This window comes from Mycobacterium sp. IDUB_5, assembly GCF_055419565.1.
Window position 1 is genome coordinate 786,940 of record NZ_JBVAXX010000002.1, and the last position, 57,671, is coordinate 844,610.

Genomic DNA, 57,671 nt, shown 5'->3' on the forward strand with positions numbered 1-57,671 from the left:
GGCCGTCGCCCTGGGCATCGGGTCGGCGGTGTTCGCGGGGCAGGCGTGGGCCGATGACACCGCCTCGGCCTCGACGTCCTCGTCGGCTTCGTCGTCCCCGTCGTCGACCGAGAAGCCCTCGACCGCGGCGGGCCCCAAGGCCCGCACCACCCCGAGATCCGACCGCGCCGACAAGCCACGGCGGTTCGGCAAGCCCGACAAGACGGACGCATCCGACACGGCCGATCCCGCCGATTCGGTGACGACGACACAACCGACCACGAAGCCGACCACGAAGCGCACGACGAGGCCGACCTGGAAGAAGGCGGACAGCACCCCCGGGGCCACCCCCGACTCGTCGGCGTCAACTCCTGCGACCGCCGACACGGACAAGGCGCCGTCGCGGTCCGCGCGACGCACCCAGGTCGTCTCCCCCGATCCGGCCGAACCGCCGCGCATCTCGTTGCGGTCGACGCTGCTGCGCCCGGCACCGGACACCGCCGTGCCCGCACAGCAGATCGACCGGCCGATCGACAGACCAGTCGTCAAGGCTGTCGTCGAAGTTGCCCGCAGCATGGTCGACTGGGCGCACCAGAAGGCTGACGCCGGCCAGGGCCAGACGGCACCGCCCCCGTTCCTGTTCGCACTGCTGTCGGTGGCACGGCGCGAGCTCGAGACGGTGTCGGCCGCACGCACCACCCGCGTCGCCACCTCGAGCCTGACCACCGACACCCCGCAGGCCGCCCCGCTGGCTGCCGCCGCGGTCACGCCGTACTCGCCGTGGCTGAACCCTCAGGTCAGCCCGTCGACCAACTTCGTCAGCTGGGTGACCGGCGGCTACTCCTACGGCGATCCGCTGAAGGCGAACACCGTCGACCGGTTCAGCGTGTGGGGCACCGACGTCGGCACCATGTGGGACAACGGCATGGTCGACGACCCGACCACCCCGTACAACGAGCACCAGGTGCTGATCGCCGTCGGCGACACCTTCAGCGGGCCCAACATGACGGGCCGGCACATCTTCAACACGCTGTTCCGCAGCTCGGACACCAATCTGAGCGACGGCATCACGATCCCCAACGGAGAATGGTTCACCGGCAACTACTTCGGCGGTGCACCGCTGGACGGTCCGGTGAACGCACGCCCGATCATCAATCCCGAGAAGTGGTTGCCGAGTTCGGTGACGATGATCCCGACCGCGGGTATCTCGGTCAACGTGCCAGTCACCAAGGACACGCCGTACGGCACTATCCAGTACGTCAGCTACATGTCGGTCAGCAAGTGGGGTTCGTCGGGTAAGTGGACCACCAACTACTCGGCGATGGGCTACTCGACGGACAACGGCGAGAACTTCACGATCGACCCGAAGAGCATTCGATACAACTCGTTCCTCAGCGGCAACAAGAACTTTCAGCAGTCGGCCTTCGTCAAGGGCGACGATGGCCTCATCTACGCGTATGGCACACCGAACGGCCGTCAGGGCGCGGCGTACCTGTCGCGTGTGGCGCCCGAGAACATCCTCGATCCCTCGAAGTACGAGTACTACAAGGCCGCCTCGAAGAGCTGGCTGGGCACCACGCCCGCCAGCTGGGTGAAGGGAAACCCGTCTGCAGCGACGGCGATCATCGGAAAGTCGGGCGGTTTCCTGGGTTTCACCAAACCCGGCTACACGGTCAGCGAAATGTCGGTGCAGTACAACGACTACCTGGACAAGTACATCGTGCTGTACGGCGACCAGAACAACAGCATCGTCATGCGGACCGCGGACACCCCCGAGGGCGCCTGGTCGGATGCCACCGTCCTGATGAGCCAGCAGTCCGGCGGCATCTACGCACCGATGCTGCACCCCTGGTCTCCGTCCACATTGGGCACCGGATCGGATCTGTACTTCAACCTCTCGCTCTGGTCGAGCTACAACGTGATGCTGATGCACACCGATCTGACCAAGGTGTAGCGAGTCCGCGGCGGGCATAGACTTCGCACGTGCGCGACGTGCTCGACGAGTTGCTGACCGTCTGGCGTGCCGGCGGTACCGCAGGCCTGTCGACGGTCGTCCGCACGATGAACTCCGCACCACGTCCGCCCGGCGCGGCCATGGTGGTGACCCCCGACGGCGCCGTCGCCGGCTCCGTCTCGGGCGGCTGCGTCGAATCTGCGGTCTACGACGTGGCCGGTGACGTCATGGCGAGCGGCCGCGCGCAGTTGCAGCGGTACGGCGTCAGCGACGACGAGGCGTTCGCTGTGGGGTTGACCTGCGGAGGCATCATCGATGTCTTCACCGAACCGGTGTCGCGCCAGTCGTTTCCACAGTTGCAGGCCGTCGCTGACGACATCGCCGCTCACCGCGCGGTGGCGGTGGCCACCGTCATCGATCATCCCGACCCGCTGCACCACGGGCGACGGATCGTCGTCGGGCCTGAATTCGCCGACGGCTCAGTGGGTTCCGAGCGCGCCGACGACGCGATCGTCGACGACGCCAGAGGCCTGCTGGCCGCGGGCCGCTCGGCCGTTCTGAGCTACGGACCGGACGGGCAGCGGCAAGAGACCGGGATGGCGGTCTTCGTCGCCAGTCACGCGCCTCGGCCGCGGATGATCATCGTCGGGGCCATCGACTTCGCCACCGCACTCGCCGCCCAGGCAACCCTGCTGGGCTACCGGGTCACCGTCTGCGATGCCCGGCCCGTATTCGCCACCGCGGCAAGGTTTCCCGCGGCCGACGACGTGGTGGTCGACTGGCCGCACCGCTACCTCGCCAGCGAGGCCGAGCGCGGCGCCCTCGACGCGCGGACCGCTATCTGCGTGCTCACCCACGATGCGAAGTTCGATGTCCCGGCGCTCGAGGTGGCGTTGCGGCTGCCCGAGATCGGCTACGTCGGCGTGATGGGATCGCGGCGCACCCACGAGGATCGGACGCGCCGCCTGCGGGACGCGGGTCTGACCGACGACGACTTGAGCCGACTGTCCAGCCCCATCGGGCTCGATCTCGGTGCCCGTACCCCCGAGGAGACGGCGGTGTCGATCGCCGCGGAGATCATCGCCTCCCGATGGGGCGGTGGGGGCCGGCCTCTGACCGAGACGCGCGGCCGCATCCACCACGACCAGGGCAACTAGTCCGGTACGACGCCGCGCAGACCGTCGGCACCGAAGACCGGTTCGAGCATCGCCGAGAAGTCTGGCCCGCGGCGCAGCATCATGCCGCCGTCGACATTGATCAGCTGTCCGGTGATGTAGCTGGACGCATCGCTGAGCAGGAACACCGCCGCATTGGCGACGTCCTCGGCCTCACCGGGACGCGGCAGCGGCGTGGCTGCCGCGTAGTCGCCGCTCACCTCTGGCGACATGAAGATCGCCGCCACCAGGTCCGTGCGGATCAGGCCCGGCCGGATGCAGTTCACCCGCACCAGCGAGGGGCCGAGCTCGTCGGCGGCCAGCTGCATCAGGTGATCCACCCCCGCCTTGGACACGCCGTAAGCACCGAACCAGCGGTGGGTGTTGCTCGCCGCGATCGAAGAGATGCCGACGAACGATCCCCCGCCGCCGCGCACCATCGCCCGTGCCGAGTGCTTGAGCACGTAGAAGGTGCCGTTGATGTTGAGGTCGACCAGCCGCCGCCAGGCCTCGGAGTCGAGCTGGGTGATCGGGCCGATCGTGTCGCTGCCGCCGGCGCAGTGCACCACGCCGTCGAGCCGACCCGTCCACGCCGTCGCCGCATCGATCGTGCGGGCCACCTCGTCCTCGTTGGTGACGTCGCCGGGCTCGTAGCGCACCGCGCCGCCGATCTCCTCGACTGCCGCAGCCAGCTTGTCCGCATTGCGGCCCATCAACATCGCGTTGCCGCCTGCCGCCACGACCGCTGCGGCCACTCCCTTACCGATCCCGCTCCCCCCGCCGGTGACCAGCACCGTTCGGCCCGAGAGCATCGCATCAGAGAGCTGCATCCATGCACCTTTCACCACATCAAAACGAGAACGTGTTCTAGTTATACGCCACCGGGGCCGCCACGAACGGGTTTCGGCTCCCGGCCCCGCCATTGGCTAGAGTTGTGCCATGCCTGCCAAACCTGACCCTGCCGAGATCGGCGACGTCGAGCCCATCGCCGACAGCACCGAGCGCCAGGCGCGACGCGTGGTCGCCGCCTACGCCACCGACGCCGACGAATGCCGGGTGTTCCTGTCGATGCTCGGTATCGGACCGGCAAAGCTCGACGCGTAATGCCTGCTCCGGGCGGCGTAGAGGACCGCTCGGGCCCGGCCGCGTCGGCCGATTTCGTCGTCGTCGCGAACCGCCTCCCCATCGACATCGTCCGCCGGCCCGACGGTTCCACGGAATACAAGCGCAGCCCGGGCGGACTGGTGACTGCGCTCGAGCCGCTTCTGCGTAAGCGCAGCGGCGCCTGGATCGGGTGGCCCGGCGTTCCCGAGGAGGCCGACGACCCGGACAGCTTCGATGAACCCATCGAGCAGGACGGCATGACGTTGGTTCCGGTACGGCTGTCCGCCGACGACGTCGCCGAATACTACGAGGGGTTCTCGAACGCGACCCTGTGGCCGCTGTATCACGACGTCATCGTCAAACCGATCTACCACCGGCAGTGGTGGGACCGCTACGTCGAGGTCAACCGCCGCTTCGCCGAGGCGACCGCACGGATCGCGGCCGAGGGTGCCACGGTGTGGGTGCAGGACTATCAGCTGCAGCTTGTCCCGAAGATGCTGCGCATGCTGCGGCCCGACCTGACCATCGGTTTCTTCCTGCACATCCCCTTCCCGCCGGTCGAACTGTTCATGCAGATGCCCTGGCGCACCGAGATCATCGAAGGTCTTCTCGGTGCCGACCTCGTCGGGTTCCACCTGCCCGGCGGTGCGCAGAACTTCCTGATCCTGTCGCGCAGGCTGGTGGGCGCCAACACCTCGCGCGGCAACGTCGGCGTCCGCTCCCGCTTCGGCGAGGTGTTCGTGGGCTTCCGCACCGTCAAGGTCGGCGCGTTCCCGATCTCGATCGACTCCGGCGATCTCGATCAGCAGGCGCGCACCCGCCGAATCCGACAGCGCGCCAGAGAGATTCGCGCCGAACTCGGTAACCCGCGCAAGGTGCTGCTCGGCGTCGACCGGCTGGACTACACCAAGGGGATCGACGTGCGGCTGCGGGCGTTCTCCGAGCTGCTCGACGAGGGCCGCATCGACCCGAACGACACCGTCCTGGTGCAGCTGGCCACGCCGAGCCGCGAGCGGGTGGAGAGCTACATCGCGATGCGGGAGGACATCGAGCGCCAGGTCGGCCACGTCAACGGCGAATACGGACAGGTCGGACACCCGGTGCTGCACTACCTGCATCGCCCCGTGCCCCGGGAAGACCTGGTCGCGTTCTACGCCGCCGCCGACGTCATGCTGGTGACCCCGCTGCGCGACGGCATGAACCTGGTGGCCAAGGAGTACGTGGCGTGCCGCAGCGATCTCGGCGGAGCCCTGGTGTTGAGCGAATTCACCGGTGCCGCAGCCGAATTACGACAGGCCTATCTGACCAACCCGCACCACCTGGAAGGCGTCAAGGATGCCATCGAGGCGGCGCTGACACAGACCCCGGAGGAGGGTCGGCGCAGGATGCGGGCGCTGCGTCGGCAGGTGCTGGCCCACGACGTGGACCGCTGGGCGCGGGCCTTCCTCGACGCGCTGGCCGACTCTAAATCGGCGTGATGTAGTTGATCAGCCACTTGCCGTCGATCTTCTGATAGTCGACACGTAGGCGGCTGCCGTCGTAGATGGGCTGGCGGGACTTGTCGGTCACCGTGCGGTTCATGTAGACCATCACTGACGCCGAATTACGTTGCGCCTCCAGCACTCCCACGCCCACCACGTTCGCCTGGCTGACCAGCTGGCGGTCCCGTGCCTGCGGGATGATGTCCTTGGCCGCACGGTCCTCGAACTCGCGGCGGTAGTTGGGCGTCAGCAGGGGGTACACCTTGCCCAGGCTGCCCTCGACCGTCTGGTAGTCGTAACCGAAGACCTGGGGAATCTGTTGCTGGGCAAGCGGAGCCAGCTCGTCGCGCGCCGCCTGCTCGCCCTGCAACTGCACCCGGTCCCAGTACAGCCAGCCGCCGACGCCACCGAGCGCCACCACGCCGAGTGACAACAGCACGCCGACGGCGGCCAGCAGCCGCGCGGTCCACTTACCCATCAGTTGCCGCCGTCGGGGTATTTGAGGTCGTAGCCCGTCATGTGCCCGTTGTCGTCCTCGTGCACGATCACCCGCATGCGGTAGGGCTGCGACGGCTTGTTGGTGCCGTCGACGTCGGTCACCGTCACGCGAGCGGACACCAGCACCGCGGCGTTACCGCTGACTTGGTCGACCTTCTCGAGTGCGGCGCCGTTGATCACCGCCTCGGAGCTGGCGTTGGTGTCGCGGAAGATGGCCTTGAGGTTGTCGACGTTGTCGCCCTGGCTGAGCATGTCGCGCAGCGGTCCGCTCGTGCCGTTGACGAAGCGGTTCACACTGTCGTCGATGTCGTCCTGCGTGTAGCTGAACATGTTGACCACCAACTGCGAAGCCGTGTCGACGAACCGTTGGTCGCGGGCCAGCTGGGCCTCTTGGGCCCGCTGCTGGTGCAGCATCCACGCCACCCCACCACCCAGCGCACCCGCTAACACGAGCAGGGTCAGCAGGGACACCAGCGCGACGAGGCCACGATTGGCCCGGCGACGTGGCGGCGGCGCCGCGGACGCCGAGCCCGGACGACGGACCGTGGTGGTGCCGGGGGCGTCGAGCACAACCGCCAAGGACTCCGGTTCGGCACCGGAGGCCGGCCCGGCGGCGCGGGAGGCGCGACGCCGCGGGGGCCGGCTCGCTTCACGCGGGCTAGCTTCTACCAACTCGTCCTGCCTATAGCTGCTTCGGGGCCAACATCAGATCGACCCAGTTCTCTGCAGGCGCCAGTTTGTCAGTTCCACCAGCGAACGTGCCAGTTCCGCCGGCAGGGTCGACGAACTTGCCGTTCTGGTCGTAGGTCGCCATCGCGGGTCCCGCGGCCTGCGGCGTGGGTCCACCCGGCTGCGGTACCGCCTCGGCGGGCAGCAGCGGGCCAGAGGGGGCAGCGGGAGCCCCGGGAGCGGGTGGTGCTGCCGGTGCGGGAGCAGCCGGAGCGGGTGGCCCGGGTGGGGTACGGCCGTACGGCGGCACCACTTGATCCGGCGGCGCGAAGTACGGCCACGGCGGAGGAGGTGTTCCCGGCTCGTTCGGCGGCACCGGAAGCGGGAACGGTGCGTGCGGGGCAGGCCCGGGTCCAGGCACCGCGCCCGGGGGCAGCTGCACCACGGGCGGGCCGGGATCCGGGTCCACCTGCGGCGGGATGAAGGGGAACTTGTTGGGCGGCAGGATGTTGCGCCCATCCTCGATCGGTGTGCCCAGCGGGACCGGCGGCCCGCGCCACGGGTTCGTGCCGATCGGCACGTAACCCTTGGGGTCGCGGCACAGCTGGATCGTCGGGGCGCGCTTGCCCGGGAACTCCTGGCATGGATAGTTGCGCGCACCGCGCACCACCGAGGGATCGTTCTGCGGGGTCTTGCAGTACAGATCGGTCGGCAACTCGCGCAGCGTCGTGTCCGCGGGCGAGCGGATGGTCGTCGGCGGCAGGAAGCCGACCGAGCAGGTCGGCGGATCGTTGAGATGGACCTTGAAGTCGAGCTTGCCGCCCTCGTCGGCGGGCACGCCGCCGGCGACGGTGTTCAGGCCGGCCATCAGGGCGGGGAAGATCACAAGGGCCTGCTCGATCGACTTGTGATAGATCGCCCCGATCCGGCCCAGGTTGGCCAGATTCGCCGCGAGCATGGGGAAATTGGGGCGGATGCCCTCGAAGGTCTCGTTCGCGACGCCTGCGGCGCCCGGGGCGGTCTGCAGCAGCGTACGCAGCTGTGGGTCAGCGTTTGCGACCTCTCCGGTGAACCGGGCCAGCCCGTCGGCCAGAGACCGGATGTTGTCGCCGCTGGCTATCTGTGCGTCCAGGAACGGGCCGGCCTGGTCGATCAATTGGGTGGTCTGCCCGTAGTTGGCGTTGGCCTCGTCGACGAGAAGCCGCGCGGACTGGATCAGTCGGGCGAGCTCCGGCCCGGATCCGTTGAATGCCTTGAACGTTTCCCGCAGCAGGTCCTTGATCCGGCTGTTGCCGACGCTGCTGACCAGGGAGTCCGCCTGCTGGAGCAATCCGGCGATGTCCTGCCCGATCGCGGTGCGGCTCACCGGGATGTCCGCGCCGTTGCGCAGCTTGTCACCGGCGGGATCCTCAGGCGGCACCAGATCGACGTACTGTTCGCCGACGGCCGAGACGCTCTTGACGGTCGCGGTCACGTTGGCGGGCACCGGCGTTCCACTGTCGAGCCTCATGTGTGCGACGACGCCGTTGTCGGACAGGCCGATCGACTCCACCTGACCCACCGTGACACCGCGGTAGGTGACGTTGGCGTTCTGGTAGAGGCCGCCGCCCGCGGTGAAGTTGGCCGTCACCTGGTAGGAGTTCAACCCGATCGCCTCGGGCACCCGCAGATAGAAGATCGAGATCGCGCCGACGGTCAACACGGTCACGACCGCGAAGATCGACAGTTGGATCTTGGAGAGCCTGTCCAGCATCTACGGTGTCCCCTCGTGCTGGGTGGCCGTTCCCGGCGCGATCTTGAAGGGGTCGGCGGCCTGACCCGAAAGGTTGGCCAACTCGCCGGTCAGGAAGTCCGGGGGGTTGACGACCTCGTTGAGCCGCTTCATGTTCGGGTCGAGTCCGAGCGAGGTGGTGAACACCGTCTCACCCAGGCGACGCAGGGTCAGGTCGAACGTGACGAACACGTTGAGGTAGTCGCCGCGGACGGCCTTGCGCAGATACTGATAGTGGAACGGGAACGTCGGAAGAAGCTCCAGGCTCTTGATGAGGTCGTCGGCGTTGTCGTTGAGCGACTTGACCACCGGGAACAGATCTTTCAGATCGGCGGCCAGGTCGACTTTGGTCTCGGCGAGAACCTTCGACCCCACCACGGCCAGTCGGCGCAGGGCGGTGAAGGTGTCGACGATGGTGGCCCGGTTGCGGTCCAGCACATCGAGTGCCGCGGGCAGCGTGTCCAGGGTGCGGCCCAGGCTGTCCTTGCTGCGCGCGAGGATGCCGGCGAAGCGGTCCAGTCCCTCGGCGGCAGAGATGATGTCATCGGTCTGCCGGTCCAGCGAGGACGTCAGCTCCGCCAGTCGCGGGATCAGATCGGTGAAGGTGCCTTGCCTGCCGACGACTGCGTTGTAGAACTCCTCGGTGATGTCCTGCAGCGCACCGAGATTGCCCTTGTTGACCACGACGCCGAGCGACGACAGCACCTCTTCGGTGGTCGGATAGCGACCGGTGCGGTCCAGCGGGATGTTCGAGCCGTTCTCCAACCGGCCGATCGGCTTCTCGGGGGGATCTGCCAACTCGACGTGCTGGGAGCCCAGCAGCGAGGTCTGCGCGACCTTCGCGATCGCGTTGGCGGGCAGATTGACGTCCTTTTCCAGCGACAGCTTCACCGCCGCGTAGAACGTCCCGTCGGGGCGCTGAACGGCATCGATGCCCGACACACTCCCCACGGTCACGTCGTTGACCATCACCGGTGAGTTCTGCGGCAGCGTCGCCACATCCGGCAACTCGACGGTGACGGTGTAGGAACCCTCGCCGTGACCCGCGGTGCCGGGCATGTCCAGCGAGTTCAACCCACCGAACTCGCACCCGGACACCAACACCGTCAGGGTACCCAGCGCCAACACGGGACGGATGGCCTTGCGGATCATCAGTTCCCCCCCGTGGGAGCGGGTACGGGGCCCGGCGCGGGACCAGAACCCTGCGACGGCGCGGGACCGGGTGCCTGGCCCGAACCCTGGGTCGGCGCGGTCGGCGCGAACAGCGCAGCCAGATCCGCTCCACCGGGGGCGATCTGCGGCGGCGTCGTCCCCGGGGCGTTCTGCCACTGCAGGTACGGCACCGGAGTCTGGGCCTTGGCTTCCGTCTCCGGGGTGTCGTACTGGATCTGCCCCTTGTAGGCGGTGATGCTGTTGATCGGGTGGAACAGCAGCGGCGGGAAGTTCATCGCGATGCGCTTGAACACCGGACCCATTCGCTGGCGGCAGATCTCCGCGCGCTTGTAGTTGTCCGGGTTGGCGCCGATGTCGAAGGTGCCGCCGCAGATGAACTGCACCGGATTGGCGAAGTTCGGCAGCGTCAGCAGACCGCCGACGGTGCCCTGCGCCGGGTTGTAGATGTTGTAGAAGTTGGCCAGCCCGTTGGGCGTGATGTGCAGGATCTGCTCGATGTCGTCGCTGTGTTCGGTCAGCAGGTTGGTGAAGTCCGTCAGCTTGGCCACCTGGTCGATCAGTGCTTTGTTGTTCTCTCCCAGAAGGCCTTTGACGTCCGACAGCGCCTGGTTCAACGTGCCCAGCGTGTTGTCCAGATCGGCGGAGCTGTCGGCGAGTACCTGCGACACCGACGCGACGTGGTCGGTGAACTGCACGATCTGCTGGTTGCTGTTGGACAGCGCGTTGACGAGTACCTGCAGGTTGCGGATGGTGCCGAACAGGTCGGTTCGGGAGTCGCCGAGGCGCCCCGCGGTCTGGGACAGCTCGCGGATCGCCGACCGGAACGAATCCCCGTTGCCGTCAAGGGTGTCGGCAGCCTGGTCGACGAACGCCTTCAGTGGTCCCTGCACCGAGTTCTGTTGCGGCCCCAACTGACTACTCAATTGCGTGAGTTGCTCTTTGACCTCGTCCCACTCCACCGGGACGGCGGTTCGATCGAGACCGATCTCGGCACCGTCGGCCATCACCGGGCCTCCGGTGTAGGCGGGCGCCAACTGGACGAATCGGGCCGCGACCAGGTTGGGCGAGATGATCAGCGCCTGCGCGTCAGCCGGGATCTTGACCCCGTCGTCGATGGATATCGTGATCTTGACGTCCTTGGCGCGCGGTTCGATCGAGTCGATGCGCCCCACCGGGACACCGATGACACGCACCTCGTCGCCGGAGTACAGGCCGACCGCCGACGGGAAGTAGGCGACCAGCTTGTTGCCACCACGCGACGGCCACACCAGATACACCGCCGACACCAGCGCGACGACGAGCACGGCCGCCAGTGCGATACGCAGCACGCGGCCCTTCGAGGAGGACGAATCTGGTTGCGTCATGGCGATTTCGGCCTGATGATCAGCCGCTCGGAGATGAATCCGCGCAGGTAGTCGGCAAGGCTGTCGGGCAGTTTGCCCGGCTGGAAGTAGGTGTCGAGCAGGACTTCGGACAGCGTGGCGGGCGGCAGACCGTAGAGGTTGATCTGGAATCCGGGGCCGGAGCCGACCACTTCACCGAGTGCGGTCGCATAGGGCGGCAGCCGCTTGAGCGCCTCACCGATGTGCTCGCGCCGTTCCAGCAAATTGTCCATCACCAGGTTCAGCTGCTTCAGTACCGGGCCGAACTCCCGCTTGTTGTCGGCCACGAAACCCGAGAGCTGTTGTGAGACATCGTCGATCCCACCGATGAGATTGCTGAGCGCCTGGCGGCGCTCGTCGAGAGCGGCGAACAGCATGTTCCCGTCGATGATGAGCTGATTGACCTGGCCGGACCGCTGCGCCAGCGTGTCGGTGACCCGCTTGGCGTGGGTGAGCAGCTGCTCGAGGGCCTCGTCGCGCTTATTCAGGCTCCGCGACAAGTTCGTGACACCGTCGAGGGCACCGCGCAGCTGCGGCTTGGCATCGCGTAGCGAGTCGGTCAGCGTCTGCAGCGCCTGTTCGAACCGCGGCTTGTCCAGCTCGCTGGCGTTCTGCCCCAGATCCTGCAGCGCCGTGTTGAGCGTGTAAGGAGTCGTGGTGCGGCCCACCGGGATCGACGTCACCGAACCGCCGCCCTTCGGCGTCACGGCCAACGACTTCTCGCCCAGCACGGTGTCGGTCTTGATCGCCACCAGCGACTGGTCGCCGACCCGGATCTTACGGTCGACAGTGAATGTCACCTTCGCGGTGTCGCCGGCCAGCGCCACATTCTTGACCTTGCCGACGTTGATCCCCGAGACATTGACGTCGTTACCCGGGGAGATGCCGCCGGCGTCGGTGAAGAACGCCTCGTACGGCTTGCCCTGCGGCATGAACGGGAGGTTGCTGTAGCCGAACGACACGAGGACCAGGCAGGTCACCAGCACGATGCCGAAGATGCCGGTGCGCAAGGGGTTTCCACCGTCAGGTCTAGCCATTCTCAGAGCACCTCCCCTTGGACGGATCCGGTGGGCCACCGAACGGGATCAGGATGTCGCTACCGGCGGGCCCGTTGATCTTCATGCGGATCGAGCAGTAGTAGATGTTGAAGAACGAGCCGTAGGCGCCGAGTGCGTTGAGCCGCAGGTAGTTCTCCGCGAGCGGCTCGATGACCTTGTTGATGTCGCCCTTGCGCTCGTCCATCCGCTGCGCCAGGGGCCGCACGTTCTCCAGCACACCCTGCAGCGGTCGGCGGCTCTTCTCCAGTGTCTCGGTCAGATCGTTGGTGGCCGAGGCGAGCGGGCCGATGGCGCCGGCGATCGGATCACGGCCCTGGGCCAGCCCGGTCAACACCTTCTGCAGTTTGTCGACGGTCGCGTCGAACTCGGCACCCTTCTCGTCGACCGTGCCGAGCACCGTGTTCAGGTGGGTGATCAGGTCTCCGATCAACTGATCACGCGCAGCTAGATCCTGGGTGAACGCGCTGGTAGAGGACAGCATCTGCGAGAGAGCGCCGCCCTGGCCCTGCAGCAACTCGATGATCGCGTTGCTGACCTCGTTGATCTTCTGGCCGTCAAGGCCTTTGAAGACCGGCTTCAGTCCGCCGAGCAACGCATCCAGATCGAGGGCGGGAGCGGTGTTGGTGATGGTGCCACCGGGCGGGAGCTTCACCAGGTCCCCTGGGCCCGAGGCGATCTCGAGGTACCGGTCGCCCACCAGGTTTTCGTAGCGGACCAGCGCCTTGCTGGAGGTGTAGAGCTGATAGCGCTCGTTGAGGCTGAACGCGACGTCAACCGTGTTGTCGTCGTTGAGCTTGATGTCCTTGACCGCCCCGACGGGCACACCGGCGATGCGCACGTCCTGACCGGCCTTGAGCCGCGAGGCGTCGGTGAACGTCGCGTGATAGTCCTTGTCCGAACCGAAGCGGAACTCGCCGAACACCACGATCAGCATGCCGGCGACGAGCAGCATCACGACGGTGAAGACACCGACGTTGATCATGGTGCGGTCCTGCGCACCGAGTCTGCGCGCCACTAGAAGTCATCCCGCTCGGCGAAGGCCCCGTTGAACAGGAACTGCAGCGTCGAGGGTGCGTCGAACTGCAGCTCGGTGTTCGGCTGGTAGGGCACGTAGGCGTTGTCGGTCACGAGGAACGGTGAGTGATACCACGATCCGCCGAACTGCTTGCTCGGAGCGTCCGGCAAGCCGCGGCAGTTCGGACCGCCGGAGGCGTTGACGAGGGGCAGGCTCTCCGGATAGGTGTAGGCCGGCGAGCCGGGGATGAAGTTCGACGCCACGAACAGGCCCGGCCGGATACCGCCGATGATCGGCGCGAACCGGTCGATGCCGATCGAGATGCCCTTGAGCAGGCAGCCGAACTCCGGCGAGTAGTCGCCGAGCACCTTCAGCGGCGCCCGCAACCGCTGGACGGCGGCGATGAAATTGTCTGCCGCCGGTTCGAGGGTGTCGGCGGCGTTGTTGCCCAACCCGGTGGCCGCCAGCAGCGTCGCGTTCAAGTTGTCCTGCTCGTCGACCACCGTCTTGCTGACCGTCGGCGCGTTGTCGAGAATCGTCGCCAGATCCGGTGCAGCATCACCGTAGATGTTGGTGACGATCGCCGCCTTGCGGAAGTCGTCCTGCAGGGTCGGCAACTTCGGATTCAGCTGCTGCAGATAGTAATTGAGACCCGACAGACCGGCGCCGAGGTCGTCACCGTGCCCGCGCAGACCCTCGGCCAGCGCCGACAGCGTCGCGTTCAGATTGACCGGATCGATCTTGCCGAGCACGTCGGTCAACGTCTGGAACAGCGTGTTGACCTCGAGCTGAACGTCTTTGGCCTGCACTTGGGTACCCGGCCGCAGCGACGTCGAGTCCGGATTCTCGGGGGTCAGGAACTCCACCGACTTGGCACCGAAGATCGTGTTGCCGGCGATGCGGACCGGTGCATTGCTCGGGATGTAGCGCATGTCGTCGCTGCGGATGGCCAGCGTCAACTTGGCGTCCTGACCCGCGTAGTCGATCGATTCGACCTCGCCGACCTGGATGCCGCGGTACTTCACCTTCGCCTTGGTCTCCATCACCAGCCCGGCCCGTGGCGAGAGGACCGTCACCTTGTCGGTGGAGGTGAAGGCCGCGGTGTAGGACAGGTACGTGAACACCACGGCGGCGAGCACCACCACAGCGAGAATCGCCGCAGCGATCCTCACGTGGGTGCGCTTTGCGTCACCGTTGGCCATTGAGCTGTCGTCCTATCCGGAGAGGTTGAAGTTGCCCGAGGCGCCGTAGACCGCCAGGGAGATGAACAGAACGATCGTCACCACGACGATCAGCGAGGTCCGCACGGCTTGGCCCACCGCGATGCCCACGCCGACCGGGCCTCCGGAGGCGTTGAAACCGTAGTAGGTGTGCACCAGCATCACCGCCACCGACATCACGATGGCCTGCAGGAAAGACCACAGCAGATCGCTGGGGACCAGAAAAGTGTTGAAGTAGTGGTCGTACAAACCGGCGGACTGACCGTTGATGTAGACGGTGGTGAAGCGGGCGGCGAAGAACGCTGCGAGCACCGAGAGTGCGTAGAGCGGAACGATCGCGATCAGCCCGGCGATCAATCGGGTCGACACCAGATACGACACCGCATGCACGGCCATCGATTCCACGGCGTCGATCTCCTCGGCGACGCGCATCGCGCCGAGCTGGGCCGTGGCGCCCGCGCCGATGGTCGCCGCGAGCGCGATGCCCGCGATCACCGGCGCCACGATGCGCACGTTGAGGAAGGCCGACAGGAAGCCGGTGAGTGCCTCGATGCCGATGTTGCCCAGCGATGAGTAGCCCTGCACGGCGATGACGCCGCCAGAGGCCAGGGTCATGAACGCCGCGACGCCGACCGTTCCGCCGATCATCACGAGAGCGCCGGTGCCCATGGTCATCTCGGCGATGAGCCGGATCGTTTCCTTGCGGTATCTCGTGACCGCGTTGGGGATGTAGCGGACCGACTCGCCGTAGAACAACGCCTGCTCGCCCACGGTGTCGACGGCGCGCGGCACGACGCGGAACGCGCGCCGGAACCGGAGGGTGAGGTCATAGCTCATCAGAACGGTCTCTTCTTCGCGTGAACGCTCATCGGAGTCTTCTGCTCTTCGCGTAAACGCTCATCGCGCCAGCACCCTGACCCCGACCGCCGTCATGATCACGTTGATCACGAACAGACAGATGAACGCGTAGACCACGGTCTCGTTGACCGCGTTGCCAACGCCCTTGGGGCCGCCCTTGACCGTGAGGCCGCGGTAGCACCCCACCAGACCGGCGACGACACCGAACAGCAGAGCTTTGATCTCGGCCAGCACCAGCTCCCCGAGCCCGGTCAACACCGTCAGCCCGTTGATGAAGGCACCGGGGTTGACGCCCTGCAGGAACACCGAGAACACGTAACCGCCGGCCAGACCGATCAGACAGACCAGGCCGTTGAGAAGCAGCGCCACGAACGTCGACGCCAGCACGCGGGGCACCACCAACCGCTGGATGGGGTCGATGCCCAGCACGCGCATGGCGTCGATCTCTTCGCGGATCGTGCGGGCCCCCAGGTCGGCACAGATGGCGGTCGCGCCGGCTCCGGCGACGACGAGCACCGTCACCACCGGCCCCAGCTGCGTGATGGTGCCGAACGCGGTGCCTGCGCCGGAGAGATCCGCGGCACCGATCTCGCGCAGCAGGATGTTCAGTGTGAAGGCCACCAGAACGGTGAACGGGATCGCCACCAGCAGGGTGGGGACCAGGGAGACGCGCGCGATCATCCACGTCTGATCGAGGAATTCGCGGAACTGGAACGGTCGGCGGAAGGACTTGGCGAAAGTGTCCAAGGACATCTCGACGAACCCGCCCACGGCCCGCGCGGGCGCCGCAAGCTGTTCGATCAACCTGTGCTCCGATCTCGGTCCGAAGGTGTCGACACGTACGCCTGGCGAACTCTTACCGGGAAGCTGCCTGCGTGGGGTTCCCACCCCTGCACCCAGCGCTGTCTCCCGTGAGCCGGATCATACTAACTAGAACACGTTCGCAGTGTCAAAGAACGCTAATCGGCTGCATATTGTTATGTTCGCGCTGTTCAAGACCGGTGTGACGTAGGTCATTCTAGAACACGTTCTACCTGCGGAGTGGCTGTGACAACAGAGACTGTCAGTCTCGGTCCCCAAGCCCCATCGTTGCGGAGAAGCCCTTCTCCGGATCACGATCAGCAAAGTATTCCTGCAAGCTCGCTGACAACGCGGACGGGTCCCACTCGTCGCCGTCGGCACTGAACTGCTTTTCGGCCGTCGGCGCCGCCAGGAGCGTCACCGTCGGACCATAGACGATGAACAGCTGTCCGTTGACGGCTTCGGCGGCAGGAGATGCGAGGAACCGCACGAGGTTCACGACGTGCTCGGGCGACAGGTGGTCCACCGCGCCGTCGGGCAACTCCGGTGCGTCACCGAAGACACCGGCCGTCATCGCCGTCCTGGCCCGCGGAGCGATCGCATTGGCCCGGACGCCGAAGCGCCCCAGCGCGCGCGCCGCCGACAGCGTCAGCGCCGTGATGCCCGCCTTCGCCGCGCCGTAATTGGGTTGACCGACGGGGCCCGACAGGCCGGCCTCCGACGAGGTGTTGATGATCCGGCCATAGACGGTGCCGTTCTTGTCGCCGTCCCCGGCCTGTTTGGCCTTCGACCGCCAGTAGGTGGCGGCGTTGCGCGTCAACAGGAAGTGCCCCCGCAGATGCACGTTGATGACCGCGTCCCACTCCTCGTCGGTCATGTTGAACAGGATGCGGTCGCGGGTGATACCGGCGTTGTTGACCACGATGGCCAGACCGCCGAGACCGTCGGCGGTCTCGACGAGCTCGTCGGCGGTGGAGCGCTCGCTGATGTCGCCGGCGACTGCTACTCCCTTGGCACCGACCTCGGCGATCTCGTCGAGAACATCGGAGCGGTCCAGCGCGGGCGCGATGTCATTGACCACCACCGTGGCCCCTGCCCGGGCGAGCCCGACGGCCTCGGCCCGGCCCAGCCCGGCGGCTGCCCCGGTGACGACCGCGACGCGTCCGGACAGATCGATGTCGGCTGCAGAAGATGTCACTTATGAATACCTCTAGTCGTGCCGGATGAGGGCGGCGCGGGGGCACTCGACGATGGCCTGATCGGCCACCGCCTCCTCGCCTTCGGGGACGGGGTCGGCCTTGACCACCGCGTAGTCCTCGTCATCGAGGTCGAACAGGTCGGGCGCTATTCCGACGCACACGGCGTTGCCCTCGCAACGGTCGCGATCCACTTCCACTCGCATGACTTCCTCCTGACGGTCTAGGGCTGTAGGCCGGTTCGCAGAGCACCCAGTGTGGCACCAGCCTGGACCCCAAGACTAGAACGTGTTACAACCGGGGAAGACCTGAGGTATCCAGACGGGCGTCCGGGACGGCACCGGGTACAGGCTCGCAGACTAGTGAGGATCGCGATGCGGATCGGCTACACCCCCGAGCAAGAGGAGCTGCGGCGCGAGCTGCGCGCGTACTTCTCGAAGCTGATGACCCCTGAGCGTGCCGAGGCACTGTCGAGCAACGACGGCGAGATGGGACGCGGGAACGTGTACCGCGAGACCGTCGCCCAGATGGGCAAGGACGGCTGGCTGACGTTGTCGTGGCCGACGGAGTACGGCGGTCAGGCGCGGCCCCCAATGGACGGCCTGATCTTCAACGACGAGGCCGCCATCGCCAACGTGCCGGTGCCGTTCCTGACGATCAACAGCGTGGCGCCGACGATCATGGGATTCGGCAGCGACGAGCAGAAGAAGTTCTTCCTGCCCAAGATCGCCGCGGGTGAACTGCACTTCTCGATCGGCTACTCCGAACCCGGCGCTGGCACCGACCTGGCCTCCCTGCGCACGACCGCGGTGCGCGACGGTGACGAGTACGTGATCAACGGGCAGAAGATGTGGACGTCGCTGATCGCGTACGCCGACTATGTGTGGCTGGCCGCGCGCACCAATCCCGACGCCAAGAAGCACCGCGGTATCTCGATGCTGATCGTGCCGACGACGGCCGACGGTTTCTCCTGGACGCCGGTGCACACCGTCGCGGGCGTGGACACCAGCGCGACCTACTACCAGGATGTCCGCGTCCCGGTCAGCAGCCTCGTCGGTGAGGAGAACGCCGGTTGGAAGTTGGTGACCAACCAGCTGAACCATGAGCGGGTGGCGCTCGTCTCCGCGCAGCCGATCTTCGTCGCCCTCGGCGCGGTGCGCGAGTGGGCCCAGAACACCAAGGACGTGCACGGCAGCCGGCTCATCGACGCGCAATGGGTGCAGCTCAACCTCGCGCGGGTGCACGCCAAGGCCGAGGTGCTCAAGCTGATCAACTGGGAGCTCGCATCCACTGAGGACGCGGCGCCCTCCCCCGCCGACGCGTCGGCGGCCAAGGTGTACGGCACCGAGCTGGCCACCGAGGCCTACCGGCTGCTGATGGAGGTGATGGGCACCGCGGCGACTCTGCGTGCCGATTCCCCGGGCGCCCTGTTGCGCGGCCGGATCGAGCGGATGCACCGGTCCTGCCTGATCCTCACCTTCGGGGGTGGCACCAACGAGATTCAGCGAGACATCATCGGCATGGTGGCGCTCGGGCTGCCCCGCGTGAACCGATAAAGGAGACCTTGGACATGGATTTCTCGACGACTGAGGCCAGCGACGATCTCGGCGGCCTGGTTCGCACGATCACCGAGTCGGTGTGCACGCCCGAGCATCAGCGCGAGCTGGACGGGTTGGGGCCGCAGCAGGGCGGTCGGTTCGACGATGCCCTGTGGCGCAAACTGATCGACGCCGACATCCTGTCGACCACTGCACCGGAAGCGGTGGGCGGCGGCGGTTTCGGCGTGCTTGAGGAGGTGGCGGTACTCGTAGCGCTCGGACGCCAGCTCGCGGCCGTGCCGTACCTGGAGTCCGTTGTGCTGGGCGCGGGCGCCCTGACCAGATTCGGTTCCGACGCCGTCGCTCAGGAGTGGGCGGCGCCGGCCGTGCGCGGCGAGAAGATCCTCACGATCGCGCTCGACGGCGAGATGGGTGAGGGTCCGGTCCGGGCGCGCGCCGACGGTTCCACCGTCACGCTCACCGGAGCCCGAACGCTGGTGCCCTTCGGCCCGAAGGCCGACGCCTTCCTGGTGCCGGCCGAAACCGATTCCGGCATCGGCGTTTTCCTGGTCGCCGCGAGTGACAGCGGGTTGACCGTCACCGCACTGGACACCACGGGACACGGCAGTGTCGGAGCGCTCGATCTGCACGAGGTCACGGTGCCTGCGGATCGCCGCGTCGGCGGACCTGAGGTCGTGGACTGGCTCGTCAACCGCGGCGGTCTCGGCCGCAGCGCCTACCAGCTCGGCGTCGTGGAACGTGCGCTGGAGATGACCGCCGCCTACGCCCGGGAACGCGAGCAGTTCGACCGACCCATCGGCAGCTTCCAGGCGGTCTCGGCCCGGTTGGCCGACGGCTACATCGACATCAAGGGGCTGCGGCTCACCGTCACCCAGGCCGCATGGCGGGTGTCGGAAGATCTGCCCGCCGACATCGACGTGGCCAGTGCGGCGTTCTGGGCCGCCGAGGCGGGGCATCGGTTGGCCCACACCGCCGTTCACGTCCACGGCGGTGTCGGGATCGACACCGATCACCCGATCCACCGCTATTTCCTGGCCGCCAAGCAGACCGAATTCGCGATCGGCGGCGCGACCGGACAGTTACTGCGTATCGGCCGCGAACTGGCCGACACGCCGGCCTGAGACGCGGTGGGCGCCCCCGTCGCATCCACCGTCGCCGCCCTGCTCGCGCCGTTGGCCGACGTCCAGGACGGCGGCGTGCACGGCATCGATGGTTCCGGGCAGGTCTCGTTCGTCTCCTGGCGTGATCACCTTCGCGATGCCGCGGCCCTGGCTGCTGCGCTGCGCGCGCGCCTGGACCCGGATCGACCACCGCACATCGGAGTCCTCGCGGGGAACACACCGTTCTTCTCGCGGATGCTCGTCGCCGCGGCGATGTCGGGCATCGTCCCTGTCGGGTTGAACCCGACCCGACGCGGGGCGGCGCTTCAGCGCGACGTCGACCACGCCGACTGCCAGCTGGTACTGGCCGACCGCGACAGTGCCGTGCCGGGTATCGCGTCGATCGACGTCGAATCCTGTTCCTTCACTGCCGAACTGGACAGGCACGCCGGAGCCGATGTCCGGTTCCGCGACGCCGCCCCCGACGACCTGTTCATGCTGATCTTCACCTCGGGTACCAGCGGGGATCCGAAAGCGGTGCGCTGCACACACGAAAAGGTCGCCCTCCCAGGACTGATGCTCGCCCAGCGATTCGGTCTGGGCCCGTCGGACACCTGCTATCTGTCGATGCCGCTGTTCCACTCCAACGCGATCATGGCCGGCTGGGCGCCCGCCGTTGCCGGCGGAGCCTCGATTGCGTTGCGGCGCAAGTTCTCCGCCTCACAGTTCCTCTCCGATGTCCGCCGAGTCGGCGCGACCTACGCCAACTACGTCGGCAAGCCGCTGTCCTACATCCTCGCCACACCCGAACGCAGCGACGACGCCGACAACCCGTTGCGAGTGGCCTACGGCAACGAAGGTGCGCCGCGGGATCTGAGCCGCTTCGCGCAGCGATTCGCCGTCGAGGTCGTCGACGGGTTCGGCTCGAGCGAGGGCGGCGTCTCGATCGCGCGCACCCCAGACACCCCTGAGGGCGCGTTGGGGCCTCTCGTCGGCGGGGTGACCATCGTCGACGTCGACACCGGGCTCGACTGCCCGCCCGGGGTGATCGGTGAGCTGGTCAACACCGAAGGGCCCGGTCAGTTCCGCGGCTACTACAACGATCCAGAGGCCGACGCCGATCGGTTGCGGGGCGGCGTCTACCACAGCGGCGACCTCGCCTACCGAGACGACCGCGGGTTCGCGTATTTCGCAGGCCGATTGGGCGATTGGTTGCGGGTCGACGGGGAGAACCTCGGTACCGCCCCGATCGAACGCATCCTGATGCGCTACCCGGGCGTGACCGAAGCCGTCGTCTACGCCATTCCCGACGATTCCGTCGGTGACCGGGTGATGGCAGCGCTGGTGCTGCCCGATCCTGCAGCGTTCCGACCGCAAGACTTCACCGAATTCCTCTGCGCCCAGGACGATTTGGGACCCAAACAATGGCCGGTATACGTGCGGGTGGCCGCCGTCTTGCCGCGCACCGAGACGTTCAAGGTGATCAAACGGCAGCTGTCGGCCGAGGGTACCGACTGCGCCGATGCCGTGTTCGAGATCGTCCGGCCATGACCGGGCACGCCGACATCGCATCGATGCTGCTGGCACGATCAGGTGACACCCATCCCGGGTTGCGCACCCGAGAGCACACCTGGACCTGGGACGAGGTGGTGACGTGTTCGGCGGCCCGCGCAGCGCTGGTGAGTGCCCAGCGGTCCCGAATGACCGACGGCACACCGTGTCACATCGGGGTGCTGTTGGACAATGTGCCCGAATTCGTGTTCTGGCTCGGTGGTGCGGCGTTGGCCGGTGCGACCGTCGTCGGCCTCAATCCGACCCGCGGCGCGCAGGATCTGGCGGCAGACATCCGGCATGCCGACTGCGCGATGATCGTGACCGACACCGCGGGCGCGGACCGGCTGCACACCCTCGATCACGGCGTCGACGCCGAACGGATCTGGTGCGTCGATGACGAGCGATACCGGCACCTCGTCGACGAACACCGCGGCGCTGCCCACATGGCTGCCGCCGGTGTCGACGCGACGACACTCCTGCTGCTGTTGTTCACCTCCGGCACCACCGGCACGTCGAAGGCGGTGCGGTGCACGCAGGGTCGACTGGCCCGCATCGCGTACTCGGCAACGGAGAAGTTCGGCCACCACCGTGGCGATGTGGACTACTGCTGCATGCCGTTGTTCCACGGCAACGCGCTGATGGCGCTGTGGGCGCCGGCCCTGGCCAACGGCGCCACGGTCTGCCTCACCCCCGCGTTCTCCGCGTCGGGCTTTCTGCCCGATGTGCGCTTCTTCGGCGCCACGTTCTTCACCTACGTCGGCAAGGCGCTCGCCTACCTGCTGGCCACCCCCGAGCTGCCCGACGACGCCGACAACTCGCTGCAGCGGGGCTTCGGCACCGAGGCCTCACCGGAGGATCAGAAGGAATTCCGCCGCCGCTTCGGAGCGGAGCTGTTCGAGGGTTACGGGTCCAGCGAAGGCGGCGCGGTCGCCGCTCCCGATCCCACCGCGCCGCCGGGCTCCTTGGGCCGGCCTGCGCACTCCGACGTCGTCGTCATCGATCCCCAGACGTTACGGCCCTGTCCGGCAGCGGTACTCGACGACGCGCGCCGTGTCCTCAACGCCGGTGAGGCGGTCGGCGAGATCGTCGACCGACGCGGCGCCCGTGACTTCGAGGGTTACTACCGCAACGACGCGGCCGAGGCCGAGCGCACCCGCAACGGGTGGTACTGGTCGGGCGACCTCGGTTATGTGGACACCGACGGGTTCCTGTACTTCGCGGGTCGGCGCGGTGACAGGATTCGCGTCGACGGCGAGAACATCTCGGCGCTGGCCATCGAACGGGTTCTACGCCGGCACCCAGACGTGATCGCGGCGGCGGTGTACGGCGTGCCTGATCCACGCTCCGGAGACCAGGTGATGGCAGCGGTGGAGGTGGCCGATCCGCAGACATTCGACATCGAGGATTTTGCGCAGTTCCTCGGCGAGCACGAGGATCTGGGCGCCAAAGGCGTGCCTCGGTTGCTGCGAGTGTCGGCTGATCTCCCGGTGACAGGGTCGAACAAGGTGCTCAAGCGGGACCTGCAGGCGCAGCGATGGCACACCGATGAATCGGTGTACTCCTGGGCCGGACGAGGCCTGCCGGAGTATCACCTGATGACCGTCGCCGATCGAAACGCGCTCGATGCCGAGTTCGCCGCCCACGGAAGGGAACGCCATGTCTGACGGGAACTGGGACTCTGAGATCGACGTCATCGTCGCCGGGTCGGGCGCCGGCGGCGTCACAGGCGCCTACACCGCCGCCCGCGAAGGCCTCGACGTGCTGCTCGTGGAGGCCTCCGACAAATTCGGCGGCACCACGGCGTACTCGGGCGGCGGCGGAATGTGGTTCCCGTGCAACCCCGTTCTGCAGCGCGCCGGTTTCGGCGACGCACCGGATGACACGATCGACGATGCGCTCGAGTACTACAACGCCGTCGTCGGCGAGCGCACCCCGGCCACCCTGCGCGAGACCTACGTGCGCAGTGGCGCCCCGCTGATCGCCTACCTCGAAGCCGACGATCAGCTGAAGTTCTCGCTGCTGCCCTGGCCGGACTACTTCGGCCACGCACCGAAGGCACGCGCCGACGGCATGCGGCACATCGCTGCCAAGCCACTGAAAGTCGCTGCCGCACCTGATCTTCGCGAGTTGATCCGCGGGCCCCTCGACACCGACCGGCTCGGACATCCGCAGCCCGACGATTACTTCGTGGGTGGACGGGCTTTGATCGCCCGGTTCCTGATCGCGCTGCGTCGCTACCCCCACGCGCAGACCCGGCTGGGCACCGCGCTCACCGACCTCGTCGTCGAGGGCGATGCCGTTGTCGGCGCGATCGTGACCGACGCCAATGGAAGCCGCAGGATCCGCGCACGGCGGGGAGTGCTGCTGGCAGCCGGCGGATTCGAACACAACGACGCGATGCGGGAGCGCTACGGTGTGCCGGGCCGATCACGCGACACGATGGGGCCGCCGTCGAACCTCGGCCTGGCCCACCTGGCCGGTATGGCCGCCGGGGCCGACGTCGACCTGATGGATCAGGCGTGGTGGTCGCCAGGCCTGATGCATCCCGACGGAACAGCAGCATTCGCACTGTGGTTCACCGGCGGCATCTTCGTCGACGATCAGGGGAGGCGGTTCGTCAACGAGTCCGCCGCGTACGACCGGCTGGGCCGGGCAGTGCTCGACGCGATGGCCGACGGGTCGGTGACACTGCCCTACTGGATGGTCTACGACGATCGCGAGGGAGCCGCGCCGCCGGTCAAGGCGCCCAACGTGTCGATGGTGGAGACGCAGCGCTACGTGGACGCCGGATTGTGGCGCAGCGCCGGCACTCTCGAGGAGCTGGCGGATGCCATCGGCGTCCCCTCGGACTCTCTCGTCGCCACGGTGCGACGCTTCAACGAGTTCGCCCGCCGCGGGGTGGACGAGGATTTCGGTCGGGGCGACGAACCGTACGACCGGGCCTTCTCCGGCGGCGCGTCCCCGCTGCACACCATCGATCAGCCGCCGTTTCACGCCGCGGCCTTCGGTGTCTCCGATCTGGGTACCAAGGGCGGGTTGCGGACCGATGCGGCCGCCCGGGTGCTCGACACCGCCGGCGCGGTGATCCCCGGCCTGTACGCGGCGGGCAACACCATGGCCGCTCCCAGCGGAACCGCCTATCCCGGCGGCGGCAACCCCATCGGCACGTCCATGGTGTTCAGCCACCTCGCCGTGCGGGACATGACAGGAGACAGGACATGAACCAGCTGATCCGCGAGATCGACACCGGCACAACGCCCAAGCGCTTCGCCCGGGGCTGGCACTGCCTCGGCCTCGCCCAGGACTTCCGGGACGGAAAGCCGCACGGCATCAATGCGTTCGGCTCGCTGCTGGTGGTGTTCGCCGATTCCGCCGGCGACCTCAAGGTCCTCGACGGCTACTGCAGACACATGGGCGGCAACCTCGCCCAGGGCACCGTCAAGGGTGACGACATCGCGTGCCCGTTCCACGATTGGCGCTGGCGCGGCGACGGTCGATGCTCGCTGGTGCCCTACGCCAAGCGAACACCTCGGATGGCGCGCACCCGCGCATGGCTCACCACCGAGGTTAACGGGCAGCTGCTGGTGTGGCACGACCCGGAGGGCTCGACGCCCGATGCAGCCCTGACTCCGCCGACTATCGAGGGTTACGACGAGGGCCGCTGGTCGCCGTGGCAGTGGAGTTCGGTGCTGATCGAGGGATCGCACTGCCGCGAGATCGTCGACAACAACGTCGACATGGCGCACTTCTTCTATATCCACCACGCCTACCCGACGTACTTCAAGAACGTCATCGAGGGCCACACCGCCAGCCAGTACATGGAGTCCAAGCCCCGGCCCGACTACGTGGCCGACCCGGAAAAGCTCTGGGAGGGAACCTATCTGCGGTCCGAAGCCACGTACTTCGGGCCCGCGTACATGATCAACTGGCTGCACAACGACCTCGCGCCCGGTTTCACCGTCGAGGTGGCGCTGATCAACTGCCACTATCCGGTGACCCACGACTCCTTCATGCTGCAGTGGGGTGTGGCGGTGGCGGCGATGCCCGGCCTGCCCGCGGACAAGGCCGTCAAGCTGGCCGGAGGGATGAATCGCAGTTTCGGAGAAGGCTTCGGTGAAGACGTGGAGATCTGGAAGAACAAGTCCCGCATCGACAATCCGCTGCTGACCGAGGAAGACGGGCCGGTGTATCAGCACCGGCGCTGGTACGAGCAGTTCTACGTTGATGCCGCCGAGGTCACCCCCGACATGACCGACCGCTTCGAGCAGGAGGTCGACACCACCCACGCCTACGATCTGTGGCAGCAGGAGGTCGAGCAGAACCTGCGCGAATCGACGCAGTCGGGCTAACCCAGCAGGGACGGCACCAGCGCGTCGATCAGATGGGGGCCCGGCTCGGCGAACGCGTGGGCCAGCGCGGCGGCGAGTTCCTCGGCGGTACTCACTCGCCGGCCCGGCACCCCGAGACCCTCGGCGATCTGTACGAAATCGATTGCTGGCGAACCCAAGTCGAGGAGCTTGCGAGCCTTGGGGCCAGGGTCGGTGCCACTGGTCGCACCGACCCTCTGCAGCTCGATGCGCAGGATGTCGTAGGCACCGTTGTCGAAGATCACCGTCGTCACGTCGAGGTTCTCGCGGGCGTGCGTCCACAGCGCCGAGATCGTGTACATCGCTGAACCGTCGGCTTGCAGGGCGAGGACGGGGCGGTGCGGTGCGGCGATCGCTGCGCCGATCGCCGCGGGCAGACCGTAACCGATGGCACCGCCGGTCAGCGTCAGGACGTCGTGGGCGGGCGCGCCGGCGGTGGCCGCGGCGATGCCCACGCCCGCGGTGTTCGACTCATCGACCAGGATCGCGTCGTCGGGCAGCAGAGCGCCGATCACAGCGGCCGCCGAGAACGCGGTGAGCTCCCCGCTGGGCACCTGGGGGCGCGCCGCGGACGCCGTTGACGCCGTCGTGCCGGGCGCCACGGCGTCGGCGAGACGTTCGAGGGCCTCTGCAGCTCCCCGGTGCGAGGCCAGCACGTGCACCGCGCAGCCGTCCGGTACCAGGTCGCTGGGCTTGTCCGGGTAGGCGAAGAACGACACCGGCGACGGCGCCCCGGCCAGGATCAGGTGCCGCGCGCCAGCCAGTTGTTCGGCGGCGGCTTCGGCGAGGTAGGCGAGCCGCTCGACAGCCGGCACGCCCGCGCCTCGCTGCAGCCGGGCGGGAAACGTCTCGCTCAGCACGGTCGCTCCGGTGGCCTCACCGATGCGCACCGCGGCCGCGAGCCCCGGTCCGTGGGTGGCGTCGCCGCCGATGAGGAGCACGGTGCGTTCCCCCGACCGCAGCGCCGCCTCCGCCCCGTCGAGAGTGCCGGTGTCGCCGTGTTCGAGCTCGACAGTCACGGTCGCATCACGTTCAGCGGCGGCCCCGTCGCTCCACGACACATCGGCGGGCAGGATCAGCGTCGATACCGCGCCACGCCGGGCAGCGTCGAGAGCAGCCACCGCGTCGGCGGCGACGTCGTCGGGACGCATCGTCCGGCGCACCCAGCCCGAGACAGTTCCGGCGACCGCGTCGATGTCGGAATCCAAAGGGGCGTCGTACTTCTTGTGGTACGTGGCGTGGTCGCCGACCACCACGACCATCGGGGTGTGCGCTCGGCGCGCGTTGTGCAGGTTGGCCAGGCCGTTGCCCAGCCCCGGCCCCAGATGCAGGAGCACCGCGGCGGGCGTGCCGGCGATGCGCGCATAGCCGTCGGCGGCTCCGGTGGCGACACCCTCGAACAGCGTCAGCACTGCCCGCATGCCCTCGACAGTGTCGAGCGCGGCGACGAAGTGCATCTCGGATGTCCCGGGGTTGGCGAAGCAAATGTCCACGCCGGCATCGACGAGCGTGGTGAGCAGGGAATGCGCGCCGTTCACTCCTGCTTTATACGCCCGCTCAGCCCTCGCGGATGCCGTCGAGGCGTTTCGTCGCCTCGCCGAAGCCGCTGACCAGTTCGGCGATGATGTCGGCGACAGGCCGGATCTCGTTCATGCGGCCGACGATCTGGCCGACGGGCATCGCGACCGCCGAGGGATCAGAAGACTCGCTCATCCGCTGATGAGCCTCGCTGACGAGGATGTTCTGCAGCGGCATCGGCAGCGGCTCTGGTGCACCGTCGGCGTCCCAGGCGTCGGTCCAGCGGCTCTTGAGCAGGCGTGCCGGCTTGCCTGTGTAGATGCGGCGGCGCACGGTGTCGGCAGACGTGGCGTTCAGCATCGCTTCCTGGATCACCGATCGGCCCGAATCGAGGCGCACGCCGAGGTCGTATTCGGCCGAGGTGAGGAACGCCGAGCCCATCCAGACTCCCTGCGCGCCAAGGGCCAACGCCGCCGCGACCTGCCGTCCCGTCCCGATGCCGCCGGCCGCCAACACCGGGGTCTGGCCGTCGAGAGCATCGACGATCTCCGGCCAGAGCACCATCGACCCGATTTCCCCGGTGTGCCCCCCGGCCTCATGACCCTGGGCGACCACGATGTCGACGCCGTTCTCCGCATGCCGGAGAGCGTGTTTGGCGGAGCCTGCGAGCGCCGCGATCGGCACGCCGGCCTCGTGCACCTGGTCGATGACATCCTTGGGCGGGGAGCCCAGCGCGTTGGCGATCAGCTTGATCGGGTGCTTGAGCGCGACCTCGACGTGGCTGCGGGCCACTGAATGCAGCCACCCCAGAACACCTTCGGAGCGTTCCTCGTCGGCGGGCAGAGGCGGCACACCGAGATCGGCGAGCGTCTTGTCGACGAACTCGCGGTGCTGGGCGGGGATGAGCTTGTTGATGTCGACCGAGGTTCCCTCGGTCGGCACCTTGGCGGGCATGACGATGTCGACGCCGTAGGGCTTGCCGTCGGTGTTGGCGTCCATCCACTGCAGGACGTTCTCCAGATCCTCGGCGTCGTTGAACCGCACGCAGCCGAGTACGCCGAGGCCGCCGGCCTTTGTGACCGCCGCGGCGACCTTCTCCGACGGGGTGAATACGAAGATCGGGTACTCGATGCCGAAGCGATCGCAGAGTTCGGTTCTCATGTCTATTTCACCGCCGCATGCTTTTCGTGGACCTCGTCGGCCGGGCGCGCCTCGGTCACGTCCTTGGCCCATCGATAGTCGGGTTTTCCTGCAGGCGAACGCTTCACCTCGTCGACCAGCCACAGGCTGCGCGGCACCTTGTACCCGGCGATCTCGCTGCGCACGAATGCATCGAGATCGGCAAGCGTCGGCCTGCTGCCCTCGCGGGGATGCACGACAGCGGCCACGTGCTGTCCGAACCGGGGATCGGGCACGCCGACGACCAGCGCGTCGAACACGTCGGGATGGCCCTTGAGCGCGGCCTCCACCTCTTCGGGGTAGATCTTCTCGCCGCCGCTGTTGATCGACACCGAGCCGCGGCCCAGCATCGTCACGGTGCCGTCGGCCTCCACCTCGGCGTAGTCGCCCGGAATCGCGTACCGCACACCGTGATACGTGCGGAATGTCTCAGCCGTCTTCTTCTCGTCCTTGAAGTATCCGACCGGGATGTGACCGCACTTGGCGATGATGCCGCGCTTGCCCGAACCCGGCTCGATCTCGTTGCCGTCCTCGTCGAGCACCTTGGTGTTCTTGTCGATCGTCACGCGCGGACCGCCGGTGTGCGACTGCCCCTTGGCCACCACGCTGGTACCGCCGAAACCCGTCTCCGACGAGCCGATCGAGTCGGTGATGATGCGGTTGGGCAGCAGCTCGAGGAACTTCTCCTTCAGGCTGGTCGAGAACAACGCGGCTGTGCTGGCGAGCAGGAACAGCGAGTCGAGGTCGTAGGTGTTGCCTGCATCCTGATGGGCAAGCAGGGCGTCGAGCAGGGGGCGAGCCATCGCGTCACCGGTGAAGAACAACAGGTTCACCTTGTGCTCGTGGATGGTGCGCCACACCGCGTCGGCGTCGAATTCCGGGACCAGCACGGTCGTCTGGCCCGAGAACAACGCCATCCAGGTGGCGGACTGCGTGGCGCCGTGGATCATCGGCGGGATCGGGTAGCGCACCATCGGGGGGTTCGCCGCCGCCTGCTGGGCCAGGCCGTACTCGTCGGCGATCGGCTCACCGGTGGCGAAGTCCGTGCCGCCGAACAGAACCCGGTAGATGTCCTCGTGGCGCCACATCACGCCCTTGGGGAATCCCGTCGTGCCGCCGGTGTAGAGGAGGTAGATGTCGTCCTCGCTGCGGGTTCCGAAGTCCCGCTCCGGCGAACCCTGCGCCAGCGCCGAGTAGAACTCGACCCCACCGTAGCGGCCGAAGTCGTCGTCGGTGCCGTCCTCGACGACCAGGATGGTCCGCACGTTGGGCGTCTCGGGCAGCACGTTGGCGACCCGGTCGGAGTACCGCCGCTCGTGGATGAGCGCGACCATGTCGGAGTTGTCGAACAGGTACTTCAGCTCGCCCTCGACATATCGGAAGTTGACGTTCACCAGGATCGCGCCGGCCTTGACGATTCCGAGCATGCCGATGACGATCTCGATGCGGTTGCGGCAGTACAGTCCGACCTTGTCGTCCTTCTTGACGCCTTGGTCGAGCAGGTAGTGCGCGAGCCGGTTGGCTTTCTTCTCGAGCTCGGCGTAGGTCAGCGTCAGGTCGCCCGAGATCAGGGCGACGCGGTCAGGCACGGCGTCGATGGCGTGCTCGGCGAGATCGGCGATGTTCAGGGCCACGCTTCTAAACTAGAACGTGTTACATTTTCAGACAAGTCTGTGGCAACGACGCTGGAAGGCGGCCTGATCTGTGAGTGACGCGCAGAATTCCGAGAAGCAGCCCGACTGCCTTGTTGAGCAGCGCGGACACACGCTGATCGTCACGATGAACCGGCCGCAGGCGCGCAACGCACTCTCCGGGGAAATGCTGGAGATCATGGTCGAGGCCTGGGATCGGGTGGACTCCGATCCGGAGATCCGCACCTGCATCCTTACCGGCGCGGGCGGTTATTTTTGCGCGGGCATGGACCTCAAAGCGGCATCGAAGAAGCCGCCGGGCGACTCGTTCAAGGACGGCAGCTACGACCCGTCGCGCATCGACGGTCTGCTCAAGGGTCGGCGGCTGACCAAGCCGTTGATCGCGGCCGTCGAAGGCCCCGCGATCGCCGGCGGCACCGAGATCCTGCAGGGCACCGATATCCGCATCGCCGGCGAGAGCGCCAAATTCGGGATCTCCGAGGCGAAGTGGAGCCTGTACCCGATGGGTGGTTCCGCGGTGCGCCTGGTGCGCCAGATTCCGTACACGATCGCGTGCGATCTGCTGCTGACCGGCCGCCACATCACCGCCGCCGAGGCTCTGTCGTACGGCTTGATCGGCTATGTCGTGCCCGACGGCGGCGCGCTGGACAAGGCGCTCGAGATCGCCGAGGTGATCAACAACAACGGCCCGCTCGCGGTGCAGGCGATCCTCAAGACCATCCGCGAGACCGAGGGCATGCACGAGGAAGAGGCTTTCAAGCCCGACACCGCCAACGGCATCCCGGTGTTCCTCTCCGAGGACGCCAAAGAGGGCCCTCGGGCGTTCAAGGAGAAGCGGGCGCCGAACTTCCAGATGAAGTAGCCGAGCCGCGACTGTGCGGTGTCACCCGCGCCGCGGCAGGCGGATCGGGACCCACACTCGGCGGGTCAGGCTGGCTGGAGTATCTCGCATCGAGCTCCGCGTACGCCGCATCGAGGTCCTCGACGTCGAACATCACTGCGGCCGTCATACGTCCCGCGGCATCGACCTCGGCGATCGTGAACGTATCCGTGTGCGCCTGGCTCGACGCGACTCCCCTCTCTCCGAGGCTGGTCCGTGAGAGTACGAGTCGCTCACCCCTCACGGCGAGGACGGTGAACGTCACGTCAGTGAGACCGACTTCGGTGAAAGCCCGAAGATCCTCCAGCTCGGCGTCGCGCCCTTCCCGGACACCAGCCCCGATCACGCGACGGCGATCGTCCAGGGTGAAGTCGCTGTGGATTCTGTCGGTCATGGCTTCCCAATCACCGCTGGAGAAGCCCTCCACGAATCGCTCAATGGCTCGGCTCGCAAAGTTCTGTACAGCCATCGCGCCTGGCGCGTCCAGCTCGTCGAAATGGGTCAGAGCATCGGCGAGATCCCGCTCGTCGTAGAGCTCGCAGCGGCTGATCGCGTCGCCGTCGAACATCAAGAGCGCGACCTCCCTCCACTCGGCGGCGAACCCGTCCTGCGAGCTACCGCGCTCGTTGTGGGTGAAGACCGCGCCGCGAGCGGTCAGCCGGTGCACGGCCTCGATGCGGGTGCTGATGTCGGGGACGAGATTCCACGACGCACTGACATAGGAGTTCATGTCGCCGGGTGCCGATCCGACGCCCAGCCGATGATCGATGTTGATCCAGTCCGGCGTCGTCGTCGACAACTCATGCCGGTTGAACGCCGCGTATGCCTGGGTGACGAGCCACCAGATGTGCGCATACGGCGCCGCTTCCCCCGCCATGTATCGCGCGTCGAGTTCGTCGAGGGCGGAATGCAAGTCTTCGCAGTCGAAAGTGACGCCCCGAGCGAAGAGATTGCCGGAATCTACCTCCACCACGCTCGCGACCTCGAATCCATATGCGTCTGAACGCGCGTCACCCGAGACCCGCTGTCGTACGAGCGCAAGCCGGTCACCGCGGGTTGCGATGACACTGGAGTCGACGTTCGTCACCCCGACGGCCGTCATGGCCTCCATATTGGCCACCACGGCCTCTGGGCCGTTCTGGATTCCACCGTTGACCACTCGACGCCGATCCTCGAGCGTAACGTCGTCAGCCATCAACTCGCGCATCGCGTCCCAGTCGTCTCGACGGAAAGCCGTCACCCAGCGGTCGTAGGTTCGACTTGCGGAGTTCGCCAATTGCGCAGCTGGACTGATGAGCTCGTCGAAACGCTCGAGCGCAGCGTCGAGCGCATCATCGTCATACATCTCGCAGCGGTCCAAGAGGCCGTCGACGACCGTCAGGATGTCGACGATTCGCCACTCGAGACGCAGCCCCTCCTGCGACGAGCTCGTTGCCACATGGGTGATCACTGCGCCAACGTCGTTCAGTCGGTGGACGGATTCTGTGTAGAGCAGATTGCTCTGCGTGTCGTGGAGAGCGACGGCCAGGTAAGCAAGCAAATCGCCCTCGCCGATCTTCGCAGCGGTCCGATGATCTACGTCGACGAAACAGTCTGTCGTCGCGGGGACTTCGCGCTGATTGAGTGCGGTGAACGCATTGGTGATAGTCGAATACGTTCGCGCGAACGGTGCAGCCTCGCCGGCCAGGTATCTCGCATCCAACTCGGCGATCGCGGCATCGAAATCGTCCACGTCGAACATCACCAGCCGCGCGAGCTGGTCTCCGGCGGTCCACTGCGCGACGCCGAACCACTCAGCGTGGAACGTTCCACACCCTCGATCTGAACCGGACCACGCGACTCGCATGAGCACCAGATTCCCTCCCCTGGTGGCGATTTCATTCCAGTCCACATCGTTGAAACCGACGTCGGCGGCAGCCTTCAGCTCGAGGACCTCGGCATCTCGGCCTGTATGGCTTCCGCCGTTGACCGTTCGTCGACGGTCATCGAGAAAGAAGTCGTCAGCCAGCATCACCCGGACGGATTGCCAATCCCGGGCGAGGAAGCTCTGCCGAAAGCACTCCACCCAGTGGGTTTTCTTAGCGCCGGACTCGCGCGCATCCCGGTCGAGCCGATCGAATCTCTTGACCGCGGTGTCGAGGTCGTCCGCGTCGAACAGTTCGGTACCGGTGATGAGACCGCCATCGAGCGTCAGCAAGTTGACGTCACGCCACTCCGCCTCGAAGCCGTTGTGCGACAACCCCCTCGCGGCGTGCGTCACGACGGCACCTGTGTCGGTCAACCGGTGCACCGCGTCGACGTAGATCCTGGTGTCGGGTGAATCCGCCCACGCTGCCGACAGATACGCCACCATATCGCCCGGAGCGAACCCCGCACCTCGACGGTGGTCGATGCTCACCCAGCCCTCGGAGGTCGGGGCGATCTCGCGCCGGTTGAACGCGGCGTAGGCGTCGGCGACCGCGGACCACGCGTGGGTGAACCGCGCAGCCTCACCCGCCGAGTATCTCGCGTCGAGTTCGGCCATCGCGGCATCGAGGTCCTCGACATCGAACGCGACGAAACCCGTCAACTGAGAAGCCTCAGAGACCTCGACGAGGTGGAGTACGTCGACGGAGAAGGCATCCGGCCGGAGGTCGGGGCCCCAGAAGCGAGCGCGCAGCAGCGCCAGACGATTCCCTCGGGTGGCCAGAACCGTGGAACCTGAGTGCGTCACACCGAGATCGGCGATGACACCAACGTGTGCGAGCGCGGCGTCACGTCCGCCACGACCCGCTCCGACCACGCGACGGCGATCGTCGGCGACGAAACCGTCTGCCATGGTTTTGGCCAGGCCGATCCGGTCGCCTGTGACCATGCACGCGTTGAATTGTTTGTAGCAGTGGATCGCCGCATTCTCCGGAGAGTGCACCGAGCCGCCGAGTTCGGCCAACTGGTTCATGGCCGCATCGAGGTCGCCTGTATCGAAGAACACCTGACGAGCGATTCTCCCTTCACTATCCAAGCCTGCCAGCATCAGGAACTCATCGACCGGTGCGCCCTCATCTGTATCTTCGGCCTCCGCTGACAATCGGATCAAGGCGAACTCGTCACCGCGAACAGCGATGCACGACTGTCGATACCGGGTCAACCCGAGTTCGACGTATCGCTCCATTTCATGCCGCCACCGGTCGAAGGGCAGGCGACTACGGGGGACGCCGACGATCATCCGACGACTCTCGTAATCGATCGACGGCGCGAGGAGCTGCTGCACTTCATGCCACGCTCGACGTCGAACGGCGCCGACCATCTGCCTACCAGCTCGCGCACACGCGTTGCTCGGCTCGTCGCCGGCCACGACAGCTGAGGCAGACGAACCTGCACTCAGCTGTTCCCCGAGGAAGGCGCGCGCCTGATCAACCAGTGCTGCAGCGCCTTTGAGCTGGTAGAGATCGGCGGCCCGCTCCGCCGCGGCCCGAGCGCCCGACGCATCGCCCGCCGCGTCCAGCACCGCCGCCAGTGCCAGGCAGGCATCGCCGTGGTCGACCAGCGCATCCGTGCGCTCGGCGAGAGCGACTGCCTCCTCCGCCACCCGGCGAGCATCCACGGAGTCACCACTACGAGCCAGCAGCTGCGCACGCACCGTGCGCCACGCGATCGATGCTTTCAGCGCATGGCCCGACAAGCGTTCACTCTCGCCACAGAGGCTGTCGGCGTCGTCGTCCTGCCCAAGGGCAAGACACGCCCGGGCGAGCAACGCCGCCGTCTCGGCCGTGTCCGCGTCCAACCGCATCCGACGAAATCCGAGGTAGGCCATACGCAGATGTCGCTGGGCTGCAATCGCATCGCCGGCAATCAGCTCCGCGATGCCCGCGAACTGCTCGACTTCGAGAACGGCGTGGCGCATGCCCAATTCGTCGAGACTGCGCCGCGCCGAGTCGATCAGTGCCCGAGCGGCGGCGGTCCGACCGCGCAGTGCGTCGAGCACTCCTTGACAGCGGGTCGACGCCGCCTCGACGACGGGCGATCCGGTGGTGATGCGAAGTAGTCGCACGACGTCGAGGCACCGGCCGCCTGCCCGTGGAACCGGGCTCGGGCCCCACAGGGCCGCCAACGGCGCGCCGGCCAAAACCGCGTTGACGCGCCGGTCGTCTCGCGCGCGTCGTGCAGCGGTCAGCGCTCGGTCCAACGCCGCCTCACAATCGCCCACTCTGCCCAACCGCCCCAGACATGTCGCACGCACAGTGTGCGCCTTGGCTTCACCGGCGGCATCGCCCAAACTGGCCAACACGGCGGCAGCGTCCGCGACATCTCCCTCGATCTCGTCGAGTCGCTCGGGCTCGGTCAGCATGGTCAACTGGCTTGCGAAGCATGTTCCCCACGCCCGCAGTCGATCAGAAGCCGAGGCGGTGGAACGTAATTGCGCCACCGCGCCGGCAGCTGATTCCACGTCACCGGCGGCGAGCAGTGCCTCGCACCGCGCGATCAGGAGTTCGGCCTGCTGCTCGACCATATCGGCCGGTTCATCGTCGAGTTCGTCCAGCGCATGTAGCGCCTTGTCGTAGAGGTCTGCAGCGCCTTCGTACGCCAGTCGCGCCATCGCCTGGTCCGCTGCCCGCCGGCAGTACTCGACCGCCTTGAGTGCGTTTCCTGCCCAGGCACATTCGTAGTAGTGGTAGGCGAGCTCGGCCAGAATCTCGTCATCGGCGCTCGTGCGGGCTTCCAGCGCCGAGCCGATCCTCTGATGCAATCGCATGCGTCGCACCGACGGAAGTTCGGCGAGCAGCGACTGCCGCACCAACGCGTGGTTGAAGCGGTAGCGTCCACTCGGTTCCTCGATCAGCAGGCCGGCCCGGGCTGCCTCGTCGAAAGCATCGACGAGATCTCGCTCGATCACCTGCTCGACGAGTTCGACGGCGAAGACACTTCCGACCACGGCTGCCGCGGCGAGCGCCGTGTTGGTCGCCTCCGGTAGCCGAGACAACCGGCGGCTCACGGCTTCTCGCACCCCCTGAGGCAGCGTTCCGGCATCCCAGTGGCCGCCGCTCTCGCCGACGTGACGCAGTGCCTCGATGAGGAAGAAGGGGTTCCCTCCGGTCACCGAGGCCAGAGCCCGAGCCAATTCTGCGTCGTCGTAGCCGGATTCAGCGACGTACGTGGTGACGTCACCCTCGTCGAGTCCATCGAGGGTCAGCCTGTCGGCGTGCCCGTCGCGATGCAGATCGGCGAGCATCGCGGCCAGCGGGTGGGAGCGGTCCAGATCGGTGTTGCGGTACGTGCCGACGATGTGGACACGGGCGTGGTCACCGAAACGGAGCAGATGTCGTAGCAGCAGCAGTGTCGATTTGGCAGCCCAGTGGAGGTCGTCGAGGACCATGACGATCGGCGCATCGCCCGAGGCGATGTTCAACAGGGCGACGACCGCGTCGAACAGTGCGTAGCGCTCGGTGTCCGGGTCCGCGCGGGGTGCTTCCGTGATGCCAGGGAGCATGTCGGCCACACCGGGAACCAACGGAAGCAGAGATTCGACACCGCGTACGGTACGCATGCGTTCGCCACCCAGGTAGGTGACCAGTGCGCGCAGGGCTTCGGCGAAGGGCTGATAGGGGGCACCGAGGTCCTCGTCGCAGCGTCCGTACACGACCACTGCGCCCATGTCATGGGCCTGACGGGACCATTCGCCTGCCAGCCGGGTCTTACCCACGCCGGGTTCGCCGGCGATCAGTGCTGCCCGCACCCCCTCGACCACCGTGGTCTGCCAGACCAACGCTAGCCGTTCGAGCTCCCCGCCCCGGCCGACGAACGGACCGGTTCCCGCGAGGGCGGTAGGTACCGCCGGCCGATCCAGCGGTACGGCGTTCGGGGCGAGGGCTGGGTCTTCGACCCCATGTCGGCACAACTCGAACACGTGCTCCGGCCGGGCGAGATTCTTCAGTGTTCGCATTCCGAGATCGGTCAACACGACGTCGTCACCCAGGGAGTCGATGACGAGTTCCGCGATGGCCCCCGAGCACAGCGTCTGGCCACCGGCGGCCAGCGATCTGAGCCGCGCGGCACGATTGACTGCGCGACCGAAATAGTCGCCGTCGCGGAACTCGGCCTCACCGGTGTGCAGGGCGATGCGGATTCGCATCGGCCGGGCGAGTGTCCATTTCTCCGAAGAGACGGCATCCTGTAAGGCGATCGCGGCCGCCGCGGCCGCCGAGGGGCGGTCGAACACCGAGAACGTCGCATCGCCTTCCCCGCGTGTCTTGATCAGTCGCCCCCCGGCGAACGTGACGATCTGCTCGACCATCTCATCGTGGCGCGCCAACGCTGCCGCCATCCCGGGGGCATCCGCTTCCCATGCTGCTGTCGAACCTTCGATGTCGGTCAGGCAGAACGTGATCGCGCGAGTGACGACGGGGAACCGTTGCTCCACAGCTACGTCGAGCGACATGTCTTGGCCGACGATCTTGTTTTCCAGCCTGCGCAGTTCCGGACCCGGTTCGATGCCCAACTCCGCAGCGAGCAGGGTGCGGACACGTTGGAACGCCGCGAGCGCCTCCCCCTGCCGACCGGCGCGGTAGAGAGCGAGCATAAGTTGGCCCCAGCGACGCTCACGCAATGGCGCATCGGCGATGGCGGCTTCGAGCTCACCGATGAGCTCCGCCGCGCGGCCACTGGCGAGTTGAGCATCGGCGCGGTCCTCGACGAGCGCGGCGTGCCCCTCGATCCACCGCACCCGCTCCGCGTTGCCACGTCGCCCCTCGGGCAGTTCAGGTGCACCTCGCCACAACGCCAGTGCTTCGTCGAAGGACGCAGCCGCGGCTCCGACGTCACCGGCGGCCATGGCGTCGCGCCCACGCCGGACAGCCCTCTCGTAGACAAGCGCGTCGACCTCGATCGAACGGAGTGCCCACCCCTCACCCCGCGTCAGCACGATCCCATCGCCCAATGCTCGCCGCAGCGCAGATACGTGGGTCTGCAGTGCTTTGGCGGCAGTACGGGGCGGGTCCGGGCCCCAGAGCAGCTCCATGAGTGTCTCGGCCGGAACAACGGCGCCGCCGTACAACCCCAGCATCGCGAGCACGGCGCGGGGTTTGGCACCAGGAATCGGGACCGGTAGGCCGAACTGCCGGACCTGTAGAGGGCCGAGAACTCCCAGCTCCACCGGAGAAAGCGTACTCACATACCCACCCTGACGGGCGGGATTCAGCGCCTGGTCAAGATTGGGTAAAGGCCGTCGTGCCGCGAGTGTGCGGTGTCATTCGCGACGCGCCGCGGCAGGCGGATGGCGATGCACACTCGGCACGCGCTGGCTCCTAGTCGAGCACCTTCGCCGTCGGCGTGAACACGACCGGCATCGACTCCAGGCCGCTGACGAAGTTCGCCGGCCGCAGCGGCAGCATGCCCTCGTCGGCCAGCCGCAGATCCGGTAGCCGGGTCAGCACCTTGGTCATCATGATCTTCAGCTCGAGGCGCGCCAGCTGGTTGCCCAGGCAGAAGTGCGTGCCGAAGCCGAAAGCCAAGTGGCTGTTCGGGTTCCGGTCGATCCGGAAGTTCTGCGGATCGCCGAACACCGACTCGTCGAAGTTGGCCGACTCGAACATCAGCATGATCTTCTCGCCGGCCGTCATCGACGTGCCGTGGAACTCGGTGTCCGCGGTCAGCGTCCGGCACATGTTCTTGACCGGGGACGTCCAGCGCAGCGTCTCCTCGATCGCACCCGGCAGCAGTTCCAGATCGGCACAGAGCCGCTGCCACTGATCCTGGTGCCGCAGCAGCTGTTCGGTGCCGCCGGACAACGTGTGCCGGGTGGTCTCGTCACCGCCGATGAGGATCAACAGCGTCTCGAAGACGATCTCGTCGTCGCTCATCTTCTGACCCTCGACCTCGGCGTTGACGAGCACCGAGAACAGGTCGTCGGTCGGGTTCGCGCGACGGTCGGCGATCACCTCCATCGTGAAGGCGGTATACGCGGCAAACGTCTCCATGAGCTTCTGGATCGTCTGCTCGTCGACCGTGGAGGACAGCCCGCACACCAGATCGTCGGACCACTCGAGCAGCTTGTCGCGCTCCTGCGGCAGCACTCCCAGCATGTCGCCGATGACGGCCATCGGCAGCGGAGCGGCGATGTCGCGGACGAAGTCGGCCTCTCCGCGCTCACACACCGCGTCGATCAGGGCGTCGCAGAGCCGCTCGATCGAGGGCACCTTGTCCATCACGCGCTTGCGGGTGAAGCCGGAATTGACGAGTTTGCGCCGCAGGATGTGCGCCGGGTCGTCCATGTCGATCATGTACGGCATGCCCGGCTGGTCGGGCCGGATTCCGCCTGTGCTGGAGAACAATTCGGGGTTGCGCTCCGCGTCCAGCACCGCCTGATACGTCGCCGCCGCGGCCAACCCGTTGCGGTCGCGGAACACAGGCTGGTTGGCCCGCATCCACGCGTACGCCTCTCGCGCGGCACGACCGTCGGCGTAGAAGTTGCCGTCGGCGAGGTCGACGTCGGGCTTGGCGGGGGCGATGGCAGTCACACGATCTCCTTGGCGTCGGCAAAGGTCATGTCCACGTTGGCAGCAGAACTGGAGACCAGGGCGCGTTTCGGCAACCCCAGTGCCGCGAGTTCGGCGGCATACGGGTGGGTGCCCAATCGGACGGTGACGCCTCCGGGCCGGTACCGCACCCCTGTCATCCGCATCTCCCCCGGCGTCTCCCGGATGACGCCGTCGGCGTAGGAGTACGTCGAATGCACCTGCGGACGCGCGGTGAACCGCTCGGGCACCGGCAGGCCCGGCGAGAAGTCCATCGAGATCACATGCGCCCCGTCGATGGTGACGTCGAATCCGTAGCGCCGGCCGTCGCGAGCCTCGGCCCAATTGTCCGCTCCGCGAACGGTGAAGTCTGCCATCACCTTCGGATAGCCCCAGATCGTGCGGCCCGCCTCCAGCGTGAACGACTGGTCGACGGGCAGGTGGTGTACGAACGCGCCCGCCGACTGCAGCGCAGCCAGGCCCTCGGCGTTCGAGCCCGGCGGGTTCACCATCACGTTGGTGCCGTACTCCCAGTACTGCCCGAGATCGGTGTCCTCGTAGCGCATCAGCATCAGCACGACCATCGCCCGGTTGCCCAGGAAGCGGCACACCCGCAGCCCGCTGTAGTCGATCATCCGCTGCGCAGCATCGGCGTCGACGACGAACATGGCGGTGTGCTGATGGGCGGTGCGCACGCGCACCGGCATGCTCAGCACTGTGCCCTGGATGGTGTGTTGGCTCACACCGCCAATCTAGAACCTGTTCTAGACAGTCAGCAAGATTTGTCTACACCAGCGCGGCGAGATCGCGGATCTGCTCGGCCGACCGGGCGCCGACGACCATCATCGTCACCCCTGCGGCCTCCCAGGCCTTGATCTGCTCCTGCACGTAGGCCAGATCCCCGACGATCGCGGAGTCGTCGACCAATTCGTCCGGAATGATCTTCGCCGCCTCGTCTTTCCGATCACTGCGGAACAGCTTCGTGACGTTGTCGACGACCTCTGCATAGCCCATGCGGCGGTACACGTCGGCGTGGAAGTTGGTGTCTTCGGCTCCCATACCGCCCATGTAGAGCGCCAGGTGCGGCTTCATCAGCTCCATGATCGCGGGCCGGTCATCGGTGACGACGACCTGCGCGGTCGCGCAGATCTCGAAGGTCTCCCGGGTGCGGCGCGCACCGGGCCGGGCGAAGCCCTCGTCGAGCCACTCGTTGTACATCGTGGCGATGCGCGGCGAGTAGAAGATCGGGAGCCACCCGTCGCAGATCTCGGCGGCCAGGGCGACGTTCTTGGGCCCTTCGGCGCCCAGCATGACGGGGATGTCGGCGCGCAGCGGATGGGTGATCGGCTTGAGATTCTTACCCAACCCGGTGGTGCCCTCACCGGTCAGCGGTAGCGGATAGTGCGGGCCGCCGCTGTGCACCGGGGCCTCGCGCGCCCAGACCTGGCGAAGGATGTCGACGTACTCGCGGGTGCGGGCCAGCGGCTTGGGGAACTTGGCGCCGTACCAGCCCTCGACGACCTGCGGGCCCGACACTCCCAGCCCGAGGATGTGTCTGCCGCCCGAGAGGTGGTCGAGCGTCAAGGCCGCCATCGCACACGCGGTCGGCGTGCGGGCCGACAGCTGAATGACCGAGGTGCCCAGCCGCATCCGGCTGGTCTCACGCCCCCACCACGCGAGCGGTGTGTACGCGTCGGAGCCCCACGCCTCGGCGGTGAACACCGTGTCGAAGCCGGCCTCCTCGGCAGCGGCCACGAGTTCTGCATGGTTCTCCGGGGGCTTCGCGCCCCAGTATCCGAGCTGCAATCCCAACTTCATGCGGTCGCCTCCACACCCGTCCTTGAAACCATTCTTAGAACCTGTTCTACTCGATGCCGTGACCACCAGCCAAAGCAGTCCGGTGCAGATCGATCCCCATGAGCCGCCGCTCTCGGCGCCGCTGAGGCTCTCATTCGACTACACCCGTTCAGTGGGACCACTCCTCGGCGAGTTCTTCACCGCTCTGCGCGAGCGACGCGTTGTCGGGGTGCGTGGCTCCGACGGTCGAGTCCACGTTCCGCCCGCTGAGTATGACCCCGTCACCTCCGAGCCCCTGACCGAGGTCGTCCCGGTGTCGAGCGTCGGCACGGTGCTGTCGTGGACGTGGCAGGCCCACCCGCTGGAGGGCCAACCGCTGGACCGACCGTTCGCGTGGGCGCTGATCCGCCTCGACGGCGCTGACACCGCTCTGCTGCACGCCGTCGCCGCCGACGGTCCCGACGCCGTCACCACCGGCGCCCGCGTGCACGTGCACTGGGCCGAAGAAACCGCCGGCGCGATCACCGATATCGCGTACTTCGAGCTCGGCGAGGAGGCGGAGGAGACGCCCGCCCCTGCCGAGGGGCTCGACCCGGTGACGATGGTGATCTCGCCGTCGTCGATCGAGATCCAGCACACCGCTTCGTTTCCCGAGAGCACGTTCCTGCGCGCACTCGAGCAGGGCACCCTGCTGGGAGCTCGTTCCGGCGATGACGGGAAGGTGTACTTCCCACCCAAGGAAGCGAATCCGGCTACCGGTCGACCGCTCGACCAGTTCGTCGAGCTGTCGGACAAGGGCACCGTCACGACGTTCGCGATCATCAACATTCCGTTCGCGGGGCAGCGCATCAAGCCTCCGTACGTCGCCGCCTACGTGCTGCTCGACGGGGCGGACATCCCGGTGCTGCATCTGGTGTCGGACATCGAGGCCGACAAGGTGCGGATGGGCATGCGCGTCGAAGCGGTGTGGAAGCCGCGCGATCAGTGGGGCCTCGGTATCGACAACATCGAGTACTTCCGACCGACCGGCGAACCCGACGCCGACTACGACTCCTACAAGCATCACCTCTAAGGACACGCAATGACTGACGTAGCAGTGGTCGGGTTCGCGCACGCCCCGCACGTGCGCCGCACCGACGGCACCACCAACGGCGTGGAGATGTTGATGCCGTGTTTCGCCGAGATCTACGACGAGCTCGGCATCACGAAGTCCGACATCGGGTTCTGGTGCTCCGGATCATCGGATTACCTTGCCGGGCGCGCCTTCTCGTTCATCTCCGCGATCGACTCCATCGGCGCGGTGCCGCCCATCAACGAGTCACACGTCGAGATGGACGCAGCCTGGGCGCTGTATGAGGCCTACATCAAGATCCTCACCGGGCAGGTGGAGACGGCGCTGGTGTACGGCTTCGGCAAGTCCAGCGCGGGCACGCTGCGCCGGGTTCTGGCCCTGCAAACCGACCCGTACACCGTCGCTCCGCTCTGGCCGGACTCGGTCAGCATCGCCGGCCTGCAGGCCCGCCTCGGGCTGGACTCGAAGAAGTGGACTGCCGAGCAGATGGCCGAGGTCGCACTCGTTGCCCAAGCGGCGGGCCGGGTGGATCGGCTGCAGTCCGGCAGCAGCGTCGACGAGCTGCTCTCCCAACCCTATTTCGCAGAACCGTTGCGGCGCCACGACATCGCTCCGATCACCGACGGTGCGTCGGCGATCGTCCTGGCCGCCGGCGACCGGGCTCGTGAGCTGCGTGAGCGGCCGGCCTGGATCACCGGTATCGAGCATCGCATCGAGACCCCGGTGCTGGGCGCCCGCGATCTGACCACGTCGCCGTCCACGGCGGCGTCGGCGCAGGCGGCCACCGGTGGGGACACCTCATCGATCGAGATCGCCGAGATCTATGCCCCGTTCAGCCATCAGCACCTGATCCTCAAAGAAGCCATCGGGCTGGGTGACTCGACGCGGATCAACCCGACCGGTGGTGCCCTGGCCGCCAACCCGATGTTCTCTGCCGGGCTGGAGCGGATCGGCGAGGCAGCCCGCCACATCTTCACCGGTGAGGCCTCCCGGGTGCTGGCACACGCGACGAGTGGGCCTGCGCTGCAACAGAATCTGGTCGCCATCCTGGAGGGGAAATAGCCATGGCCAAACATCTCGCGGCCGTCCTGGGGACGGGGCAGACCAAGTACGTGGCCAAGCGCACCGACGTGTCGATGAACGGATTGGTGCGCGAGGCCATCGACCGCGCGCTGGCCGATGCCGGGGTGACGTTCGCCGACATCGATGCTGTCGTGGTCGGCAAGGCGCCGGACTTCTTCGAGGGCGTCATGATGCCCGAGCTGTTCATGGTCGACGCCACGGGTGCGACGAACAAGCCGCTGATCCGAGTGCACACGGCGGGTTCTGTGGGCGGCTCGACGGCGATCGTGGCGGCGAGCCTGGTCCAGTCGGGCAAGTACCGGCGGGTGCTGACGATGGCGTGGGAGAAGCAGTCGGAGTCCAATGCCATGTGGGCGTTAAGCATTCCGGTGCCGTTCACCAAGCCCGTCGGCGCGGGAGCGGGCGGGTACTTCGCACCGCACGTGCGTGCCTACATCCGCCGCTCGGGTGCACCGACACACATCGGCGCGATGGTCGCGGTCAAGGACCGACTCAACGCGGTCAAGAATCCGCTGGCGCATCTGCACCAGCCCGACATCACGCTGGAGAAGGTGATGTCCTCCCCGATGCTGTGGGATCCGATCCGCTACGACGAGACGTGCCCGTCGTCGGACGGGGCGGCCGCGATGGTGATCGGTGACGAGGCGAGCGCGGATGCCCGTGTCGCCGAGGGACATCCGGTGGCGTGGGTGCACGCCACCGCGTTGCGCACCGAGCCGCTGGCCTACGCCGGCCGTGATCAGGTCAATCCGCAGGCCAGCCGCGACGCGGCGGCGGCGCTGTGGAAGGCCGCCGGGATCACCAGCCCGATCGACGAGATCGACGTGGCCGAGGTGTACGTGCCGTTCTCCTGGTACGAGCCGATGTGGCTGGAGAGCCTGGGCTTCGCCCCCGAGGGCGAGGGCTGGAAGCTGACCGAGGCCGGCGAAACAGCCATCGGCGGGCGCATCCCGTTCAACCCGTCCGGCGGGGTGCTGTCGTCCAATCCGATCGGCGCGTCCGGCATGATCCGGTTCGCCGAGTCCGCCATCCAGGTGATGGGCAAGGGCGAAGACCACCAGGTCCCCGGCGCCCGCAAGGCTCTGGGGCACGCGTACGGCGGTGGGGCGCAGTACTACTCGATGTGGGTGGTCTCCAGTGACAAACCCGCGGACAAGCCCGGCGCATGATGAAGTACACCTGCAGTGTGGCGATGGGGCCCATCGACCAGCTGATCGAGATCGCCCGCACTGCTGAAGAGGTCGGCTTCGACGCGATCGCGCTGCCCGATTCGCTGTTCTACATGGAGAAGCAGGCGGCGGACTATCCGTACACACCCGACGGTTCGCGGATGTGGGACGAGAACACCCCGTGGGTGGACCCGCTGATCGCCGCCGGCGCGATGGGTGCTGTCACGTCGACGCTGCGGTTCTACACCAACGTGATGAAGTTGGGTTCGCGCAATCCGCTGCTGCTGGCCCGTCAGGTCGGCTCGGTGGCGAATCTCACCGGCAACCGGTTCGGATTCGGCGTCGGAATCGGCTGGGCACCTGAGGAGTTCGAATGGTGCGGAGTACCCTATGCCAAGCGCGGCAAGCGCGTCGACGAGATGATCGACGTCATCAAGCTGGTGCTGGGCGGCGGCATGGTCGAGTTCCATGGCGACTTCTACGATTTCGACCGGCTGCAGATGAGCCCCGCACCCAGTGAGCCGGTGCCGTTCTACGTCGGAGGCCACACCGACGTCGCGCTCAAACGTGCGGCTCGGGTCGGGGACGGCTGGACCAGCGCGATGATGACAGGCGCTCAACTCGCCGAGACCATCGGCACGATCGAAGCGCTGCGGGCCGAATACGGCCGCGCGGAGGGATCTTTCGAGTACCAGGCGGTCTGCATCGATAAGTTCGGCGTGGACGGGCACCGAGAGCTCGCCGAGGCCGGCGTCACCGACAATATCGTGATCCCCTGGGTGTTCGACGGATTGAATTTCGACGCCCCGATCGAGCAGAAGAAGGATTCACTGAAGCGCTTCGCCGACACCTACATCCACTCGGGGTGGCAGGACCGCTAGGAGCAGCCCGCCCACACCGCGTCGACCAGCGCGCGCACCCCGCGCTCGGACAGCGGCGGCATCCCCAACACCAACCGGTAATAGGGCGGTGACACCAGCGCGTCGACCACCACCTCGATGTGGGTGTCTGCGGGAATCTCGCCGGCCGCCACTGCGTCGGTCAGCGCAGTGACCACGGCGCCGCGCCGCGGTTCGATCCACTGGGCCAGCAGGGCCGCCTGGATCGCGGGATCGGAGGCAGCCGCTGCGATCACGTTGCGCAGCAGGGCGCCGACGCCGGGGTCGGCCAGGATCGCGTTGAGCGCGCTGACGTGGTGGATGAGCGCCTCGACCGTGGTGCTGCCGGGCGGCCGCACGATCGACTCCCGCACGGATTCCAGCAGGCCTTCGAGAACGATCGCTGCAGCCGACGGCCACCACTTGTAGATCGTGGTTCGGCTGACCTCCGCACGACGGGCGATGGCGTCGATGGTCGCCGCGCCCGGGCCGCCCTCGGCAGCCAGTTCCGCTGCGGCAGTGAGGATGGCGCCACGCGCCGCCTCGCTGCGTGGACGTCCCCGGCGGGTGGCCATGGGTCAACCCTAGGGCTGCCGGACACCGCTCATCATCACAGTGCCGATCTTCACGACGACCAGGCAACCGCCAGCCAGCACCGCACCCGCGCCGAACATCGCGGGGTACGGCACCCCGACCCCATTAAGCACTGACAGCACCGCGGGCACGCCGAAGCCCAGATAGCTCAGGCTGTAGAACACCGCCGTCAGGCCTGCGAGATCATCGGGGCCGGCGAGCCGTTGGATCTGCTGAAGGCCGGCCAGCAGCGCCATGCCGTAGCCCGCACCCAGCACCGCCGCCGCGATCAGCGCCGTCGTCACGGTCAGCGCGGCGGCCGCCCAGGCCGCGCACAGCATGCCCGCGACCAACAGCAACAGCGCAGTCACCACACCGCGCGGACCGTCGGCGCCCAATGCGCGACCGGCCTGCTGCACGCCGAAACCGACACCGAGCGCGACGACGCACAGCAGTGCGGAGAACGCGATCGGCGCCTGCGCCACGTGCTCCGTCAGCAGCGCGGGCAGCACCGCGTACGCCGAACCCGCCGCCCCGAAGACCCAGGGAGCGACGGGCACCACGACGTAGAGGAAGCGCCGACGAGCCGCGACTGGGATCGCCAGGTCCGCCCACCACGGCCCGACCGCATCGTGACGTTCGCGAGTCTCGGGCGCAACGGTCAGGACAGCTGCCGCGGCCAGCGCCAGGGCGGCGTTGCACGCATAGGAGAGCACCGTCGGCGCCGGCCCCCACTGCGCGAGCACGCCCGCCGCTGCCGCACCCAGCCCGAACCCCGCCGTCAGACTCATCGCCGCGCGCCGCGCCCCCGCGGTGCCGTCCCCGTAGGGCGGCGCGGACAGTTCCTTGAGCCAGCTGCCGCCCACGGCCATTGCCAGCCCGAGCGCGAGACCGCTGAACACGCGGCCGACGGCCAGGACGACGGCGGAGTCGGCGCCGACCGCCAGGATCAGCGAGCCCGCGGCGGCGAGCAGGGGTGCGGGGATCATCAGCGGGCGACGACCGAAGCGGTCCGAGAGCGGCCCGCCGACCAGCAGAGCCGGGACGATACCGAGCACGTAGGCGAACAGCAGCAGGTCGACGGTCAGGCCCGAGAAGCCCTCCCCCGAGCGGTACATGACCAGCAGAGGGGTGAACTCGTTGCCGCCCCACGCGATCGCGAAGGTCGCGGCAGCGACGGCCAGCCAGCGCCGAGTTCCAGCGATTGGCGGGGCCTGATAAATAGTGGACACAGTGTGCACTATATCTGGCATGGTGCTGTCACGGCCACCGGGGTACCCGGGCTCGACGGCGGATTCGGGGTGAGATGCGCAACGTTTTCCGCTGGTGAGAGTCGACCGATTGCGCGACAGCGGCGAAAAACTGTAACGTGTTCTAATTCGAGCAAGATTGGGGAGGGCCCAGGTGAGCACCGACACGGCGGGAACCGCGAGCATTCGCGAGATCGACACCGGCACGCTGCCCGACCGCTTTGCGCGCGGCTGGCACTGCCTGGGGCCGGTGAAGGACTACCTCGACGGGAAGCCGCACGGCATCGAGATCTTCGGCACCATGCTGGTGGTCTTCGCCGACTCAGCGGGCGAGGTGAAGATCCTCGACGGCTACTGCCGCCACATGGGCGGGAACCTGTCCCAGGGCACGATCAAGGGCGACACCGTCGCCTGCCCGTTCCACGACTGGCGCTGGGGCGGTGACGGCAAGTGCAAGCTCGTGCCCTACGCCAAACGCACGCCGCGCCTGGCGCGCACTCGCGCCTGGCACACCGACGTCCGCGGCGGCCTGCTGTTCGTGTGGCACGACCACGAGGGCAACCCGCCGCAGGAAGAAGTGCGCATCCCCGAGATCACTGAGTGGGCCAGCGGTGAGTGGACCGACTGGAAGTGGAACTCGATGCTCATCGAGGGCAGCAACTGCCGCGAGATCATCGACAACGTCACCGACATGGCGCATTTCTTCTACATCCACTTCGGTCTGCCGACGTACTTCAAGAACGTCTTCGAGGGCCATATCGCGTCGCAGTATCTGCACAACGTGGGCCGGCCAGACATCAACGACATGGGCACCGCATACGGGGAGGCCAAGCTCGACTCCGAGGCCAGCTACTTCGGCCCGTCGTTCATGATCAACTGGCTGCACAACACCTACGGCGATTTCAAGGCCGAGTCGATCCTGATCAACTGCCACTATCCGGTGTCCCAGGACTCGTTCATGCTGCAGTGGGGCGTCATCGTCGAGAAGCCGAAAGGGTTGGACGACAAGACAACCGAGAAGCTGGCCGACGCGTTCACCGACGGGGTCAGTAAAGGCTTCCTGCAGGATGTGGAGATCTGGAAACACAAGACCCGCATCGACAATCCGCTGCTGGTCGAAGAAGACGGCGCGGTGTACCAGATGCGCCGGTGGTATCAGCAGTTCTACGTCGACGTCGCTGATGTGACGCCGGAGATGACAGACCGCTTCGAGATCGAGGTCGACACCACGGCTGCGGTGCAGAAGTGGAACGTCGAGGTCGAGGAGAACCTGAAGGCAAGGGACGCCGAGAAGCAGTCGACATGAGCGACACACCGGATGTGGACCGTCTCGCCAAGTCGATGCTGCTGTTGCACGGCCATGACGACGAGGATCACGAGCACGGTCATCCGGGGCAGGGCACCAACCGACATTGGGGTAAGGCACCGGATTTCGCGTCGGACCCTGAACGTGCCGCCGCGGTGCGTGCGAGCAGTCAGGCCGATCGCGAGCGCTACCTGAATTCAGGGCTGGCCTCGGTCGACTGCCGTTTCTGCCATGTCGCGGTGCGCGTCAAGAAGCTCGGGCCGGCGCACACGTCGGTGCAGTGGACGGCCGAGGCGACGCAGCGGTGCGCCCATTTCGCCGAGATCCGCAGTGCCGGCGGCGATCCAGCGCGCGAGCGAGCGTGCCCGCGACTGGCCGACAGCATCCGCCACGCCGTGGCCGAGGGGTGCCTCGAGGAATACTCGAGCGCCCCCTCCCCCGGCGACGGCTGACCCCGGCCTCTTCTCCCGCCCAAACCGACGTTTGGGCGGGTTTGTGCGAGTGATTCGCGCCATATCGTCGATCTCGGCATGCGACCAACCGCTAACGGCGCCTGGGCGGGCCTGATGCCTGGGCGTCGCGTGCCCGTACCGAACACGACGAAATGGCGTGTTTCACTCGAACAACTGCGCCCAAACGTTGGTTTGGGCGTAGTTACAGGCCGGCGAAGTGGGCTTTGACCTGCTCTTCGGTCAGCCCGTAGTCAGACAGCGAATAGGTGTGCTTCGGGGCGCGCGGACCTTGCTGGCTCTTCTCATGGGTCGCCGCAACGGCGTGGCGCGCCTCGTCGGTGAACTCGATACCGAACGCCCGGTAGATGTCCTCCACGACCGCCACGGGATCCTTGATCAGGGCGAAGTAGTCGAGATCGTAGAACTGCGCCGGATCGTGCCTGGCCCGCTCGGCGCTGAACAACCGCAACCCGCGAGACCATGTCTCCAGCGAGTCCTCGCCGATGACCCTGCCGTGGAAGCTGTTCGACCACCCCTCGGTGGTGTGCTGCGCCAGCGAGCACATCGACGCCATGATCGTCTCCGCCGGCCGGTGACACTGGATCACCAGCGCGTCGGGATAGGTCGCGAACAGCGCATCCAACGCGAACAGATGGCTGGGATTCTTGAGTACCCAACGCTTCCCGACGTCGTTGAGCCCGATCAGCTGGAGGTTCTTGCGGTGCCGCTGGTACGGCTTCGTCCAGTCCTGCCGCGCCAGCCACTGCGAGTAGGTCGGCAGATGAGCCAGCGTCTCGTAACTCACCGAATGCAGAGACTGGCGTAGCAGCTGCCAGCACTCCTCCACCTCGTCGGCGGTCATGTAGTGCAGGCCGGTGTAGTCCGGATTCTCCGCGTGCGCCTTGGCGAACTGTGCATCCAGCTGTTGGAAGACCGGGTTCTGCGACCAGGTGTCGCGCGGCGGCCGGGGCTGCGGGAACTCGGCGAGCCACAGCTCCAGACCCTGATGACGAGGATCGGCGGCCAGTAACCGATGCACGACCGTGGTACCCGTACGGGGCAGTCCTGTGACGAAGATCGGCCGTTCGATCGGTACGTCGGCGTGCTCGGGGTACTGCGCAAAGGCCGCCTCCGACACCAGCCGGGCCACCAGTGCGTTGCGCACGAAGAACCGCTGCATCTTGCTGCCGAACTCGGTCAGGTCGGCGTCGCGCTGATAGGACTCGAGCAGGACGGCCAGAGCTTCGCGGTAATTGTCGTCGTCGCTGCCGAAATCATCGAGCCCGCAGGCCTTCACCGCCGAGGCATGCAGGTCCTCGACGGTGCCAACGTTGGTCCGGGAGGAAGAAGTCACGCCTTGTACTCCCCGCAGTTGACGTCCAGCGCCTGGCCGGTGATCCCACTGGACAGGTCGCTGGCCATGAACAGGATCGCCGAGGCCACCTCGTCTTCGGTGGGCAGCCGCTTGAGGTCGGAGTTCACCGCGGCGGCCTTGTAGATCTCATCGACCGTCGTGCCGTACTTGCCGGCCTGGTGCTCGAAGTAACCCTGCAGCGTTCCGCCCCAGATATAGCCCGGCAGAACAGAATTCACACGAATTCCCTGCTCGCCGAGTTCACTCGCCAGCGACTGCGACATGGCCAGCAGCGCTGACTTGGCCATCTTGTAGGCGCCCTGCTTGGGATCGGAGTGCCGCACCACCATCGAGTTCACGTTCACCACCGAACCGTTGGCCTCGGCCAGCGCCGGCGTCAGCCCCTGGATCAGCCGGAGCGCGCCGAGGACGGTGAGCTCGAACGTCTCCCGGATGTGGTCGAAGCTGGTCTTGCCCAACGGTTTCATCGACGGCACCTTGAACGCGTTGTTGATCAGCACGTCCACCCGACCAAAGGATTCGAGTGACTTCTCGACCAGGTTGGTGACCTGCGACTCGTCGGTGATGTCGGTGCCCACCGAGACCGCTCGTCTACCGATGCCCTCGATCTCCGCGGCGACGCCCTCGAGCCGCTCGACGGTGCGCGCTGCCAACACCAAGTCGGCGCCCTCCTGGGCACATCGACGCGCGAGCGTGGTGCCCAACGCCGGGCCGACGCCGCTGATGAGGACGACCTTGTTTTCGAGCATGCCCATCGTTATCCCACCATCCTGTAGCCGATCTGCTCCTGGCGCAGGGCGATTCGCGCCCGCCAGTCATCGGAAGAGATCACGTTGTCCCTGTGGTACGGCAGCGCGTCGGCGACGTCGTCGACGCCCATCACGGCCACTGTGGGACCGTCGGCCTCGGTCATCTGCCGTGACACCCGCTGCCACCGGAATTGCAGGTAACCCTTGCGGTGGCCGAGTGTTTCGACCCAGTTGGTCACCCCGGGGTTCGCATCGGAGACCACGATGCGGATGAAGCCGTCCGGATCCACCTGCGCCTGAGTGCCGTTCAACGAGGTCTGGTGATTGATGTAGTCCAGCGAGATGTACCAGAGGCTGCCCAGCTGGAAGCCCATGTAGGGCGCATCCGAGACCGGCACGGTGATCACCATGGCTTGGTCTGGGCCCAGGTCGAAGTGACCCACAGACGAGTACTGGGTGGCCAACCCGCCCGGGGTGAGCCGCGGCGGGACCATCGTGTTGACCGGCAGCGTGTCGTAGAACCACTGCGGGAACTGCAGCCAGGTCTTGACCCGCTGCACGAGTTGCTTGCCCGCGACCGCGAACCGTTTCTCGATCAGCTCGGGAGTCAGCGGCGGCGGCGCGGTTCCCGCGGTGTCGGTGCGCGCGATCGCCAACGTGCCGCGCTGTGCGGACCAGTCGTTGTAGACCTCGCGAATCACCAACTGCGCGGGCGACTTCGGGACCACGCGCCACTCGAAGGTACCGTCGGGCGCGATGTCGAGTTCGCGATCGTCGAACGCCGTCTCACTGTCGGGGACGTTGTCGTCGGTGTACTCGCCTCCGAGCATCTGGAAGCTGAGATCGGTTGTCGTGCCACGACGCCCGGTCACGACGTACTCACGGCCCGGCACCACGCGGGTTCCGAAGTACAGAGTGTCGGGGTTGTCGAGGCCCATCTTGGTGAACGGCCCGGTCCCGCTGTGCAGGAAGGGATGGTCCCGGTCGTAGTCGAACGCCACGTGCGTGCATGCCGCCACACATCCGGCGAAGTACTGCAGACCTTCGAGGAGGTCGGCTTCGGATTCGATGAACGGGGCGGCGACGACGAGCGCCTCGGCCTCGGCGATGGCGTCGATCAACGGCTGCGCGTGCACGACCCTGAAACTAGAACGCGTTCTAGCAGGAGTCAATATATCGACCGCAGCGTTCCATATATGTACCGTGCAGCATGTGGCCCCCACCCCTCGCCGCGTGTCGCCGCCGACCGACCGAGTCATCGCGATCCTCGATTTCCTCGGTGCGCACCCGACGGAACGCTTCGGTGTCTCGGAACTGGCGCGGCGCCTCGGTCTGAGCAAGCCGACCTGCCTGGGCATCACGACCTCGCTCGCCGAGGCCGGCTATCTGGTGCGCGACGACACCGACAAGACCTACCGGCTGGGACCGTCGTTGATCACGCTCGGCCACCGGGCTCAGGAGGCGATGCGGGTCAGCCCGGCCGCACGCGACGAGCTGCGCCGCCTGTCGACGGGGTTCGGGGTCACCGCCGCGCTGTCGGCGGTGGTCGACGATCGGATCACCGTGCTCGACCTGGTCAGCCCGCCCGGCGCGCACCCGGGCGTCGAGGTGGGACAGAGCTATCCGTTCGCCCCGCCGGTCGGACTGATGTTCGTGCTGTGGGACGACCTCGCGGCGCAGGCCTGGTTGGCCAAGGAGCCGACGATCCCGCTGCGCACCGACACCCAGCGGCTGCACCGGGTGATCACCGCGTGCCGCGCGGACGGCTACCTGGTGGAACGACAAACCCCGGCGGGCCGGCGCTTGTACGCATTGATGGCCGGCATGTCCGCGACGCTGCCCGGCGAGTTGCGCGCCCTGCTCGGCGAACTGGTCTCCGACATCGGCGAGCGTGTGTCATTGCGAGAGGACAGGCGCGCGGGCCGTCACGACATCAGCGTGATCTCCGCCCCCGTGTTCGACCAGCATCAGCGTCAGGCCATGGTGGCCTCGATGCACATCGGTACGGCGTTGAGCGAGCGCGAGATCGGCGAACGGGCACGGGCAGTCGTGGCCGCCGCAGACGCGGTCACCGGCCAGCTCGGGGGGGTCCGACCCGGCCGCCTGCTGGTCACGACGTAGCGGCCAGCGCGAACGGCAGCACGTCGGAAGCGCCGGCCGCCCGTACGACGCGCGCGGCCATCGTCATCGTCCACCCGGTGTCCGTGCGGTCGTCGACGAGCAGCACCGGACTCTCGGGCAGCGCGTCGGGCTCCGACCATGCGCCGTACAGCGCCGCGACCCGGTACGCCGAGTTGGCCGCGCTGACCGGTCGATGATCGGGCGCGTAGCGCAGAGTGCCGAGGTCGGTGAGCCGCCCCAGCTCGGCCAGCCGAACGCGCAGCGACGAGATCAGCAGCGGGTGCGTGGCCGAGTCGAGCGCCATCACTGCTGTCGGGCGTACCTTCCAGTCCCACGCCGCGAGCACCTTCACCGCCGCGCCCACCACGTCGTCGGGCACCTGGGCGTCCGGGCCGTCGAGCAGCGTACGAAGCCGTGCGCCCCACCCCAGATCCGTGAGCCGCCCGACCACGCGACCGGACGACGGCCCGTCGGTGATGCGGCCCGACAGCTCGATGCCCAGTTTGGCGAGCCCGGTCGGCCACTGCTTACGCGGCGCCAACTCGACCCCGGGCCGCATCAGCGCGGCGCGGGTCTGCTCGGCATCTGCGGCAGCGACATCGCCGCTGACGCGATCACCGGTGCAGTTGTCACAGCGGCCGCAGCGTTCGTCAGGGTTCAGCGTCGGATCGTCGAGCTGGCCGCGCAGAAACGCCATCCGGCAGCCCTGCGTCACCTGGTAGTCGAGCATGGCCTGCTGTTCGCGGCGGCGCGCCTCGTCGAGCGTCCGATAACGCTGCTCGTCGTACTCCCAGGGCACCCCGGTGCCGATCCAGCCACCTTTGACCCTGCGGACCGCGCCGTCGACGTCGAGGACCTTGAGCACCATCTCCAGCCGGGAACGGTTGAGGTCGACGAGCGGCTCCAGCGCCGCCGTCGACAGCGGACGCTGTCCATCCAGCTCGCGAATCACCTTGCGCACCAATTGTTCCGGCGGGAAGGCCAGCGATCCGAAGTACCGCCAGATATCGGCGTCCTCGTGGCCGGGCAACAGGATCACCTCGGCACGCTCGGTCGCACGTCCAGCGCGGCCAACCTGCTGGTAGTACGCGATCGGCGATGACGGCGCACCGAGGTGGACCACGAACCCCAGATCGGGCTTGTCGAACCCCATCCCCAACGCCGACGTGGCGATCAGCGCCTTGACGCGGTTTCCCAGCAGATCCGCTTCGAGCTGCTCCCGCTCGGCCGCCTCGGTGGAGCCCGTATAGGCCGCGACCGGATAGCCGCGCTCACGCAGCAGGGCGGCGACGTCGTGCGCCTGGGCGACGGTCAGCGTGTAGACGATGCCGGACCCGGGCAGCTCACCGAGGTGAGCGGCCAGCCAGGCCGCGCGCTGAGCGGGGTTGCCCGCGGTGACGACCGACAGGCGTAGTGACTCCCGGTCCAGACCGCCGCGCAGCACGAGCGTGTCGCGACCGCCGACGCCCAGCTGAGCGGCCACGTCGGCGACCACCCGGTCGTTCGCGGTGGCGGTCGTGGCGAGCACGGGAACGTCGCTGCCGAGGTCGGCGAGAAGAGTGCGGATGCGGCGGTAGTCGGGGCGGAAGTCGTGGCCCCAGTCCGAGACGCAGTGCGCCTCGTCCACGACGACGAGGCCCGCGTCGCGCGCGAGCTCCGGCAGCACCGCGTCGCGAAATTCGGGATTGTTCAACCGCTCCGGACTGACGAGCAGGACATCGAGATCGCCGTCGCGAACCCTTGCCTGAATACCGTCCCAGTCGGTCATGTTGCTCGAGTTGATGGTCGCGGCCCGCACCCCCGCCTTCTCCGCGGACGCCACCTGGTTGCGCATCAACGCCAGCAGGGGCGAGACGATGACCGTGGCACCGTGGCCCCTACGACGGAGCAGGGTGGCCGCGATGAAATAGACCGCCGACTTGCCCCAGCCGGTGCGCTGCACCACCAACGCCCGGCGCCGGTGCACCACCAGCGCCTCGATCGCCGTCCACTGGTCGTCACGCAGGCGCGCGCCCGGCCCGGCCAACTGCTCGAGGATCGCTTGCGCGTCGTTTCGGGTCACCATGGCCCCCATCGTGCCGTCAGCCGACGACAAGCCAGATAGCGGCGAAGTGGCACGCGGCCGCGGCGGCGGTGAAGGCGTGGAAGAACTCGTGATGGCCGAACGTCCTCGGCCACGGATTGGGCCATCGGAGCCCGTACAGCACGGCGCCGATGTTGTAGAGCACGCCTCCGGCGATCAGCAGCGCCACCACCACAGCGCCCGCACCGTCGAGCAGTGTCCCGGCGAACCAGATCCCGACGTACCCGAGCATCAGATAGGGCGGCACCCCGACCCAGCGCGGCGCTGACGGCCAGCACAGCTTCAGGACGACACCCACTGCCGCCCCACTCCAGACGATCACCAGCACTTGCGCACCGATGTCGGGCGGCATCGCGAGCAACGCGAACGGCGTGTAGCTAGCGGCGATGAACACGAAGATCACCGAATGGTCGAGACGCATCATCCACTTCTCCGCGGGCAGTGATGCCCACGCCACCCGGTGGTATGTCGCACTGATGGTGAACATCGCCACGACGGCGCAGACGTACACCGCAGCCGACCAGAACACCTGAGGTGACGTCGCGATGGCGGCCGACTGCAGCAGGGCGAAGCCGCCGGCGGCGGCGAGCACTGCGCAAACGACGTGAATCCAGCCTCGGACGCGGGGAATGTCGGCGGTCGATAGGCCGTCGGTCAAGAAGACTCCGATGTCGCGAGCGGGCCGAACTTGCCGGGACGGACCGCACCGGCGCAGCCAGAGCGTAGCTTCCACACAGAAATTCACCGTGCCCACACGACGTGGACACGGTGAACATCTGAGAGAGCGGTCAGGTGGTCGGCATCTCCGGGGCTGCCGGCACTGCCGCCTCGCCCTCAGGCGCCGGCATCACGGGTACCTCAGGTGACTGCTCGGAGGCGCTCCACACCGCCTGTGCCACCGGCGTCGGCGCCAGCTTCACACCGCAGCGGTCCGAGAGCGCGCTCACTGGCTCGTGAATCGCCTTGAGCTGGTCCTCGACCTGCGGGTTCTCCGCGAAGTAGGCCATGTACGCCTGGCTGGCCTGCGGCTGCGGCTCGGCCGCGATCTTCGTCAGCGCCTCGTTGGCCTGCGGGTTCGCCGTCAGGAAAGCGCCCTCTGATGCGGCTGCGGTGCTGACCGTGCCGGCCACGGTGCTGGCCGTGCAGTCCTGGTCCTGTGCGGGCCCGGGCGCGGGCTGCGCATTGGCCACTGGGGCGATGATCGCCGCCGATCCGAAGGCGAGCAGGCCGCCGGCGAACATGCCGAACAGTCCACGGCGAACGGTGTTAGCGGTAGTCACGAAAAATCACTCCTTTGGGTCTGCGATCAAACAGTCGCACCCCCACTGCTAGCCGATCGCTCCCGATGCCAAACACCCCGCACCGTCGCCCAACTCACAACCCGCACCGTCCGCGCAGGTCAGATGGCCGGCAGAAAATCCCAAAAAAGTCAGTCCCGCGGCGTCGAGTGCACGGTGTCTGGTGTTCGCGTGGCAGAGTGTGCATTCGGCCGGGCTATGGGGAGGCGGCGTCCATTTCGCGTTTGATTTCCAGGGCGATGTCGATCAGTTGGTCTTCCTGGCCGCCGATCAGCTTGCGCTGCCCGGCACGGTGCAGCAGCTGGTGCGCAGGCACCCCGTAGCGCTCGGACTGACGGATCGCGTGTTTGAGGAAGCTCGAATACACCCCGGAGTAGCCCATGATCAGCGCGTTGCGATCGAGCAGGCACTCGGCGGGCATCGCGGGGGCGACGACCTCTTCGGCGGCGTCGGCGATGTCGAAGAAATCGATGCCGGTCTTGACACCGATCTTGTCGAACACCCCGATCAACGCCTCGACCGGCGCGTTGCCCGCCCCGGCACCGAAGCGGCGGCACGAGCCGTCGATCTGCTTGGCCCCCGCCCGCACCGCCTCGATCGAATTGGCCACCCCCAACCCGAGGTTCTCGTGCCCGTGGAAACCCACCTGCGCATCGTCGCCGAGCTCGGCGACCAACGCCGCCACCCGGTCGGCCACCCCCTCCAGCACCAGGGCACCCGCGGAGTCGACGACGTAGACGCACTGACAGCCGGCATCGGCCATGATCCGGGCCTGCGCGGCGAGCTTCTCCGGGGAGATCGTGTGGCTCATCATCAGGAAGCCGACCGTCTCCAGCCCGAGCTCACGCGCCAGC

General features: G+C 67.1%; 47 protein-coding genes (2 of these 47 only partly in view). 18 read left to right on the top strand and 29 right to left on the bottom strand.

All coding sequences use genetic code 11. The features are described from left to right. Window positions 1-1,933: the 3' portion of a DUF4185 domain-containing protein gene (locus tag ACZY1G_RS09060; protein WP_463822174.1), read on the top strand. The gene continues 38 nt to the left of window position 1, outside the view; 1,933 of the gene's 1,971 nt are visible here — the last part of the coding sequence; the start codon falls outside the window, past its left edge; the stop codon is at window positions 1,931-1,933. A gap of 29 nt (window positions 1,934-1,962) precedes the next feature. Then, window positions 1,963-3,090, top strand: a complete 1,128-nt coding sequence (locus tag ACZY1G_RS09065) for an XdhC family protein (protein WP_463822175.1) — start codon at window positions 1,963-1,965, stop codon at window positions 3,088-3,090. Here ACZY1G_RS09065 and ACZY1G_RS09070 read toward each other — a convergent pair. Then, on the bottom strand, window positions 3,087-3,917 hold the full coding sequence (locus ACZY1G_RS09070) for an SDR family oxidoreductase (protein ID WP_463814939.1): 831 nt from the start codon (window positions 3,915-3,917) through the stop codon (window positions 3,087-3,089). The genes ACZY1G_RS09065 and ACZY1G_RS09070 overlap by 4 nt on opposite strands. Before the next feature lie 109 nt (window positions 3,918-4,026). Here ACZY1G_RS09070 and ACZY1G_RS09075 point away from each other — a divergent pair, with 109 nt between their 5' ends. Beyond that, window positions 4,027-4,191 carry a hypothetical protein gene (locus ACZY1G_RS09075; RefSeq protein WP_172835593.1) on the top strand — a complete coding sequence of 55 codons (165 nt, stop codon included), beginning with the start codon at window positions 4,027-4,029 and terminating at the stop codon, window positions 4,189-4,191. Continuing rightward, window positions 4,191-5,669, top strand: coding sequence for an alpha,alpha-trehalose-phosphate synthase (UDP-forming) (locus ACZY1G_RS09080; protein WP_463822176.1), 1,479 nt, complete (start codon window positions 4,191-4,193; stop codon window positions 5,667-5,669). The genes ACZY1G_RS09075 and ACZY1G_RS09080 overlap by 1 nt, the downstream gene beginning before the upstream one ends. Here ACZY1G_RS09080 and ACZY1G_RS09085 read toward each other — a convergent pair. From ACZY1G_RS09085 to ACZY1G_RS09140, 12 genes are all read right to left on the bottom strand, one after another. Further along, a complete protein-coding gene (locus tag ACZY1G_RS09085) occupies window positions 5,656-6,150 on the bottom strand; it encodes a mammalian cell entry protein (protein WP_463822177.1) in 495 nt (164 codons plus the stop codon). The genes ACZY1G_RS09080 and ACZY1G_RS09085 overlap by 14 nt on opposite strands. Further along, window positions 6,150-6,842, bottom strand: a complete 693-nt coding sequence (locus ACZY1G_RS09090; RefSeq protein ID WP_463822178.1) for a mammalian cell entry protein — start codon at window positions 6,840-6,842, stop codon at window positions 6,150-6,152. The genes ACZY1G_RS09085 and ACZY1G_RS09090 overlap by 1 nt, the downstream gene beginning before the upstream one ends. Window positions 6,843-6,852: 10 nt before the next feature. Continuing rightward, complete coding sequence (locus ACZY1G_RS09095) at window positions 6,853-8,592, bottom strand: virulence factor Mce family protein (RefSeq protein WP_463822179.1); 1,740 nt, start codon at window positions 8,590-8,592, stop codon at window positions 6,853-6,855. Then, on the bottom strand, window positions 8,593-9,762 hold the full coding sequence (locus tag ACZY1G_RS09100; protein ID WP_463814934.1) for an MCE family protein: 1,170 nt from the start codon (window positions 9,760-9,762) through the stop codon (window positions 8,593-8,595). Beyond that, window positions 9,762-11,147: an MCE family protein gene (locus tag ACZY1G_RS09105; RefSeq protein WP_463814933.1), complete on the bottom strand. Its 1,386-nt coding sequence runs from the start codon at window positions 11,145-11,147 to the stop codon at window positions 9,762-9,764. Before ACZY1G_RS09105 ends, ACZY1G_RS09100 begins: the two co-directional genes overlap by 1 nt. Further along, entirely contained in the window at window positions 11,144-12,202 is a 1,059-nt protein-coding gene (locus ACZY1G_RS09110; RefSeq protein WP_463814932.1) for an MCE family protein, read from the bottom strand. Before ACZY1G_RS09110 ends, ACZY1G_RS09105 begins: the two co-directional genes overlap by 4 nt. Next, on the bottom strand, window positions 12,195-13,205 hold the full coding sequence (locus tag ACZY1G_RS09115) for an MCE family protein (protein WP_463815783.1): 1,011 nt from the start codon (window positions 13,203-13,205) through the stop codon (window positions 12,195-12,197). The genes ACZY1G_RS09110 and ACZY1G_RS09115 overlap by 8 nt, the downstream gene beginning before the upstream one ends. A gap of 32 nt (window positions 13,206-13,237) precedes the next feature. Continuing rightward, window positions 13,238-14,440, bottom strand: a complete 1,203-nt coding sequence (locus tag ACZY1G_RS09120) for an MCE family protein (RefSeq protein WP_463814931.1) — start codon at window positions 14,438-14,440, stop codon at window positions 13,238-13,240. 12 nt (window positions 14,441-14,452) lie between these two features. Continuing rightward, a complete protein-coding gene (locus ACZY1G_RS09125; protein WP_463822180.1) occupies window positions 14,453-15,295 on the bottom strand; it encodes an MlaE family ABC transporter permease in 843 nt (280 codons plus the stop codon). A 60-nt stretch (window positions 15,296-15,355) separates the two neighbouring features. Beyond that, window positions 15,356-16,120 (bottom strand): MlaE family ABC transporter permease, encoded by a 765-nt coding sequence (locus ACZY1G_RS09130; protein ID WP_046365488.1) that lies wholly within the window; start codon window positions 16,118-16,120, stop codon window positions 15,356-15,358. 259 nt (window positions 16,121-16,379) lie between these two features. Continuing rightward, window positions 16,380-17,315: a 3-oxoacyl-ACP reductase gene (locus ACZY1G_RS09135; RefSeq protein WP_463822181.1), complete on the bottom strand. Its 936-nt coding sequence runs from the start codon at window positions 17,313-17,315 to the stop codon at window positions 16,380-16,382. A 12-nt stretch (window positions 17,316-17,327) separates the two neighbouring features. Continuing rightward, window positions 17,328-17,519: a ferredoxin gene (locus tag ACZY1G_RS09140; protein ID WP_463814927.1), complete on the bottom strand. Its 192-nt coding sequence runs from the start codon at window positions 17,517-17,519 to the stop codon at window positions 17,328-17,330. Between the two features lie 168 nt (window positions 17,520-17,687). Here ACZY1G_RS09140 and ACZY1G_RS09145 point away from each other — a divergent pair, with 168 nt between their 5' ends. The 6 genes from ACZY1G_RS09145 to ACZY1G_RS09170 are packed head-to-tail and all read left to right on the top strand — an operon-like array spanning window position 17,688 to window position 25,875. Continuing rightward, window positions 17,688-18,869 (top strand): acyl-CoA dehydrogenase family protein, encoded by a 1,182-nt coding sequence (locus ACZY1G_RS09145; RefSeq protein ID WP_463822182.1) that lies wholly within the window; start codon window positions 17,688-17,690, stop codon window positions 18,867-18,869. Window positions 18,870-18,883: 14 nt separating this feature from the next. After that, window positions 18,884-19,993, top strand: a complete 1,110-nt coding sequence (locus ACZY1G_RS09150; RefSeq protein WP_463822183.1) for an acyl-CoA dehydrogenase family protein — start codon at window positions 18,884-18,886, stop codon at window positions 19,991-19,993. Between the two features lie 6 nt (window positions 19,994-19,999). Then, window positions 20,000-21,523, top strand: a complete 1,524-nt coding sequence (gene fadD17 / locus ACZY1G_RS09155) for a long-chain-fatty-acid--CoA ligase FadD17 (protein ID WP_463822184.1) — start codon at window positions 20,000-20,002, stop codon at window positions 21,521-21,523. Beyond that, on the top strand, window positions 21,520-23,190 hold the full coding sequence (casI, locus tag ACZY1G_RS09160) for a steroid-22-oyl-CoA synthetase (RefSeq protein WP_463822185.1): 1,671 nt from the start codon (window positions 21,520-21,522) through the stop codon (window positions 23,188-23,190). Before fadD17 ends, casI begins: the two co-directional genes overlap by 4 nt. Further along, complete coding sequence (locus ACZY1G_RS09165; protein ID WP_463814921.1) at window positions 23,183-24,748, top strand: FAD-binding protein; 1,566 nt, start codon at window positions 23,183-23,185, stop codon at window positions 24,746-24,748. The genes casI and ACZY1G_RS09165 overlap by 8 nt, the downstream gene beginning before the upstream one ends. Next, a complete protein-coding gene (locus ACZY1G_RS09170) occupies window positions 24,745-25,875 on the top strand; it encodes a Rieske 2Fe-2S domain-containing protein (RefSeq protein ID WP_463822186.1) in 1,131 nt (376 codons plus the stop codon). The genes ACZY1G_RS09165 and ACZY1G_RS09170 overlap by 4 nt, the downstream gene beginning before the upstream one ends. Here the strand turns inward: ACZY1G_RS09170 and ACZY1G_RS09175 are convergent. From ACZY1G_RS09175 to ACZY1G_RS09185, 3 genes are read right to left on the bottom strand one after another with little or no spacing between them, the layout of a single operon-like run. Further along, a complete protein-coding gene (locus tag ACZY1G_RS09175; RefSeq protein WP_463822187.1) occupies window positions 25,872-27,431 on the bottom strand; it encodes an acetolactate synthase large subunit in 1,560 nt (519 codons plus the stop codon). The two genes, ACZY1G_RS09170 and ACZY1G_RS09175, sit on opposite strands and share 4 nt — an antisense overlap. Before the next feature lie 19 nt (window positions 27,432-27,450). Continuing rightward, window positions 27,451-28,572, bottom strand: coding sequence for an NAD(P)H-dependent flavin oxidoreductase (locus ACZY1G_RS09180; protein WP_463822188.1), 1,122 nt, complete (start codon window positions 28,570-28,572; stop codon window positions 27,451-27,453). A 2-nt stretch (window positions 28,573-28,574) separates the two neighbouring features. Continuing rightward, on the bottom strand, window positions 28,575-30,224 hold the full coding sequence (locus ACZY1G_RS09185) for an acyl-CoA synthetase (protein WP_463822189.1): 1,650 nt from the start codon (window positions 30,222-30,224) through the stop codon (window positions 28,575-28,577). A gap of 70 nt (window positions 30,225-30,294) precedes the next feature. Between ACZY1G_RS09185 and ACZY1G_RS09190 the strand changes: the two genes are divergently transcribed. After that, window positions 30,295-31,104, top strand: a complete 810-nt coding sequence (locus tag ACZY1G_RS09190; protein ID WP_463822190.1) for a crotonase/enoyl-CoA hydratase family protein — start codon at window positions 30,295-30,297, stop codon at window positions 31,102-31,104. Here the strand turns inward: ACZY1G_RS09190 and ACZY1G_RS09195 are convergent. The 4 genes from ACZY1G_RS09195 to ACZY1G_RS09210 form a co-directional block, all read right to left on the bottom strand. Continuing rightward, window positions 31,067-38,251 carry a BTAD domain-containing putative transcriptional regulator gene (locus ACZY1G_RS09195; RefSeq protein ID WP_463822241.1) on the bottom strand — a complete coding sequence of 2,395 codons (7,185 nt, stop codon included), beginning with the start codon at window positions 38,249-38,251 and terminating at the stop codon, window positions 31,067-31,069. The two genes, ACZY1G_RS09190 and ACZY1G_RS09195, sit on opposite strands and share 38 nt — an antisense overlap. A gap of 151 nt (window positions 38,252-38,402) precedes the next feature. Then, window positions 38,403-39,605 carry a cytochrome P450 gene (locus ACZY1G_RS09200; protein WP_463815781.1) on the bottom strand — a complete coding sequence of 401 codons (1,203 nt, stop codon included), beginning with the start codon at window positions 39,603-39,605 and terminating at the stop codon, window positions 38,403-38,405. 5 nt (window positions 39,606-39,610) lie between these two features. Further along, entirely contained in the window at window positions 39,611-40,354 is a 744-nt protein-coding gene (locus ACZY1G_RS09205) for an acetoacetate decarboxylase family protein (protein WP_463814915.1), read from the bottom strand. A 43-nt stretch (window positions 40,355-40,397) separates the two neighbouring features. Continuing rightward, window positions 40,398-41,429, bottom strand: a complete 1,032-nt coding sequence (locus ACZY1G_RS09210) for an LLM class F420-dependent oxidoreductase (RefSeq protein WP_463822191.1) — start codon at window positions 41,427-41,429, stop codon at window positions 40,398-40,400. 58 nt (window positions 41,430-41,487) lie between these two features. Here ACZY1G_RS09210 and ACZY1G_RS09215 point away from each other — a divergent pair, with 58 nt between their 5' ends. Genes ACZY1G_RS09215 through ACZY1G_RS09230 form a run of 4 tightly spaced genes read left to right on the top strand, consistent with a single transcriptional unit; the run spans window position 41,488 to window position 45,613 of the window. Then, the gene (locus ACZY1G_RS09215; protein WP_463814913.1) at window positions 41,488-42,480 is read left to right on the top strand and encodes a Zn-ribbon domain-containing OB-fold protein; all 993 of its coding nucleotides are present in this window, start codon (window positions 41,488-41,490) and stop codon (window positions 42,478-42,480) included. A 9-nt stretch (window positions 42,481-42,489) separates the two neighbouring features. Next, entirely contained in the window at window positions 42,490-43,542 is a 1,053-nt protein-coding gene (locus tag ACZY1G_RS09220) for a thiolase domain-containing protein (protein ID WP_463822192.1), read from the top strand. 2 nt (window positions 43,543-43,544) lie between these two features. After that, a complete protein-coding gene (locus ACZY1G_RS09225; protein WP_463814911.1) occupies window positions 43,545-44,732 on the top strand; it encodes a thiolase domain-containing protein in 1,188 nt (395 codons plus the stop codon). Continuing rightward, window positions 44,732-45,613, top strand: coding sequence for a TIGR03619 family F420-dependent LLM class oxidoreductase (locus ACZY1G_RS09230; protein ID WP_463815780.1), 882 nt, complete (start codon window positions 44,732-44,734; stop codon window positions 45,611-45,613). Before ACZY1G_RS09225 ends, ACZY1G_RS09230 begins: the two co-directional genes overlap by 1 nt. Here the strand turns inward: ACZY1G_RS09230 and ACZY1G_RS09235 are convergent. Both ACZY1G_RS09235 and ACZY1G_RS09240 read right to left on the bottom strand, forming a co-directional pair. After that, complete coding sequence (locus ACZY1G_RS09235) at window positions 45,610-46,185, bottom strand: TetR/AcrR family transcriptional regulator (protein WP_463822193.1); 576 nt, start codon at window positions 46,183-46,185, stop codon at window positions 45,610-45,612. The two genes, ACZY1G_RS09230 and ACZY1G_RS09235, sit on opposite strands and share 4 nt — an antisense overlap. Before the next feature lie 9 nt (window positions 46,186-46,194). Beyond that, window positions 46,195-47,436: an MFS transporter gene (locus tag ACZY1G_RS09240; protein WP_463822194.1), complete on the bottom strand. Its 1,242-nt coding sequence runs from the start codon at window positions 47,434-47,436 to the stop codon at window positions 46,195-46,197. 151 nt (window positions 47,437-47,587) lie between these two features. On the opposite strand from ACZY1G_RS09240, the gene ACZY1G_RS09245 reads away from it, so the two are divergent. Next, the gene (locus tag ACZY1G_RS09245) at window positions 47,588-48,739 is read left to right on the top strand and encodes a Rieske 2Fe-2S domain-containing protein (RefSeq protein ID WP_463814908.1); all 1,152 of its coding nucleotides are present in this window, start codon (window positions 47,588-47,590) and stop codon (window positions 48,737-48,739) included. Continuing rightward, window positions 48,736-49,191, top strand: a complete 456-nt coding sequence (locus ACZY1G_RS09250; protein ID WP_463814907.1) for a hypothetical protein — start codon at window positions 48,736-48,738, stop codon at window positions 49,189-49,191. The genes ACZY1G_RS09245 and ACZY1G_RS09250 overlap by 4 nt, the downstream gene beginning before the upstream one ends. Before the next feature lie 202 nt (window positions 49,192-49,393). On the opposite strand, the gene ACZY1G_RS09255 is transcribed toward ACZY1G_RS09250, so the two are convergent. Genes ACZY1G_RS09255 through ACZY1G_RS09265 form a run of 3 tightly spaced genes read right to left on the bottom strand, consistent with a single transcriptional unit; the run spans window position 49,394 to window position 52,451 of the window. After that, window positions 49,394-50,545, bottom strand: a complete 1,152-nt coding sequence (locus ACZY1G_RS09255; protein ID WP_463822195.1) for a sulfotransferase family protein — start codon at window positions 50,543-50,545, stop codon at window positions 49,394-49,396. Then, window positions 50,542-51,321 (bottom strand): SDR family oxidoreductase, encoded by a 780-nt coding sequence (locus ACZY1G_RS09260; RefSeq protein WP_463814905.1) that lies wholly within the window; start codon window positions 51,319-51,321, stop codon window positions 50,542-50,544. The genes ACZY1G_RS09255 and ACZY1G_RS09260 overlap by 4 nt, the downstream gene beginning before the upstream one ends. A gap of 2 nt (window positions 51,322-51,323) precedes the next feature. Continuing rightward, complete coding sequence (locus tag ACZY1G_RS09265) at window positions 51,324-52,451, bottom strand: hypothetical protein (RefSeq protein ID WP_463822196.1); 1,128 nt, start codon at window positions 52,449-52,451, stop codon at window positions 51,324-51,326. A 76-nt stretch (window positions 52,452-52,527) separates the two neighbouring features. Here ACZY1G_RS09265 and ACZY1G_RS09270 point away from each other — a divergent pair, with 76 nt between their 5' ends. Then, on the top strand, window positions 52,528-53,436 hold the full coding sequence (locus ACZY1G_RS09270; RefSeq protein WP_463822197.1) for an IclR family transcriptional regulator: 909 nt from the start codon (window positions 52,528-52,530) through the stop codon (window positions 53,434-53,436). Here ACZY1G_RS09270 and ACZY1G_RS09275 read toward each other — a convergent pair. The 4 genes from ACZY1G_RS09275 to dmpG form a co-directional block, all read right to left on the bottom strand. Continuing rightward, a complete protein-coding gene (locus ACZY1G_RS09275; RefSeq protein WP_463822198.1) occupies window positions 53,426-55,501 on the bottom strand; it encodes a RecQ family ATP-dependent DNA helicase in 2,076 nt (691 codons plus the stop codon). The genes ACZY1G_RS09270 and ACZY1G_RS09275 overlap by 11 nt on opposite strands. A gap of 16 nt (window positions 55,502-55,517) precedes the next feature. After that, window positions 55,518-56,177 carry a PAQR family membrane homeostasis protein TrhA gene (gene trhA / locus ACZY1G_RS09280; RefSeq protein WP_463814901.1) on the bottom strand — a complete coding sequence of 220 codons (660 nt, stop codon included), beginning with the start codon at window positions 56,175-56,177 and terminating at the stop codon, window positions 55,518-55,520. 130 nt (window positions 56,178-56,307) lie between these two features. Then, a complete protein-coding gene (locus ACZY1G_RS09285) occupies window positions 56,308-56,799 on the bottom strand; it encodes a hemophore-related protein (protein WP_463822199.1) in 492 nt (163 codons plus the stop codon). Between the two features lie 214 nt (window positions 56,800-57,013). Continuing rightward, window positions 57,014-57,671 carry part of the coding region annotated (gene dmpG, locus ACZY1G_RS09290; RefSeq protein WP_463822200.1) for a 4-hydroxy-2-oxovalerate aldolase on the bottom strand (this coding region is incomplete at its 5' end). 350 nt of the annotated region lie beyond the right edge of the window, so 658 of the 1,008 annotated nt are shown.

What these genes read in the sequence shown, in the direction of transcription:
- ACZY1G_RS09120 (WP_463814931.1), bottom strand. Translation starts at nt 14,440, where the DNA reads ATGGCCAACGGTGACGCAAAGCGCACCCACGTGAGGATCGCTGCGGCG.
- ACZY1G_RS09080 (WP_463822176.1), top strand. Translation starts at nt 4,191, where the DNA reads ATGCCTGCTCCGGGCGGCGTAGAGGACCGCTCGGGCCCGGCCGCGTCG.
- ACZY1G_RS09240 (WP_463822194.1), bottom strand. Translation starts at nt 47,436, where the DNA reads ATGCCAGATATAGTGCACACTGTGTCCACTATTTATCAGGCCCCGCCA.
- ACZY1G_RS09180 (WP_463822188.1), bottom strand. Translation starts at nt 28,572, where the DNA reads ATGAGAACCGAACTCTGCGATCGCTTCGGCATCGAGTACCCGATCTTC.
- ACZY1G_RS09170 (WP_463822186.1), top strand. Translation starts at nt 24,745, where the DNA reads ATGAACCAGCTGATCCGCGAGATCGACACCGGCACAACGCCCAAGCGC.
- ACZY1G_RS09105 (WP_463814933.1), bottom strand. Translation starts at nt 11,147, where the DNA reads ATGACGCAACCAGATTCGTCCTCCTCGAAGGGCCGCGTGCTGCGTATC.
- casI (WP_463822185.1), top strand. Translation starts at nt 21,520, where the DNA reads ATGACCGGGCACGCCGACATCGCATCGATGCTGCTGGCACGATCAGGT.
- ACZY1G_RS09115 (WP_463815783.1), bottom strand. Translation starts at nt 13,205, where the DNA reads ATGATCAACGTCGGTGTCTTCACCGTCGTGATGCTGCTCGTCGCCGGC.
- ACZY1G_RS09275 (WP_463822198.1), bottom strand. Translation starts at nt 55,501, where the DNA reads ATGGTGACCCGAAACGACGCGCAAGCGATCCTCGAGCAGTTGGCCGGG.
- ACZY1G_RS09150 (WP_463822183.1), top strand. Translation starts at nt 18,884, where the DNA reads ATGGATTTCTCGACGACTGAGGCCAGCGACGATCTCGGCGGCCTGGTT.
- ACZY1G_RS09100 (WP_463814934.1), bottom strand. Translation starts at nt 9,762, where the DNA reads ATGATCCGCAAGGCCATCCGTCCCGTGTTGGCGCTGGGTACCCTGACG.
- ACZY1G_RS09235 (WP_463822193.1), bottom strand. Translation starts at nt 46,185, where the DNA reads ATGGCCACCCGCCGGGGACGTCCACGCAGCGAGGCGGCGCGTGGCGCC.
- ACZY1G_RS09210 (WP_463822191.1), bottom strand. Translation starts at nt 41,429, where the DNA reads ATGAAGTTGGGATTGCAGCTCGGATACTGGGGCGCGAAGCCCCCGGAG.
- ACZY1G_RS09230 (WP_463815780.1), top strand. Translation starts at nt 44,732, where the DNA reads ATGAAGTACACCTGCAGTGTGGCGATGGGGCCCATCGACCAGCTGATC.
- ACZY1G_RS09110 (WP_463814932.1), bottom strand. Translation starts at nt 12,202, where the DNA reads ATGGCTAGACCTGACGGTGGAAACCCCTTGCGCACCGGCATCTTCGGC.
- ACZY1G_RS09075 (WP_172835593.1), top strand. Translation starts at nt 4,027, where the DNA reads ATGCCTGCCAAACCTGACCCTGCCGAGATCGGCGACGTCGAGCCCATC.
- ACZY1G_RS09260 (WP_463814905.1), bottom strand. Translation starts at nt 51,321, where the DNA reads ATGGGCATGCTCGAAAACAAGGTCGTCCTCATCAGCGGCGTCGGCCCG.
- ACZY1G_RS09220 (WP_463822192.1), top strand. Translation starts at nt 42,490, where the DNA reads ATGACTGACGTAGCAGTGGTCGGGTTCGCGCACGCCCCGCACGTGCGC.
- ACZY1G_RS09250 (WP_463814907.1), top strand. Translation starts at nt 48,736, where the DNA reads ATGAGCGACACACCGGATGTGGACCGTCTCGCCAAGTCGATGCTGCTG.
- ACZY1G_RS09165 (WP_463814921.1), top strand. Translation starts at nt 23,183, where the DNA reads ATGTCTGACGGGAACTGGGACTCTGAGATCGACGTCATCGTCGCCGGG.
- ACZY1G_RS09125 (WP_463822180.1), bottom strand. Translation starts at nt 15,295, where the DNA reads ATGAGCTATGACCTCACCCTCCGGTTCCGGCGCGCGTTCCGCGTCGTG.
- ACZY1G_RS09095 (WP_463822179.1), bottom strand. Translation starts at nt 8,592, where the DNA reads ATGCTGGACAGGCTCTCCAAGATCCAACTGTCGATCTTCGCGGTCGTG.
- ACZY1G_RS09140 (WP_463814927.1), bottom strand. Translation starts at nt 17,519, where the DNA reads ATGCGAGTGGAAGTGGATCGCGACCGTTGCGAGGGCAACGCCGTGTGC.
- ACZY1G_RS09085 (WP_463822177.1), bottom strand. Translation starts at nt 6,150, where the DNA reads ATGGGTAAGTGGACCGCGCGGCTGCTGGCCGCCGTCGGCGTGCTGTTG.
- ACZY1G_RS09070 (WP_463814939.1), bottom strand. Translation starts at nt 3,917, where the DNA reads ATGCAGCTCTCTGATGCGATGCTCTCGGGCCGAACGGTGCTGGTCACC.
- ACZY1G_RS09145 (WP_463822182.1), top strand. Translation starts at nt 17,688, where the DNA reads ATGCGGATCGGCTACACCCCCGAGCAAGAGGAGCTGCGGCGCGAGCTG.
- ACZY1G_RS09225 (WP_463814911.1), top strand. Translation starts at nt 43,545, where the DNA reads ATGGCCAAACATCTCGCGGCCGTCCTGGGGACGGGGCAGACCAAGTAC.